Source organism: uncultured Pontibacter sp. (genome assembly GCF_947495565.1).
Taxonomy (GTDB): domain Bacteria; phylum Bacteroidota; class Bacteroidia; order Cytophagales; family Hymenobacteraceae; genus Pontibacter.
The window spans coordinates 230,685-288,355 of record NZ_CANLZM010000003.1 but is presented as its reverse complement, the minus strand read 5'-3'; the positions used below and the strand labels follow the sequence as shown (position 1 = coordinate 288,355).

Here is a 57,671-nt window from a genome sequence, read left to right as displayed (position 1 = left end):
ATGCTGTCGCCAAGGCTGGGGGTAAACTGGGATGTGTTTGATGATGGCAATACGCAGGTGCGAGGTGGTGCCGGCATATTTACAGGCCGTGTGCCATTCGTATGGATTGCGAACCAATACACCAATACCGGTCAACTGCTTGGCAGCCTTTCGCTCACTACCGGTAACCCTACCTTGGAGCAGGTGAGGTTTAACCCAGACCCCGCCGACCAGCCAACAGCCTCAACTTTTGGTTTGTCAGACAGAACGGCCGAGATAAACATAACAGACCCAGACTTTAAATTCCCGCAGCTTTTCCGGGTGAACGCTGCCGTAGACCAAAGGTTGCCCGGTGACTATATTGCCACCCTGGAAGGTTTATACTCCAAAAACCTTAACAACATCTACTACCAAAACCTGAACCTGGAGCAAACGGGCACGCTGAACGGAGCTGATGATCGTCCGGTTTTCGGGAGAATACCAGGTAACAGCTTTCAGGATATCATTTACTTAACCAACACCGACGATGGCTACGCCTACAGTGTTACCGGTCAGGTACAGAAGACCTACGAGATCGGGCTGTCTGGTTCGGTTGCTTATACTTACTCCCGGGCCAAAGATGTAAACCCGGGCAACTCCAGCCAGGCCCGCTCTAACTGGATAAACGTGAACCAGGTAAACGGCCTTAACAATACTGATGTAGCCTTTGCCGATAACGACATCAGATCCAGAGTAGTGGCCGGACTTACTTACCAGGTCAATTACTTCGATTTTGCCTCAACTACTTTAGCTTTATTTTACAACGGGCAGTCCGGTTTGCCGCTTTCCTACATTTATAACGGTGACGTGAACAATGATGCCGGCCGAACCAACGACCTGATCTATGTGCCACGTGATGCTTCGGAAATCAATCTTGTACCGATAACCGATCGCTCCGGAGCAGTAGTACCTGGTTCTCTGACGCCGCAGGAGCAGTGGGAGGCGCTTGATGCATTCATATCCGGCAACGATTACCTAAGCGACAGAAGAGGCCAGTATGCAGAACGCAACGCTGACCGCCTGCCCTGGACAAACCAGGTAGACATCAGGCTTACGCAGGAGTTTAAGCTAAATCAGGCAGACAATGCGCACAGGCTCCAGATTACTTTTGATGTGTTCAACTTCACTAATCTGCTAAATAAGGACTGGGGCAGACAGTATACAGCCAACTTCAATGCTTTTCAGTTAATAGATTTTATAGGTTATGAATCCGGCACTACTACCCCACAGTTCAACTATACCGGCCGAGGCCTTACAGACGGCGACCCATACTTTGTAAATGACTTTGCATCCAGGTGGAGAGGCCAGTTAGGGATAAGGTATATTTTTAACTAAACTTATACTTCAAAATAGGTTTAAAAGCAAAACGCCTCCCGGTTTGTACCGGGAGGCGTTTTATAAGTATGATTAATTGTACTAGTCAGCCAGTTCGTACTTGCCAGCTGAGTTCAACTTAATCTTGATGCTTGTAGAGCTAGTTCCACCTGCGTAGATTACATAAGTGATGCTGAACTTCTGGTCTACTTTAGCGTTAGGGTAGTACTTCTTCATTAAAGCACCCATCGCTTTCACAATATTCTCAGTGCTCCAAAGAGCAACATCAAAGTTGCGGTATCTGGCTAAGCTCGCAGTTGCTGCTGCATCGGCAACACCTTCCTGCTGAGCGATCCAATTATAGTCATCAGTTACTAAAGTATATCTGATAGACAGATCTGGCACCCAAATACCTTTTTGCTTCGAGAAATTCAAGGTAGCTTCTTCAGTAACACTGTCCTTAAGAGCTGTCCAGCTTGTACCGTCAAAAGCCATAGCTGTAACACGCTGAGTAGTAGTTCTGCTAGTGCTGCTGTAATAGGCATAGCTCACATACTGCACATCTCCAGGCTTAGCACCAAGCACACTCTCTCTCAGAAACTTATCCAGGTAAAGATCAAGGTTGGCTCCGTCAGATGAAGAGAAAGAGTATTTAGTGTGGTCTACAGCTTCGTAGTTGGCATTTGTCACTACATATGTATCAACCCACTCTCCATTTACAAAGAAGAAATGGTCAGTTACTTCCTGTGTAGACGGGCTTGCTGATCCGCTATACCAGTTAAAAGTAAGCTTAACCAGTTGCTTATCTGCTGCATTTGGATACTTGTAGTTAAGGAGTGCAACAATGTCGTCCGGGCTATCGAAGTTTTTGTATTTGATAGCTCCCTGAGCGATTAATGCATTGTAATCCTCTTCCGTTACTGTATACGTTACTTCATTAGAAACAAACGTGTTAGAGAAAGGTGTAGTAACAGAGTTATACGTAATAGTAGCTAAGGTACCATTATCCAGGTGTGGGAACTTGTTATCCAGGATTGCTGGAATTTTAGCAGCCGCATCCTCCTCAGACAAGAAGTAAGATTTATTAGTTACTACTTTATACTGATCCGCATTCAGTGTAAGGGTCATTTTAAGGTCAGACCCTGTATTTACTGCATCCAGCTCATCGTAAACATCGTCCATTGGATCACAGGCAGTAGCCGTTAGAGCCAATGAGCAGATTAGATATAAAAACTTTTTCATCTATCTTGATAAGTTAATTCTTAGAAGTTAATTTTTAAACCTGTTGTCCAAGTTCTGCCAACACCATAGAACACGTAAGAGTTAGCGGCAGTGCTTAGGCCAGACTCACGGTCAAATGTAGCTGAGGCATCAGATACATACTCAGTGTCGAATACGTTGTTTACATTGGCAAACAGTGACGTGTTGATGCCTGCGATCTTGAACTTAAACGATGCGTTGAGGTCAAGCAGTGAGTAGCTAGGTACTTCCCATACTTCTCTGTCTGGTGCAGTCAGTGTAGTTGGGTCGAAGTAAGCGTACAGGTCAGTGTAGTAGTTGTAATCAGCTCCGATCTTCAGCTCTTCTGTCAGGTTGTAGCTAAGGCCAAAAGCAGCCGTAGTCTGGGCAGCGTCACCAACTTTCACATCTTTCATGTAGATTGGTCCGATAGTACGAGAAGCAGTACGGTCTTCGCTGAATACTGTGATAGCATCCAGGTTGCTCTGCCACGTCCAGTCGCCAACAGATAGCATACCAGTCAGGTTCAGCTTGTTAGTTGGGCGGTAAGTAAAATCAAATTCTACACCTTGGTGCAGGGCGTCTACACCGAGCAGGTTAGCAAAGTATACTTCGCCGGTTGCTGGTACGCTGTAACCTCTTGTAAAAGATCTGTCGTTCCAAGATGTTCTGTACAGGTTAACGTTTGCAGAGAACATAGAGCTTCTGTAACCGTAGCCTAACTCGTAGCTCAGGATTTTCTCGTTCTCAGCGTCATCGTTTACAATGTTCTGGTTGTTCAGGAACACAGCGTTGAAGAAAGGTGCTTTCTCAAAGTAACCGATGTTAGCGAACACGTTGTGGTTCTCGTTCAGGTTATAGTTGGCACCGCCTTTAGCCTGGTAACCGAAGAAGTTCTGGAAATCAGTTTCCTGGTTTCCTTCCTCATACTGGAAGTAATCAATACGCTTGTAAGAAGTGTTAGAAGCCGCCAGGGAAATAAACGCAGACAGTGGGCCATCTGAGTACTCACCCTGAAGGAAACCACCTTCCCAAAGTACAATGCCATCGTTGTTGTAGCTGATCTTGTCCCCTACCTGAGCTTTGTTATTCGGGTTATTCACGTCTGTATTGTCCAGCACATACTGAGCGCCAAGCAGGTCAGTTACTTCTGTAAAGTGTCTGCCTTCGTAGTGACGCAGGTCAATACCACCTAACAGGTTAATTTTATCGTTCAGGCTCTTCTGGTAAGTAGATAGCATACCTACCCAAGTATGGTCGTTTCTTGAAGCTCTCAGGAAAGACAGCGCACGGCCATCAGTAGAGTTTACGTTAGCGTCAACGGCTGCATCAAGGTCGTAAGGAGAGTATTTGTCGCCGGTTCTTGTGAATGTGCCTGTGTAAGCACCACCGCCACCTGTACCGATAGAAGCGTAAACTGCAGTTGACAGGAATGAAGTCTCATCAATTGTCCAGTAGTGGTTCAGGGAGAACTGTGGTTTGTGGTAGAAGTTATCTTCTACGTTAACTACTTCACCGTCTTTCACACCCCAGTCAGAGTTCCATCTTCTGCCTTGCGGAGCATTTCTGAAATCCTCGATAGAAGCGCGGTTCTGACGCTGGCCGTGCCACTGTGGAGCACCAAAACCAGTTAAAGAGATTGTGTGTTTATCGTTGATCAGCTTAGAAGCATTGAAGAAGTAGTTGTAAGCTTCAAACTCAAGACCTTCAGCCCAGCCATTACCTTCTGTTTTAGAGGCAGCTACCGAGAAAGCCCAGCCATTCTCATCAAGGCCAGTAGAGTAAGAGATACCAGTCTTCAGATAACCGTTGTTACCAAAGCCCTGGAAAATGCTTCCGCCTTTAGTAGCGTCTGTTGTTTTTGTGATGATGTTGATTGTACCACCAATAGAAGGTACGGCAACTTTAGAAGCGCCAAGGCCTCTTTGTACCTGCATAGACTTGGTAACATCTGTTAAACCAGCCCAGTTAGACCAGTACACGTTACCATTTTCCATGTCGTTTACCGGCACACCGTTAATCATTACGGCAACGTTTACAGAGCTAAATCCACGAAGGTTAATTCTGGAGTCACCGAAACCACCACCCTGCTTTGTAGCATATACACCTGGCGTAGATTTCAGCAGTTCCGGAAATTCCTGGTTAGAAGCCTTCTCTGTGATAATTTCGCTTGTGATAGTAGACATCGCAACTGGAGTCTCTCTGTCGATAGCGTAGCTGTTAGCAGTAATTAAAACCTCATTGATAGAAGTTACGTTAGACTCCATTAGGATAGCGCCCAAGTTTTTAGAGCCATTCAGTCCGGCAATAGATACTTCTTTCTGCAGGTAACCTACGTAGTTTACCAGTAAAGCAGTAGCATTAGGGTCAGTTACCTGTATAGAGAAAGAACCGTCCAAAGAGGTTGGTGCTGCTTTCTCCGTACCTTTAACAATGACTGTTGCTCCTGGCAAAGGCTCTTTAGTTGTGGCATCCACAACCTTACCTGTAACGGTACCTTGAGCAAACAAGTCTGTAGACGTTAAACCGGTTAGTAAAACCAGTAAAACAAGACTTAGTAAATTGTACTTCATCTTTTAGTTGTTATAAAATTGGTTGGTTGATTAATTCGGGTGCGAAATTACAACCGTAATCCGGTAATTTTCAACTAAAAAGATTAAAAAAATGTAAAAGGTAAGTTATTAAATTTACATAAGCATAACATTGAAATATCAGAACAACTTTGCATTTAGCAGATTTCTGATTATTTACAAATTCTGTTTCTCATCCCTCCTATTTTATCCCATTCCAACGTTTTTTTTAAAGGTTCAGTCTGCCGTAAGTGCCTATCATTTTCTACTGAGGCAGTATGGAGCCTTCTGTCATTGATAATAAGTTACAAGAGCTATTATTTCTTATATTTTTATACTTGATATTTTGCATCTAAAAAATTTCTGCTATTTTTGCATCCACAATTCGGGGGATTAGCTCAGCTGGCTAGAGCGCTTGCATGGCATGCAAGAGGTCATCGGTTCGACTCCGATATTCTCCACACTGATAATCAAGCCCTTACGCTATAAACGTAAGGGCTTTTTTATTAGGGGGTCACACAAAAGTACACACAACTACCCCTATTCTTTTGAAATTCTATTAGAAAAACTAAATAGTATAAGTTCTATTATAGACTCATTTGATATTTGCTTTTCATAATTCTAGTTCTATTATGACCCTTATTTAAGGATGGTTAAATTTTAATGGGTAAAATTAGATAACTGAAATACCCAGGCACTAGGATACACTCTAATATGAAGAAAAGGCATAACAAAATTATGCATTGTAATGGCATTAAAAGGCATGCTTTACATCTAAAGAGAAAACATAGAACTTATAACTATGACAAAATATCTCAGGAGTCTGAACAAGCAAATAAGGAGAGAACGAAGTTATGCAGGGCTATCAGCAAAGGAACAAGGGATACATATCTTTATGATTTTGGCTTCTACGATGAACTGCTGATTGAGCCGGAAATAATAATTCCTGAAGACTTTAGATTCATTGAGAACTATAGCATTGTAAATAAATTCCTTAAAATAATTTATTCTTCATTAAGATCTGATTTGAATGAGATAATAATTTCATTCAAATATTGTGATAACATTTCCTTACCATCAGTACTGATTCTTAAGTCATTAATTGAAGGATTCAGAACCGAGTTTAGGAGGTTGTACAGTGGCAAATATGGCGGGTTAATTGTGCAACCTACTATTAAATTTGAACCATCTAAAAGCCGTTATGTCAATCAACTGTTAAATGCTGCTGATTTTCATAAGATGGGGATAAGTGAGACTGACCCATTAATGAAGCCTAAGTTGCGTTTCCCTTTTCGCCATGGAGCGGCTAACCGTATATCGTATACTGAAAACACTAAAAGCAAGATCAGTGATGAAATGTTAAGGTTTTTAGCAGAGTCGTTGGGGAGAAAGGGTGTCGGACTTACTTATACCAGTTCGAATAAGCTCAGTAGAATGATAGGTGAAATATTGACTAATGCTGAGGATCATAGTATAGGAAAGGACTGGTATGTGATGGGTACTCTTCATGAAGATGGGCATGGAGGAACAGATGATATAGGTGTATTTGATTTTGCTATTCTTAATTATGGTGATTCAATTTCTAAAGGCATAGAAAAAACTAGTGATTCTAACTCAGCACAAGTCGCACAATTAGAATCACTTTACTCTACCATATTAAAAATCAACCCCAAGGAGAAAAGAGAAAGATTCAATAAATCGAATTTATTTACTTTATTTGCGCTTCAAGAAGGAGTTAGCAGGCTAAAGTATTTAAGTGAGAGCAGAGGTACTGGTACTGTGAACTTTATAAATGCGTTTATGTATCTTGGGAGCTATGTAGACGTTAAGAATAATCATGATCCAAGTTTAATCATTGTATCTGGAGATACAATGATTAAATGTGATAACGAGTTTAAACCATTTGAGCGTGAAGGTGCTACTGTACTTACTCTAAACAAAGAACAAGATTTAAGAGTATTACCATCAGATAGGCATTTAAAAAAGCTACGAACCTCTTTCCCAGGTACATTGTTATCAGTAAGAATATACTTAAGCTCAAAGCATTTTGAGCAAATTTTAAAAGAAAATGAAAGCCGTGGAAATTAACCTAGTAAATTATAGAGGCCATGACAGCTACAGCTTTACTGGTCGCTCTGAAGGGGAACATACGCGAAAAAAGATAGGATTAGATAAATTAGACATCAATCCTAATCATGTTATTGTTAGAATTCCTGGTGACACTACTTCTATTAACCCTTCATTCTTTTTAGGGCTATTCTATGAAAGCATTAAAAAATTAGAGTTAGATAGATTTAAAAAGAAGTATGAATTCTCAGTTGATACTGATGATAAAGAAATGAAAACGATCTTGATGGGGAATATTGCTGAAGCTATACAATACGCTAGCAATTTTGCTAACAAAAAGTCAGGAATTAGTTCATTCATCTAACGGAACTTGAAAGATACTTTATTACTAAAAGAATTTCTTAAAGACAGCCTTTATGAAAGAGAGGCTGTCTTTTTTATTCATAAAGAAGCCCCTAAGGAATTATCAAAAGTTGAAAAAGGCTTTTTTGACATAGTACCTTTAGCCTCCTTTCTAGTTATAATTATCTTCTTTTTTGACAGAACAATTGCCTATTTTGTTGGTAAACATGCTGGGAGGAGAACTTGGTACATGGATGTTATTATCAAGCCGAACATATCTAAAATAGATACTCTTTTCAATTCAATTATTGAAAAGGTGATCAATACCAAAAATGAATTAGATAAGTTAAATGAGAATCAACGAACTGAAGCAATCAAAGTAGTTCAAATAGCTAGCAAAGAAATAAGAGAGCTATTCTCAAAATTCAGGCATGATTTCATTTATTTAATCAGGGCACAAGATCCTGAACTTGAGAACGAATTGTTGAGGAAATTAGAAGAGACCGATGACATTGCCAGTCAAGGGCTAAGCAAGCAAAATATTAATGAGATTAATATTGAAGCCATAACAAGTGATATTTTGGAATCAAAAATTCAATTTTATGTAGCTCTGTACGCAAAAATTAGATTCAAAAGTATATTTAGTTCTTTCTATGATTCGTTTAGAAGAAATGCAAAAAAAATAAACATATTTGTTACGAAACCTGGAAATGATATTTATTTATGAATAGACTTAGCTAATTTAAAAAAGTTGACTAGTACCAGCTGTTAAACTCTCACCAAAAGAATATTATCAAGATAGTAACCAAATTCATTTTCATAAGCCTTACAAGCTGACTCTAAGGAATCCATAGCTTCCAATCCATTACGGCTTTCTGGGTCAAGATAATTCGTATAACCGAAACCAACGTAGCTGCCTACGGTAGGGGCTGCACTAACCCAAAGTTTAGCCTGGTAGGGTTTAACTCTTCTTGTTGGGCCTTCATACACAAACTCAATAGGCTTGCCCTGCATTACCTGCCTTATAATCTTCTTCTTTGGGTATAAATCATCTGATGCAATACCTCCAATCATAAATAGTCTGGAGGTATTGCTTTGCAGGTATTCCCTTAGTTTTAACTTATCCATTCAACCAATTTAATTGATTAAAACTTTAACCTATACGTAATATAACCTTATTGAAGGGAACAAAAAAAGCCGCCCCGTATGGAGTGGCTTTTTTTATGTGTTACTGTCTTTCAACCTATCACACGCGCGCGTATGATGTCCGCAAACTCAGTATCAGGTAAGTTTATGTGCCGCTTGTGGTAAAGCAGTTTTAAGTATCTCCTCTAAATCATTTAGCTGTTCAGGGCTAAGTTGCTGCAATGCCTCCTGACTTAATACAGTACCGTTAATTTGTATGTAGTTGTTTTGGGTCTGTATTAGCGTGTTGCCGTTCTGTTTTGGTGTTGCAGGTGTCATCATAGTCAGGAAAAGCTTAGCCGCTGAAACATCTCCATTAACAGCATACTTAAAAACTCTTGCGAGTACCTTATCAGTCATAAACCTAAATTGCTCTAACTGTTCCAAATAGATTGGATGGGTGGCGTATTCCTTTAGGTGCTTGTGTACCGTTTGGCGGCTTAACCCTGTTTTCGTTGCTATTTCTGTTTTTGATGGCATACGCCCGTAATCCTGCATTAGTGTAGATATGGCGTATGTTATCTGATTATGATTACTCTCCCAATTATGGCTTTTAGAGTCCTTAGACATAATAGGCTCAATCTTCTTAAAGAACTTATCACGGTTTCTATCTGTCAGGCTGTTAAATTCTTCAGTAACCCGTTCCTCAAATGCGCTTCGCTCATCTTTTGTAAGAATCTCCAAATCATCGTAAGTGATGGAATCTAAAGCCAATAACTTATCTATTTTGGCTTGTGTATCTGTAAACTTCTGTAAACTATTCTTAGTCGATTTCATACCGTTTAAACTTAGTTGTTGGACTCTGTAAGTAATTCCTTATAGTTAATACCATGTGCAGCACAACGGCTTAAAAAAGTAGCTATTGAAGCCATACCGTTACATCTTTGCAAGCATCTATCATATTGCCTGTCGGTTTCGCTGTGGCTGTACTTTGGGTGGTACTGGCTTACCTGATGGAAATAACCCCGCCCGCTTTCGCCAAACGTACTGGCAAAGTTGCTGCCTATGGGTAACCAGTCCTGATGGTAAGATGTGGTAAGATCTATAGCCTGCCTTATGATCTCACTAATGCAGGCTTCAACCTTCGCCTGGTCATCTGTCGGGTTGGCTGTTGCTGTGGCCTTGTACTCCTGTTTGGGAGCTTTATACCTGCCTCGTAATGGCTTAGCCCAATGGTTAAAGTATGGGTTAGGGTCGTGACTGTAAAACCGTGCGCTGGCTATGTTACGGGGGGCTGTGTCAAGCTTCAAACCCATTGCGGCAACTTCTCTATTTAGGTACTCAAAATGCTCGCTGTGATGAGTTGATTCATAAATACTTACTAAACCCCATAAACCCCGCCCGCTAACGCTAAGCCCGCAATACGCCACGTATGGCAGCATTGATAACATTTCCTTTGCTGCGTCAAGATCTGTTAGGTGTGGGTTATCATTTTCATCAATATCAAACTGTATTAATCCGCTGTGGCTTTTATAACTCGCTTCATTGCGGTAAGGAAATATACCTGATGGGGTAATTACCGGCAATAACCGCTTTTTTAAGATGCTGCGCTCCATAGCACACTCTTCAGCTCTGATGGCCTGCACTTCTTTGGCGTACTTATCAGATGTTAGCCACGTTAGCAAATTTACTGTTACCATACCGCTTGGTGTGAAACATCTTTTAAAACAAGATACCTGTACATTTAAAACACTTTCCATAATACTTATCAGTCGATTTTTTACAGATTTTGCAGGTATGATACTATTGATATAATTGATATTATCATGTGCTGAAAGTGTCAGAAGTATCGATAATATCATACCCTGCACTTTTAGAATTTCTTTGAGTATTGCCCGTGCTTCTCTTTAGTGAATAAGTCAGACCGTTGCAGGAATCGCTTAAAAGTAACTTCTGGCATGCCCTTACTAAAAGCAATGGTTACCCCCTCTTTCGTGTGGAAAGTGTCTGGCAATAGGTCGTATATTCTACTCTGTTTAGCAGTTAGCCTATCATAAGGAGTACTGGTTAGTATGCCATGTACATTTAGACCTGTTTGCCTGAAGTACTCCATAAGAAGTATAGCACGTTCTACTGTTTCGGCCTCTATGTGTTCCCTTGCGCTGTCGCCTGTGGTATAACTCAACATCTGGAGTATTAGCGATAAACGTATCAGGTATACTTCTAACTTGGTATAAAACCCTGCAATACTTTCCGCTTCAGCCTCGTTTATCAAATCTGTATTAACCCTCATCCACTTATTTAAGACTGCTTTAGCCTGCTTTGTGAACTTCAATACATGAGGCTGGGGCTTGCCTTCATCATCTGTCATCAATGGCAGATCAAGCAAATTAGATAAGTAAGTATACCAACGCTGTGTAACCTCCTGCGGTAACTCCAAATCGTTTGGATAGGGCTTTTTCAGGTCTTGCGGCATTGCGAAAAGTATTCTGTCTATAAAACCGTTCTGGCTGCGGCTGTCTTTGGCTAAATCGCTTAGTATGCCGTTTTGTATCGTGCCGCAAACTGAAACATAAGGCGTATCAATTCTAATCGGATTATCTCCTTTCCTATCAATGATGATAGTTTTACCGCTCCAGTTACTAAGCCAGAATTGTTCCTCGCTGCCTTTGTTGTACCTGTCGAAATTCTTAAACCAACTGGCTAATTCATCTGCAAATACACCTAAGCCACGCAAGTTCTGAGAATGTACTTTTATTAGTGCCTCTGGGGTAAAGTCCTGTACAATGTGTTTAAACAGAGCAGGTTTGGCGGGTTCTTCAAATATGCCCTGCTCTTTGCGCTGCTTACTAGATAAACTAGCTGCCTGCCTGAACTTCTCATACTCCTGTTGGTACTGTTGGTACGCTTTGCTATCACGTTCAAATACAGGTGTAAGTGCCCAGCTTAACGGGTGGCTTTTATTCGTACCTGGCCTACCTACAAGCGTAATGTAAATTGCTGCGCTTTCCTGCCAATCTGTTTTCACCTGTACTTTGTGCGTATTGCCTATAGCTACTGATGCTGCGTATAACATACCCGCTCCTATAAAGTCAATAGGGAATTGTAATCGCTCGTTAAGCAAATAGATGATGTCTTGTATATCCTGCGGAAAAGCATGCACCGGAAAACTATTTCCGGTGCTGCATGTAAGATCATTTCTATCCATCGCTAAAACAGGCTAAGTTGAGAAGACGATTTAGGTGCTTTGGCCGGATCTGTGGTAAGATAATATGCTTTAAATCCGGTATACTTGCAGGTAGAACGCACTACCTCCCAAAGGCGGCCTGCCCTTTCCAGATCACGTTTATACCGTGTTATGCATTTCTGTGGAATGCCTGTTTCAGCCGAAACCATTGAAGCCGTAGCTACGTGCTTCTGTAAATATCTAAATATGGTTTGCAGCTGGGTTCGGTGGGTATTACCTTTGGCTTGTCGATTACAAAGGGGGTTGCTGAGCTTATGCACGGTTACCCCCTTTCATTTTACGTCTTGCTGAAGCGGCTAATAAAGCCGTAGCATCATCGCTGCTCTTCTCTACTGTCTGTTCTTCTACCCAAGAATTGAGTTCTTTACGGCTGAAGATAAGCTTACCAGCATACCTTTTACAAGGGATGGCATGTTGGGCTGAAAGCTTATAGAGTTTAGATTTACTAAGCCCTGTGATTTCCAACGCTTCTGCGAATGTGCAGCGGTCAGGCTTGGTGGGCGGGGTTGTTTGTGGGGATAATGCTTTATTTACTGCACTTTGAATAAGAGTGCTTAGCTGCTCCCCTGTTAATTGAACAATTATCATTACAGTATCATTTAGTGAAACAATACCGCAATAGTATAGGTGGTTTTAGTGCAGCTTCAATGCGCTAAATTGCTACTACACTAAAACTACAGTAGATTTTTTTTAATTACAGATAGAATCTAATATTGGTAAAGGATATTTAGGTGAGTGCATATTAAAACCATTCTTCTTATTTTTTACCATTACCTTATCTAGGTAAGGAACTGTAAAATGCTTTACATCTTTTCCATCTGCTTGATATTCGAAATTTTGAATGATCCACTCTTTTAACTGTTTCTTTATACATTTAGTAATAAAGCTATTTTCAAAAAGAACATTGAATGCATCTGCAAGTAGATTCCCATTATTAATAAATAACAGCGGTTTGTTATTGGCTGTTTTTCCAGTTTTTAATAGAGTTTTCAGATCCTCATGATGTTCTACTTTAAAATGAGGTTTTAAAGCTTCACAAATAGCATTAGCTACACTTGGAGTAAAATAAGGTATTCCTTCTACTGGTTCATTTTCTGTTTTACTAGTAGTACTTGTTTTATAGTGATGTTGCTGAACTTGCTCAAGATTGATTTGTTTTCGCTTAGCCTCTAATCTTGCTTTAGTAATCTTCTTTAGTGATTCTAAACCCGCAATGCTTTCCGCTAATAACCGCTTATGTTTCTCGTTTAGGCTCGGAACATGCTTAAATACCATTCCTTGATATGGATAAGCCTCAATAACTTGTGAGGTATAGCTATTTATTGCTGCTTCTTCATATTCGAGTTCTTGCAGGGTTAAATCTCTTTCTGTAACTCTTGCCTTCTTATTAGTAGTGTAATCTTTTATTTTCGCTATCTCGCTTTCTTGTTCTTCGAACGTCCTCCAGTCCTGATATTCTAAATCTGCAAACAGTTTAACTGCATGTACTTCTTCCGACTTATCCATTTTCTCTGACTGGGTATTGGGCTGTTTAAAGCTCTGAAGCTGTGCAGTGTGGAACAACTCCCAAAAAGAATAGATATAATAATCTAAAGCCATACGGGGTGGCTTACAATTTGAAACTACATTACCCTCATTAATAATAATCTTGCCTTTCTCTCTTTGGCATGTTTCTAAATATTCATGAATTTGTTTTTCACGCTCCTTTGCACGACCTGTTTTGATGTAGCTTACATTTAGGTCTATTTCATGCTTCATTCCGTAATCATCATAATTACTATTAAGCTCACTAAGTAATGTTTGATAGTCAGGCTCATATTGATACTTATCTTTAAACAATTCTATTGTTTCAGCTATAGCAGCTTCTTTAATTTCAAGTACTTCCGCCATTGTTGTTGATTGAGTTTTAATATTCTCTTTAGTTTTTGGCGGTTCTGGCTTATCATTCACAGATTTATAGATACTATCCAAAGCTAAACGCTTCTTTTCAATTCCTTTGATATCTAGAAAATTGGGTTTTGATAACTGTTTAACTCTATCAAGTGTTTCAGTATTGAGTAAACCACTTTTATAAAGTAGCTCTTCATATTCTTCAACTTTTACCCATGCTTGCAATACAAGATTTAATGTTCCTAATAAAGCTATTTGTTGAGAAAAGAACCATACTCCTATGTGGGTATAATATGACCTACCACTAAAACCTGATAGCCTTACATAGTTTAAAGTAGGGTACTGAGTATCTAAATGATTATGATATGATTTATTGCCTTGTTCGTCTTCATCCCAACTGACATGGCCTGCCCTATTTAGTTCTGATATAAGTATACCTTTACCCCAATTTACGGCATTTACAAGCCCCTCAATAATCAGAGGGTTGTTTGTGTAATTATCTTGTATGAAATTATGATAGTGATTCTCCCAATCGCTTTCAGGCATACCTATAGTATCTAGAAAGCAGTTGTTGTAGTCTTTAGTAAGTAGTTTCTTCATAGATATTTATTTCAAACACTAAAAGTTAGTGAGCAATGCAGCGTTTTTAACCCGCTCTTCCTGCTCAAATGAAGCTAAATAGGATTCAGTTACCTTAATATCTTGGTGGCCTAAGCTCTCTGAAATAAAAGCTATGTTAGCTCCAGACCGTTTTAATACTGTGGCGTAGCTATGGCGGGCGGTGTAGGTGCTAATGTTAGGTATACCCAACTTCTTACCAATGGCTTTAAGCTTGGTATTCATCAACTTTGTGATGTTCTTAATCTTGGTGCGCTCTTCTTCGGGGCTTTCCTCACCTTGCAGGATAGGGAATACAAACGTATCAAGATCTACCTCTTCGTTACCCCAGCGGCTTATAATGGCCTGCATTTCGGGTAATAAGGTGGCATGTATCAATTTCTTTTTCTTAGCCTTAGCTAAGGTCTTTTGACGGTAAAAACAAACCTCGCCATTACGAATATTAGCATATTTTAATTTACAGATGTCGGTAATGTTTGCCCCGTTACATAAGTAAGAGAAAAACCAAAGATCACGGCATTTCTCTATTGTATCGGTTTCACATTCATACTGTACTATTTTCTTTATGTCGCTTAGGGCTAAAGCAATGTTTCTGCCTGCATGCTGTGGTATTTCATAGCGGCCTTTTCCGAATGGATGTTGAGCGGGTTTGATGATACCTGCGGCCTTTGCCTCATTAATAACAACCTGCAACGCCCGCATGTACATGGATATAGTAGTATAGCTTTTACCTTCACCTAAAAGGTACTGCTCATATTGCCTTAACCAATCTACTGTAACATGTTTAAACTCTATCTTCTTACCTTTTTTAAATAGCCCTATGCTTCTAAGCGTGTACTTATACCAATCTGAAGTACTTACTTTACCCCGTGCTTTTAACTCTTCTAGCTTAGCTGTGAATGCAGCGTTCAAAGTACTGCTTTGGCCTTTGCTTAATTGAGCTTGCAGGACTTCAATAGAGAAATCATCATTTTTGATTAGCAGCTCAACTGTGGCCTGCAATTCTTTAGCAAACTTCTGAATTGACTCCCTTATTGCTTTTAGCTCTCTGGCTTTAGTAGTTGGCAGCTTATCCCAATCTTCAGATGTTAAGCGCTTGCCTGTGGAATAATAAGCCCGCTGGCGTAGGTGTGTTACTCTTACTTTAACAGGACACAAGCCATCTGTATTGGCTTTGCGGGTTTCAAGTATGGTAGATAGCGTAACGCCACTTTCAGAAAAGTCAAACATACTATTTGCGGTTAGCTGTGTTACCCTTTAAGGGGGTCACACAAAGGTACACACAAAGATAGCGAATGAATGAAAATATAAGAAATGATATACAAACTAAAAATATGCGTTAGTTGCTAAATAGCAACAACTTACAAAACACATACTAAAAGATGAATACAGGAGAAATACTATCAGTTTTGCATGGCATGCAAGAGGTCATCGGTTCGACTCCGATATTCTCCACGAAAGGCAACCTACACGGGTTGCCTTTTTTGTTTTAAGCCGATGCCCCGTGGCAATGTGTATTTTCTGAAATTCACTCTGCAAGAGCTGAGGCTGCAAACTCACGGTATATAGATTAATATGCCCCCTCCTGCTACCTGACACTTTAAAGTATAGGACACCCTCTTTTATAGTATCATCATCTGCCTGAAGCCCTTCCTAAATATCCGTGCCGCTTCACGGCCTTATACTTTGGTTTGCAGAACCGCCCTTTGCCTGCGCCGTAATTCTTAGAACTTGTTTCATTAAAAAAAGGAGGTAGCTATGGCATTTAATTTCGAGGATAAGCAGAAGGATGCGATTAACCTGCTAAAAAAGGTGGCAGAGGAGATGGGCACAGAAGACCTGAACCAGGCAGGCCGGGTTTTCCGGGCGGTGCTGCAGGCCATCCGCGACAGGTTACCAGTAAACGATGCCATACATTTTGCCGCCCAACTGCCTATTATCTGGAAAGGTATTTACTACGACCAGTATGACCCGGCCAAGGTGCCCGTTAAAATCCGTGACCGCCAGGAATGGATAAACTTTATCCGGAGCAAGAACGCATTTGCTGCTAATAATGACTTCCTGCAGGATAGCGCTATCATAGAGTCTTTTCAGGCAGTATACAAAGCGCTGCACCACTGCGTATCAGCCGGCGAACTGCAAAAAGTAAAGGAGGCCATGCACCAGGATATACAGGAGCTTCTGGAAGTATAATTCGATTAGATAAAGTATAAAAGGCGCGGTTACCGTATATTGTATCCGCGCCTTTATATTTTAATAACTATATGAAGAAATTATACATCGCCCTTTTAATCATTTTTAGCCTCAACGCCTGCAAACAGCAGGAATCTGAACTGACATCGGCCAACACAGCCACACAGGAAACCACAGCTTCCACAGACAGTGCGCAGGACACTACAGCAGCGCCAGTCGTTGCTTTACCCAGCTGCCAGACCGATGCGCTACACCTGCTGCCAACCGATACACCCACCACAGATGCCAGCCTGATAAAATACATGCAACAGCTGCAGCAGACCGTACAAACACAGAATGTGCAACAGCTGCGTGAGCTAATCTCGCCTGAGATACGGGCCGGGTTTGATGGCAGCGGCGGCTGGAGCAGCTTTGCGGGGCAGTGGCAACCGGAAAACAACCGATCTGAGCTTTGGCTGCTGCTAGACCATTTGCTGCGCCTTGGCGGCGGCTACCCTGTCGAAAACAACCAAAATCTTTATGCGCTTCCGTACATCTACAGCAACTGGCCTGATTCTGTGGATGCTTTTATGCATGTAGCCGTGGTAAAGAAAGGCGCTATACTTCGAGAGGAGCCCATTGCCAACGCCGCTGCTGTCTGCGCTTTGGAGCAGGTTATACTTAAAGTAGATTATGGCAAATCTTACCCCGAAGATGCACCACAGAAAGAATGGTGGCATGTGCAAGCACCGGATGCTGAATTGCAGGGTTACATACACCACTCAGACGTGCACAGCCCAGTCGGTTACCGCGCCATCTTTAACAAGAACAAACAGGGCAAATGGCAGATGTCCGCGCTTGTTACCGGAGATTAAACAGAAAAGTCCTGCCGCCAAGTTGGCAGCAGGACTTTTATACTTGTTCCTGATTTATACTTATACAAAAAGCCCTTCTACAGACAGGTATCGCTCTCCGGTATCGTAGCAGAAAGTAAGTACCTTGGCCCCTTCCGGAATCTCCTCCTCTATCTTTTTGCTGACAGCGGCTAACGATGCCCCCGACGAAACTCCAATAAACAAGCCCTCCTCGCGTGCGGCACGGCGAGCGAAATCAAATGCCTCATCTTGCTGCACCTGCACCACGCCATCCAGCAGGGTCGTATCCAGAATTTTAGGGATGAAACCGGCGCCAATGCCCTGCAGCGGGTGCGGCCCAGGCTCGCCGCCACTTAGTACTGGCGAGGCAGAGGGCTCCACCGCATATACTTTCAAGTTCGGGAATTTACCTTTCAGCACTTTGGCCACACCAGTTATATGCCCTCCGGTGCCTACGCCTGTAATCAGGTAATCCAAGCCATCAGGAAAATCCTCCAGTATCTCCTGTGCGGTGGTATCTATGTGGATCTGGGTGTTGGCCTCATTATCAAACTGCATGGGCATCCAGGCTTTGCTGTTTTCCTCCACTATTTCTTTTGCCCGCTCAATGGCGCCTTTCATACCTTTCTCACGTGGCGTCAGCTCCAAGTGTGCGCCATAGGCTGCCATCAAGCGCCGGCGCTCCACCGACATAGACTCAGGCATAACCAATATTAACTGATAGCCCTTCACGGCAGCTACCATGGCCAGTCCCACGCCCGTGTTACCGGAAGTCGGCTCCACAATTACGCTGTCTTTGGTAAGCGTTCCTTTACGTTCCGCATCCTCTATCATGGCCATGGCGATGCGGTCTTTTATACTTCCGCCGGGGTTGCTGCGCTCCAGCTTCATCCATACCTCTACCTTTTTTTTGTAGAGGTTGTTGATACGTACATGCGGCGTATTGCCTATAGATTCAAGTATGGTGTTTACTTTCATAACTTATCTTTGTCTTTATACTTTTCAGATGGAAAAATTGATTGCATTGGCAGGGTCTGCAGACCGGCGAACATCTATCTGAGGCCGATGATACACACGCGAGTAAGGCGGCACGCTTTCTGTTAGCCATACATTGCCGCCCACTATGCTATGGGCACCCACCACTGTGTTGCCGCCAAGTATGGTTGCGCCCGCGTAAATAACCACATGGTGCTCTATGGTTGGGTGGCGCTTTATGTTAGCCATAGCTTTGTCTACGCTGAGGGCACCAAGCGTTACGCCTTGGTATACTTTCACGTAATTGCCTATTACACAGGTCTCCCCTATCACTAAACCGGTGCCATGGTCTATGCAGAAGTGAGTTCCGATTTGTGCGCCAGGGTGTATATCGATGCCGGTGCGGGCATGGGCATACTCCGTTAGCACGCGGGGCAGCAGCGGCACCTGCAGTTCGTACAGGGCGTGCGCCATGCGGTACATGGCAACTGCTTTAAAGCCTGGGTAGGTTCTTACCACCTCTCCTATACTTTGGGCAGCAGGGTCACCGGCGGCAATGGCCTCGGCATCCATCAACAGCAGCTCATAAATCTGCGGAAGCTTCTGCATCATCTGCTCGGCCACTTCTTCGGCAGGCAGGGGTAGGTCCTGCTCCATACTCGTGAGGATGCGCATCATGTTCACTTTAAGCCCCTGGCTAAACTCCTCCAGCTCTTGCACCGTCTCAAAACGCACATCAGATAAGGGCGGAAAAAGCAATTGCAGCACCCCTTCCACTAGCTTGCACATGGCTGAAGCCGGCACCTGGTGTTTTGCTTTGTGGTGACTTTCAAATAAAGTATGTAAAAATTGGCTGTTCATGTTGTTCCTAAAAACGTATGCGGCAATTTGGTGTTTAAGCCTCAACAAAAAAAGATGGTATTTGTTAAAAAGCTGCACCCGCCTTACCTACCAGCACAACAGAAAAAGGGAGCCCCTGCAGGGGCTCCCTTTTTCTGTTGTGCTGCAGCATAAATTATTCGCGGCAGAACTCAATCACGTCGATGGCGCCGCCGCCGCTACGGCTGCTCTCGCTGCCAAACACCACGCGCAGTTTTACTACGCCCGGCGTATCCACACGCAGACGGGTTGCTCCGTAAGCGCCTGTAACCGGCAGGCTCATCGTTTTAATAATATTACCTTCTGCATCAAACAGCTCCAGTTTAGAGTCAGCTTCTTCTTCTGTTATATCCAATACATGCAGGCCTTTCAGGTTTATACTTCCCATAGCCGAAAAATCCATCTCGATGCGGCAGCCTTTGTTGTACAAGAAAGTCATATTGCTGTTGCCGCGCCCTACTGTTAGCACCTGGCCCATGGGGCGTATGGCGGCCGGGCTTGGCGTCCTGAATTCCTGGTTTCTGCTGTCTGGGGCACCGGTGTTAAAGAGCAGTGCAGTATTTCTGTTAAAATAGCGGCCATCTTTAATACGGTATTGTGCCAAAACACGCACAGGTGTGTTTTGGCTGTACACGGTGCTTACAGCTCCTTTGCTGGTTTCAGCTGGCGTATAGTCGTCAAATTCAATTATCTCACAGCTTGTAGGGTCGGTGCCAAAGTTTTTACCCTGTGAGGCAGATAATGCGTTCACTTCTACCTTTTCGGTTTTATCACAACTCATCAGCGCAACACCAAAAAAACAACAAAACAAAGCATTAAAAGTAAACTTTTTCATACTACACAATTTAATTTTTCTAACAATATATAAACACACAAATCACCCCGGGGCTACCCAATTTTGAGAAGCAGAGGAACCACATTAGTATTTAAATTTGATTGATTAGGGATGTAAGAGAACGGAGATGTGGTGTTATGTACGGAGCTTCGTTAGAAAAGGCTTAAATAAAATGCAGATTTTTATGCCAATCAACCATACAACTAATTGCATTTATACTATATAGGCTAACAAAATTTATTGCACCTTTTGCTACTTGTTTTCTATTTACCCTCAAATTCTGAATACATACAGATGGAATGCTGAGAGAGCTACATTTCTAGCGCAGCTCATTATGTTTGGCTTATGTTGCCGAAGCAGTTTGCTTACCAGGCACTACCAGCATCAGATACAGAAAAGCGACCAGAGAAAAAGCGCCTGCCACCCAAAACGCCAGCGGGAAGTTAGCACTTTGGTTGCCATACAGCCAGCCAGAAGCCAGCGCTCCCAAGCCAATCCCTACTTCCAGCGCAATGTACATGGTAGCCATGGCGCGGCCCCGGTGCTCCAGGTGGCTCAAATCAATCGTCCAGGAATAGATAGTGGGCGAGTTCATGCCGGTGGCCACGCCGAAAAGCACACCCGACAGCAGCAAGCCCGTATCTGTAGACACTAAACCGATAACCAGCATCGCCAAGGCCAGAAGCCCGGAGCTTACACGCAATACTGCCACGCGGCCATACTTATCGGAGGCGCGGCCGGCCAGAAACCGGATAGCCAGCGACGAAAGCGTGAAGGAGGTGAAAAACAGTCCTTTGTTCTCGATGCCCAGGTGGGCGCTAAAGTCAGGGATAACGGTGAGGATGGTGCCAAAGCTGAAGGAGGTAAACAGCATGACCAGCGAAGGGGCCAGCACCCGCGGCTCCAGTATTTCCTGGCGTGATATTCGGAAAAGGCTCCAGCTGAATTTTGCCGGGTTCTGCACCGTTTCCTGCATGTGCCAAATAACAGCCACCGACAGAAAAGCCGCCGCCGACGAAGTATAAAACATCATGCTAGCAGTGTACTCAGCAGCGATGAGACCACCCAAAGCTGGCCCAGCCGCCATGCCCAGGCTCCCGGATAAGCCAAGCAGCCCCATTGCTTCGCCGCGCCGCTCAACGGGCACCACATCAGCCACGTAAGCCGACTTGCCTGTTGGCGTAAAGCCAGTGGAAAAACCATGCACAAAACGCAGCAGCAGAAAAGCAGCCACTGTGCCCACCAGCGGGTACAGAAACCCGGCCAGCACGCATACGGCACTACCTACTACCATTACCGGCACACGCCCCACTTTATCAGCCAGCTTTCCGCTAAAAGGTCTTGAAAGGCCTGCCGTAAGCGCAAACAGCGAGATAATCAAGCCTTTATATTCTTCGCCGCCCAGGCTAGCCAGATAGTCGGGCAGCTCCGGAATAATCATATTAAAGCTAGAAAAGAAGAGGAAGGAACTCAGGCATAGCAACCCAAACTGTAACCCATACACCTGCTTTGTCTGTTCAGCCATAGTTTATACTTCAGGCCGCAATTTGGCAAAGGTTTGGGTTTTGTGCTAATCAGGTGCCAGGAATCACCTATAGATAAAGAAGTCTGGAAATGCTTTGAGAAGGGAAACAGCACAGGCTTTACTGTAGATAAGCAACTAATTAACAGCACCCTAGCCTATTTGAGTTTATACTTGCAGTGCCGGCTCGCTTGGAGATGGCTTTACACCGTTTATCATGATCCCTTTTTCCAGAGCTGCCAAGTGGATGCTCCGCGACACGTGCCGGGCTATTTCTGGTTTTTGAATAATGTTGAGGCGCATTTTAAGTACACTCCCTCCTTTTAGGATAAAGTTAACAACGTACTCTGTAATATGCAGTTCCTGGATCTGCTGCCACTCTACTATAGTTTCTGTGCCGAAAAGAGTCAGCCTGTAGATAATGCGCTCCGGAGTCATGGAGAAGTAGGCGTCTTTAAAGCGCAGGATTTCTGTGCCGTAGGCAATCGGGAGCAGGCCCAGCAACACCATAACTCCGCTGGCCAACGCCCAGCCTTCACGGAAAGATGCTATCCAGAAAAACTCTCGCAGCAACGCGTATCCTCCTCCAAAGAACAAAAAAAGACCGATAAGAAGCAAAGACCTTTTAGTGGACCGCAGCTGCTTGCTCGGATACAGATTTACATACATATAACTTGCCTTCAGATGTTAATTGAGATCAATGCTTTTAAGCCGTACGTACTGCAAAATCTGCTCTTTCACCTCATGCAGCACACGATTGTTTTGGATGCCATGCAAATTTACCTCATGCACCTCCTCATTTTTTAATACAAAAATTACTTTAAAAAGTTCGATTTTTACCAAATCAACCTCCTCCCAGTCAAATTCATGCTCTGCCTGCGAAAAACGCGTGCGGTAGCGTACTCCGGCAGCGCTGAGGGTGAGGTGCCGGCGGTACTGCGGCCGTTTATCCAGCCAGACACTCGAGATAAAGTAGGCGGGCACCAGCAGACTCAGCAGCAGAATAACCACCAGTCCGGTTGCAAAAGTTTTGAAGATGATAAGGTATAGCAGCAAGCTCATCTGCAGCACCATAGCGGCAAGCGCAAGCAGCATCATCCGCTGTTCGGCACGAGGCTTAAAAGTATAAGCTCCTTCAAAAAGTCTGATGCTGATGTCCTGCATGAGGGCCCAAGTCAATTTTCAGTCTAAAAATATAAAATTCACCTTATATTTCAAAACACCTGCACCTGCTGCATGTCGGCACATTTTAGTAACTTGAAGCCCGCATAAGAACTGACACATGAAATTACACCATACCTGGCTGCTGGCTTTGGGCACCCTGGCGTCTTGCCAGTACCTGCCCATGCAACGCAGCAACGATACCACAGAGCCTGCCAACAACAAGTTTGGAGATGTAACACTGCAGCAGATTTATACTTTGCAGGATGAGCGCAACACTACAGCGCTGTTACCTTACCTGGCCAACCCAAACACATCTTACCGCCGCCACGCAGCCTTGGCCTTTGCCTCCGTGCAGGATACCGCCGCGCTGCCTGCGCTGCACACGCTTCTGTCTGATTCGGTAGCGGCTGTACGCCAAGCCAGCGCCTTTGCACTGGGCCAGATCGGGCACAAACGAACTGAAGCAGAAATAATGGAGACCTTAGGCAAGGAGCAGGACCCGGAAGCGCAGGCGCTGTTGCTGGAAGCCCTCGGAAAAGTCGGTACCGCTAAAGCAGCTGATTTTCTGGCAGCCTACAAAGCCGCTAACCCAGAGACGCTTGCCGGGCAGGCCTGGGGAATTTACCGCTTAGGCTTGCGGCAACAGCAGAACCAGCAGGTGGTACAAAAGGCTGTTGAGCTTTTATCGGCCAGCACTATTTACGAGGCACGTTTGGCCGCTGCCCACTTTCTGGCCCGCACGCCAAAGCTAGACCTGACGCAATACCGCCAGCAACTGCTAAACTCCGCCACCTCTGATAAAGCACCAGAGGTCCGGATGGCTCTGGCGCAGGCGCTGGGCAAAGTAAGGGCGGTGGATAAGGCGGGTTTTCTGTCTGCTATCGCGCAAAGCGACCCTGACTACCGTGTGCGCCTTAGTGCGGTGCGGTCTATGAGCGGCCTGGAATTCTCTGCCATCAGCACAGCCATACTTGCCGCCCTGCAGGACCAGAACATTAACACAGCCGTGGCCACCTCAGAGTTTCTGTTGAGCAACCATGCAGGCGTGCCCGCTCAAACGCTTTTAGGCGTATTGCCCAACCTGCTCGATGCCCGCGTGCGCAGCAACGTCATCTGGGTAATCCTGAAAAACAGCCAGGTGCAGAACCGCCTGTACCTGAACCCACGTTACAAGCAGCAGTTCCATAATGCACGCACGGCTTATGATAAAGCGCACCTGCTAAAAGCCCTCTCCGGCGACTTTAACAACTATGAGTTTATAGCTGAACAAATATTTTTGGCAGAAGCGCCTGTTATTGGCACCACCGGCATGGAGGCCCTGATCCTGATGCGCCAGCAAACCGACTTTCCGAAGCGTTTGGAGACTGCTTTTTCCGAGATATTTAAACATGCTGTAGCCTCCGGCGATGTAGCCTTGGTGGGCATGGCCGCCGCCGCCATCCGCGACCCGAAGCTGAACCTGCGCAGCCAGTACAGCAACTACGCATTTCTGAGCCAGGCACAGCAGAAACTGCAGCTCCCCCGCGACATGGAGACAAACATCGAGCTACAAAAAACCGTTGACTACCTGAGCGGAAAGCAGGAGAGCGAGACACCTCAGAACCCGTTTACCCACCCGATAGACTGGGAGCTGGTAAAAACCATACATACAAACCAGCAAGTGCTGTTGCGCACCGAAAAGGGAAGTATAACGCTTCAGCTTTTTGTGGAAGACACTCCGGGCTCGGTGGCTAACTTTGTGGAACTGGCGCAGCAGGATTTCTTTAACAACTTATACTTCCATAGGGTAGTGCCGAACTTTGTGGCGCAGGGCGGCGATAAGCGCGGCGATGGCTGGGGCAGCTCAGATTATTCCATCCGTTCCGAATTCACCCCGATGCATTACTACGAAGGCTATGTAGGCATGGCTTCTGCCGGAAAAGACACCGAGAGCAACCAGTGGTTTATAACCCATTCCCCTACGCCGCACCTGGATGGCCGCTACACTATTTTCGCGAAAGTGATAGACGGTATGGACGTGGTGCACCGCCTGGAGGTAGGAGACAAAATAGTAGATGTGGAGGTGCTGGGGCTGCAGCCTGTAGCAGCAAGTAACCCGAATAAATAACCGATATTTTATACTTTAAACTGATGCAGGAAGTATAACCTCAGGAGCTGCCGGTGCTTCACATACCGGATCGGCAAAGTATAAACCAAGTAGTGCAGCGGCTGGAGCAAAATGGGTTACCCAGAGGCGCAACCGGAAAACCCATACTGGAAGAAAAAAGAGCCATTACAATAGAAGACCCCAAGGGGTGGCACCTCGTGCTGATGCCCACCCAAGGTATAGGACAAAAAAGAAAGGCTGCTCTGTTAGGAGCAGCCTTTTATACTTACTGGCAAATTATGTTTTATGAGCAGCGGGCCACGTTCATATCGGCAGGCGCTGTAAGCTTAGACCAATCCCGGATCAGCTGCTTGAACTCCTGCTGCAGTGTACGGCTCTTATCTTTGGCGTACCAGCCATGCAGCACTTCGGCAAACTCGCTGTAAGAGGCATTTTGGGCCTTCATATCTAAAAATAGCTGCTGCGCTGGCTCAGGGCGCGGCCCCCAGGTACCAAGCACTTCCATAGTACCAGTGTTCAGGGCAATCAGTTTCGGGATGGAGCGTCCGCCGTTTGTCAGGTAAGCGTCCATTACGTCCAGGTTTTCGTCGCGGAGCAACAGCTTTATGTCGATAAGCGGGGATGCATCGGCTATTTTCACGATGGCCGGCAAGCACTGGGCAGCATCGCCGCACCATGCCTCTGTCAGCACTACCCACGTCATCTTGGTCTGCACGCTTAGTATTACCTGTACCAGTTCATCTTCCAGCACGGTTCTCTCCACGCGGCGCATACGGTGCATGTTCATGCGGGTATACTCTACCATGGCATCAGAATGATTGTTGCCGGTAGTTTTGCCCTCAGCCAGCAGTTTGTCGATCATATCGCGGTACTGCGTGTAAGTGATAGCTTTTGAAAGATGCTCGGGAGTGATTACTGATGATGTTGCCATTGTCGTATCTACCATAATATTTTTGTGTGGTTCTGAAATATCGTCTTAGTTATATATTTACAAATCTACGCTTTAAATAGTTCCGCCTGCCGCTGCTGCTTGCCTCTGTCTCAGAAAAGCTGTTTGCGTAAATGGTCAAGTCGTTCGCGGCATCTGTCAAGTATAAAAGCTATGAGGCACTCTACCTTTGCAGTGTAAACTTTAACATCACAGCGCCATGGCTATCAACACCTTCAGATTTTTAGTACTCGGCGGAACAGGCAGCATTGGGTTTGCCTTTACACAGGAGCTTTTGCGGCACCAGGAGCAGGTAGCGCTGCTGGTACGAAACAAACAGAAGGCGCTAAAGTTATTTGGTCCACAGCCGACCTTACAGCTGATAGAAGGAGATGCGCAGGACGGTGAACTGCTAAAAAAGCTGGGAGCAGAAGCGACGCACATCTTCCATGGGGTAAACTATCCTTACGGGAAGTGGCAAGGCAACATGGAGCGAGTAACGCAACACGTTATTGAGGCCGCAGCCATAAACAAAGCTACGATTTTTTTCCCAGGAAACATATATAATTTTGGACTAATTAAGGTCATTGCCGAAGAAACGTCTCCAAACCCCACCACTAAAAAGGGAGCCATACGGGTAAAACTGGAGCAGCTGCTGCGGCAGGCGGCGGAGCAGAACCAGTGCCGCGTTATTACCCTTCGCCTGCCTGATTTTTGGGGCCCAAACGTTATGAATGAGGGCATTGCGCCTGTTTTCAGAGGTGCGTTAGCAGGCAAGCCAATGCCCTGGCTCTACCGCAACGACATTCCGCACCAGCTGGTGTACACGCCAGATGCCGCCCACGCCTTTTACGAACTGGCAAAACTGCCTCAGCAGGCCGCATACACTGAATATAACTATGCCGGGGAGGTGGTGCCAAGCACTAAACAGTGGCAGGCGCAGATAGCCGAGATAGCGGGCACTCAAGCTAAGTATAAAGTATACCCAGGCTGGCTTTTTAAGTGGATGGGCTTGTTCTCCCCAAACATGCGCGAGATCAGCGAAATGGGTTATCTCTGGCAAAATACTATCCTTCTAAATGACGAGAAACTGCGCCATACCTTACCGAATTTGAAACGCACACCCATGCAGCAGGCGATAGCCGAGACATTGGCGTGGCACAGAAGGGAGTTAGTGAGTTAGAAGATTAAAAAGTTTGGGGTTAGAGATACTCCTGGCGCAAGCGTCCGCTTGTGTTCTCAAAAGCAGGAAAAAAATACAGGCAGTAACTTGCGCCAGAGACAGTATGTGCGGATCAGGATTTACAGAATGCTCGGGTCGGCAGTGAATAACTGCTGTAGTTTATACTTACTGCGTAGCAAAGCCTATGTGCGGTCAGGTGTAAACCCAATACCATCAACTCAAGCGTTTAAATTTGCCGTTGTTGCGTGTTCTCACCAACAACTTGCTGGTCAGAAGACACAGCAAAGGCGACTGCTTTACTGGAGGCAACCCGAGATATACCTTAAGTTGATGGCATTGAGTCACGACCTGTCCCTACAAGCAAACACCTGCACTTGCTAACTTTCTGACTGTTAAAACTTTTACCATTTGCTCTTCTCGCCGGCAGTTATACTTATGGACAGAAAATTTTGCTTTGGCGGCAATGGGCAAGTAGCAAAACCGGTGAAGGCGCAGGGCGGCGTGTAAGCTTTATTGAAGTCGATGAAAGTTTTGCCGCTGGTGTCTGGCTTTGGCATGTACAGGTAACGGCCAGAGCCGTAGGTGTCGGTGCCGTTGGTTTTGTCAGCGAAGATGATAAACAGCTCCTCGCCCTCCTCCAGCGCATCGAGGCGATAATCTTTGCCCTCTACGGTAAACACTACCGCTCCCGGCGATGGCTCCTGTGAGGTTTGCCCCAGCACGTTAGTAATTAGGATTTGCTTCGGCAGTGGGTTCTGCTCCAGCCTTGCCTCCAGCTTCCAGATTGGCAGTACTGGGTAGCGCTCTATACCGTCAAATGCCTCACGTGCCTCGCTCTCGGCATCCCATAGCCGAACGCCATACTTGTCGCCGCGCTTAATTACGACCCATTTAAGGGAGCCATGACGCATTTCTAGTGCATGCTCCGTTCCAGAAGTATATACCACTGCCTGCTGCTGCACCGGTTCGCCATTTAACGTTACGTCAGCGGCTTTGCTTACCTGCAGCTTCACCATATCGCCATCAAGTACAAAACTGCCGGCCTGCGCAGCAACCTTACCCTCCGGAAAAACAATCTTGTTGCCCTTGCCGCTGCCGAAAGTGTTCTCGCCCGGTTCCAGCCAGTAAAGTCCTGCCAGTGCCAGCCATCCGTCTTCTTTCTGCAGATTCTCCAAACGCGTCGCATGCCATTGGTTTATACTTGCCACATAGCTAGAATCAGTATCAGCAACTTTGGCTATACTTTGCATGTTGGTTTCCTGGGTTTGGGAGCAGGAAGAAAGTATAATACTGGCCAGTGTAGCAGTAAAAAATAACTTTTTCATGGTGCTGGTGATGTTGGATGCAGGAACAAAGGTAAAAACTTATGCCGGTAACAGGTAAGCAAGTTTGCGCCAGGAGCTGCTGCTTTACAAACGGAAACTATCCTACTTTCGGGAGGAGCTAGGTATGTAACAAAAATCTACGCAGCAGCCATACTTTGGCGGTAAGCAGCCGGGGCCATACCAGTCCATTTCTTAAAAGAGCGGGAGAATACGCTTGGCTCGGAGTACCCTAACAAGTAGGCAATGTCGGTGATGGTGTTCTGGTTGTCCTGCAGGTGCTTTACGGCAATTTGCTTGCGCACCTCGTCCAGCAGCGCCTGATAGGTGGTGCCTTCTTCCTTCAATTTCCCCTGCAGGCTGCGCACGCTCATGGCCAGGCTTCGGGCTACGGTGCTTATACCTGGTTCCTCCCCTTTCAGCAGCTGTGCTATCTGGCGCTGCACCCGCTTCCGTACCGTTTTCGGTTGGTGCATTTTCTGCAGGTACTCCTCGGCATACTGCTCGAAGAACTGGTTCAGCTCCGGGTTAGCCGTTACCACTGGCAGCTTCAGGTAGGCCGCATCAAAAACAAGCCCGCCATACGTTGCGCCGAACTCCAACTCCGCTCCGGCAAAAATGCGCGTGTGCTCTTTTATACTTTGTGGCTCAGGGTAAGCCAGCAGCACCTGTTTATACTTTAGCTCCTGCCCCACCAGCGCCGAGAAGGCATTTTTGTAGATCACCAACTCTGAATCGAGGGCGTTGCGCGGGTTTTGCAGGGCCGGACTTACTATCTGCAGCTTTACCAGCGCCTGCTGCCCCTGCACCTCCAGGCTTGTGCGGATGGCGCCACAAATTATGTCCTGGTACTTGCACAGCTTCAGCAGCGACTCGTGCAGCGTAGGGGCGTTCATCATTACGTAGGCAATCGTGCCCATGGAGGTCGGGTTTATACTTTCAGCCACGTGCAGCGCCAGGTCCGGGTCCTGAGTGGCGGCGATGGCAGTGTTCCACAGGTCCTGCACCGTCTCTACCGTAATGCGTGCGTTCACGTCCTGCACCAGTTGCTGGTCCAGCCCTATTTGCCGGCAAATGGTTTCCACATCCTGCCCCTGCTGGCGCAGCACATGCAAGAGCAGCCCCACCGACGGCGCACTAAGTGTATGGGCTTCAGGTGTCATCAATCTAAAGTATGATTCTCTGTAAAAATAATAAAGTACTTGCTTAGATGCAGCTATAGTTTGGCAAAGTATAATCTTCTATCTTAGAAAGGAAATGGATAACGCACTCGACCTTGATACCCTTACCGGCAAAACAGTAACCCAAGCTTTTGCCCTGCACGACCTGGAATTTGGCTGGCTGCTACAGGTGCTCTTTCAGGTAGAGCAAGTATGGCTGCAAATAGCAGTGAACGAGGACACAGATGAAATCATACTTTCCGTAGTTCCAGAGCTGGATTTTGGGGCGCTGGAGCAGCAGTATAGCCTTACCCAAATCTCGAACCAGCGCAAAGAAATCAGTCAGCTTTGGCGCATGACCAACCAGCAAGGCTATGAGGATGGCTTTCAAGTGGAATTTGATGATATGGATGGAACCTGTGTGCAACTGCTGGCCGAGGCATCGCAGTTAAGGCTTGCCATTTTTCAGCGATACCGGTAGTAAGTTTAGTCTGCCTGCTTTGGTTTACCGCTGCCTTGGTTGTTTAGTATCCGCTAGTGCGAGCCTGTAGCTCGTACTCCAACATAACTGCAAAAAGATACGAGCTACAAGCTCGCACCAGCATAAGAGCATAAACCTCATTCCTTTTATACCTACCACCGGGAAAACATCTTTAGAAAAACTAACGAATCCATCTGCTCGGTAAATGAAGATTTTAACCTGGAACTGTAATGGCGCTTTTAGAAAGAAGTTTGAGAACCTGCTGGACTTTCGTGCTGACATTTACATTATCCAGGAATGCGAAGACCCTGAACAAACGCAGCACAAAGCATACAGAAAGTGGGCTCAGAATTACCTTTGGGTTGGAAGCAGCAAAAACAGGGGTTTGGGCATTTTTGCGGGCGAACATATAAAATTACAGCCCTTAGACTGGAGCAATACATTTATCGATCATACAGTCCGGCACTTCCTGCCCTGTTTGGTGAACGATGATTTTCAGTTAATAGGCGTATGGGCGCACCAGAACGACTCTCCGACTTTTGGTTACATCGGCCAAGTATGGAAGTACCTGCAGGTAAACAAACCGCGCCTGCAAAAGGCTTTATTGGCAGGCGACTTCAACAGCAACAAAATCTGGGACCAGTGGGACAGGTGGTGGAATCATTCGGACGTGGTAAAAGAGCTAAGTGAGCTGGGGATTGAAAGCTTATACCACAAGCACCACCAGGAGGAACAGGGGCAAGAATCCATTCCAACTTTCTACTTTAACAGAAAGCATGACAGGCCTTACCATATCGACTATATGTTTGGCAGCAGCGAGTTTTTAAGCACCTTGGTAAAACTGGAAATAAGCAAGAAAGAGGAATGGCTGCAGGTAAGCGACCACCTTCCAATCTTCGGTGAGTTTGCGTAGGTATACTTTGGCTGCAGCCGCCTTTTTACTGCAACTATAAGCTGGTTCTTAGCAAGGATGTTTGGATTAGGCGACAAGGCAGTAACCTGCCCCGGCGCACGTACAAGCAGCCGTTTTAGGTAGTAGAGAGCGAGTAGAAGTATAAATATTCCGCCTCGCTCCCTAACTAAGTATAAATTTGCTGCTACACTGTAAAGTATGTTTCCAGCTCGCGCAGTGTGTTTTCGTTTGTTTGCATGTCCTGCACCAGTTGGCCTTTCTCCAGAATCATGATGCGCTCGCATACTTCAATAACATGGCTCAGGTCGTGGCTGGAGATGAGCATAGTCATGCGTTTATGTTCGCGCAGGTTGCGCAACAGGTTCTTCAACCGGATCTGTGAACTCGGGTCAAGGTTGGCGAAGGGCTCATCCAAAATCAGCAATTCCGGGTTAGAGAGCACGGCAGCGGCAATCCCGATTTTCTTCTGGTTGCCTTTCGAGAAGTCGCGGATGTACTTGCGCTGGTTCAGGATCTCATCGTTAAACAAATCCATAAAAGGCAGCAGGCGCTCGGTAATGTCCCCGTCTGTGAGGCCGTGCAGATCGCCGATAAACTTAAAGTATTCCTCCGTGGTCAGGTAATCAATCAGAAAGCCTTCGTCCAGGTGCGAGCCCGTGTATTCTTTCCAGTCCTCGCTTTGCGCCACGTTCAGGCCCTTGGAGTATACCTTGCCTTTGCTGGGCCTGATCAGGTCCAGGATCATGCGGAAAAGCGTGGTTTTGCCTGCGCCGTTGTTGCCCACCAAACCCACAGCCTCCCCGGCTGTAACCGTCAGCTCCGGAATATTTACGACTACCTTTCCGCTGTAGCTCTTCTCAATATTTTTTACCTCTATCATGGCAGTTTGTTTTATCAGTGATGGATGTTTTGAAATTATACTTTGCTTACTCCTGGCGGAAGCCGGTGGCTAATTTATACTTGTGCTTCAGAAACCAGTTGGCCGACCATTGCAGCAGCTGCTTCTGAAAGACAAAGCCTATTAAGCCAACCAAGCCGATGGCCGCAATACCCATGTAAGGCACGCCAAAAAACTTAAACGGCAGGTAAATCAGCACCGGCAGCAGCATCATCGGCAGCATCATTACAAACCGCGACGCCCCCACGCCCTGCCAGTTAAAAGCAGAACCTTTGCTTAAGTCGAGGCGGCTGGTGTTGTACACCGAAAAGAAGAAAATGACAAACACATTTACACCTATATTGAACAGCAAGGTGGCCGTGTTGACAAGTATGATTTTATACCCGAAGAACCCATAAGGAAGTGTAACCAGGTATGCCAGCAAGGCAACCGGCACAAAAATCCAGAATTTGGCTGCGTAAAACTGGTAAGGAGAAATGCGGCGCGTAAGTAGGGCGTCGAAGTGGCCGCTCTGCCAGCTCGGCACAAACTGGCCGTAGTTAAACATGGGCATGCCTGTTAGCATAATTCCCACAAAAATCAGCCAGGCAAAGCCGTCCAGGTATGTATCGTTGGGGTAGAAAAGCAGGCCATAGAAAATAAAGAAGACAGACATCATCAGCATTGACTTCGGGCGTTTGTGCCGCCACATAAGCTTCAGCTCCAGTTCTATCAATTTGCCTAGTTCACCAAACCTGCTCAAAAACGCTATTCCTTTGCCTTCTACATTCGTTTTTTCGCGCACCGCCAGCTCTTCCGGGTATGTGTGGGCTATCAGATACTGGTAGTTGAGCAGGTAAGCGCCTAGCAGCAGCAACACCGGTACCGCCGCCAACCAAGACATCTCCATCATCGCCCCAAAAACCACTTGAGAGACGGCGAATAAGGAAAACACCTCCAGGTAATTCAGCAGCAATAGCCCCGCCACCGCCAAACCGAACAGCAGCGTAAGTATAGGTTTGATGCTAAGCAGACGTTTAAAATAGATGAGCAGAAAGTTATTTAACAGGGTGAGAGCCAGAATAGCAAAAAGCCAGGCAAGCGCAGCTCCTGTGCCATAAGCCGGTATAACTTCCCTAAACATAAAAGGAATGAAAATGAGCAGAAATACCAGGTTAAACATACTTGGCACCGACTTTAGCAGCACAAAATGCACCATGCGGCTTTTCCTGATTGGCAAGTGCAGGTATGGCTGCACAGCCAGCACAGGCAGCTCCTGCATCAGAAACCGGAAAAACAGATCGATGAGGAAGTAAAACAGCAGCGCACCATTAAACAGCGCTACCGCCGACTGCCCTGGCGCCACCTTCCCTAAAATATTACCAAGTGTGAAGCCAAGCACTAAAAATATCGTTCCGAAGTAAAGAATGAGCAGGCCCATGATAATATTGAGCGCCACACTTTTTTGAAAAACGGAAGAGCGGTAGTTTGCTTTCCATTGGTGTGAGAGTAAGGTTAGCAGCATAGAGAAGCATTAATATATTGTTTTCTAAATATGCTTAAAAAAACGCTGCAATTCAACTTGCTCCTCCATAATTTAGACTAACAAAACGAGAGTTTATACTTAACCCACAGAATACCCGATGAAATATGATTGAACGCTGGGATTGCAGTTCTGCTTGGACGCACCTCTAACACTTCCAAGGCAAGAAATTGCTTGAGAACGATTTCATCCCACTGCTTCTTTCGAAGAGGGGCTTTGGCAAAGTTCCATCAGTTGTATCATCCAACCACCCCTAACCCCTTTTCTAAGGCGGGGAATTCGGTTTAAGCTCTGTCAGCAGCAGCTATTGGAAACTGATCCCAGCCTTTGGGTTGAGCGCCTTGTAGATTTCTGGTTTCGCTTCAGCGAAATTGCGACGAAGGAGCAAAGGAAATGTACACAGCGCGATGCCCTAATCGAGGGCCCCTACCCCCGCCTGGAGGGAGCCAAAGCCAGAGGTGAAACGAGCAGGTTTTAAAGCCAAGGATAAGCTGCAGCTAGAAAAGTATAGCTTGTCTCAAGTCGTCAGAAGCAGCGGCTAAAGTACAAACCTAGTAATCAAAGTATAGCTAGTATCAAACTATAAGTGACAGAACACAAGCAGCCACATCTAGCAAATACCTTACTTCACCGGATCATACCCACTCCCGCCCCACGGGTGGCAACGGCCAATGCGCTTTAGCGCCATCCAGCCACCTTTAAAAGGGCCATACTTGTTTACGGCGTCTACGGCGTATTGGGAGCAGGTGGGCGTGTAGCGGCAGGCGGCAGGGGTCAGCGGCGAAATCATGTGCTGATACACCCACACCAGCCCCAGCACAAACTTCTTTAGTATCCAGGTCATGGTTTGGTTTTTGTAACAAATGAGCAAAAGGCGGCAGTTTTTGCTAAATTTGCCATAGTTTAACTAATCTAAACAAATTTCCATGCTAAAAAGAATCCTTTCACTTTTACTTTTAGTCATGCTGAGCATGCCGTTCGCGGCCAGGGCAGACGAAGGTATGTGGCTTCCGATGCTCATAAAGCGTCTGAACCATACAGACATGCAGAACAAGGGCCTACAGCTTACAGCTGAGGAAATCTACTCTGTAAACAACTCTAGCTTAAAAGATGCCATTGTGCAGTTCGGCGGCTTCTGTACCGGCGAGTTTATTTCTCCGGAAGGCCTCCTTCTAACCAACCACCACTGTGGCTACGGCCAGATCCAATCGCACTCTACTACCGAGAACGATTACCTGACCGAGGGTTTCTGGGCTACTTCTAAAGACCAGGAACTTCCAAACGAAGGCCTTTTCGTGGACATCCTGCACTACATGGATGACGTGACCGGCAAAGTGCTGGAAGGCATTGATAAAAACACACCGGAAGAGCAGCGTGCCCAGCTGGTTGCGCAGCGTATGCAAGCGCTGGCTAAAGAAGCCTCTGAAAACGGCAAGTATGTAACTTACGTGCGCGATTTCTTCAATGGCAATGAGTTTTACCTGTTCGTGTATAACCGTTATTCTGATGTGCGTCTGGTAGGTGCGCCACCGTCATCTATCGGTAAGTACGGCGGCGACACCGACAACTGGATGTGGCCGCGCCACACCGGCGACTTCTCTATGTTCCGCGTGTACATGGCTCCGGATGGATCTCCTGCTGCTTACAGCAAAGACAACGTACCTTACAAGCCAGCGCATCACCTGCCAATCAACATCGGCAACAAAGAGCCGGGAGATTTCTCGATGGTATTCGGTTTCCCGGGCCGCACGAAGCGTTTCATGACGTCGCATGGCCTGAAACTGGAGGTAAACCAGCTGAACAAGTCGCGCATTAAGCTGCGTGAGAAGAAGCTTGGCCTTTGGAAAGAAGACATGGACAAAGACCCGGCTACCCGCATCAAGTATGCTTCTAAGTATGCTTCTACTTCAAACTACTACAAGTACTCTATCGGTCAAAACGAAGGCATCAAGCGCATGCGCACGGTAGAGGGTAAGATTGTGGATGAGGATAAGTTCCGCACATGGGCCAGCGCCGATGCAGAGCGTAAAGCTACCTATGGCAATGTACTGAACGAGATAGAAGAGGCTTACAGCAACATCGAGAAGTATAACCTGGGTTCTGTGTACCTGAACGAGGCTGTACTCGGAACAGAAGCCCTGCTGATGGCTTACCGCCTGACGCCGGTACACAACGCCCTGAAATCAGGAAACGTTGCCGCTGCCAAGAAAGCCGCTGAAGATGTGCAGCCGCGCGTAGATGCTTTCTTTAAAGACTACTACATGCCAGCCGACAAAAAAGTGTTTGCTGCCATGATGAAGTACTACTACGAAGACATCGCCAAGGAGCAGCAGCCAGAGGCATTTAAAGCCATGGTGAAGAAGTATAACGGCAATTTCGAGAAGCTGGCCGACCACGTGTACAGCAACTCGATGGTGGTGAACCAGCAGAAGCTGAACAGCTGGCTGAAGAACCCGACGCAGAAGGCGCTGGACAACGACCCGGCTTTCCAGATCGTGGATGCCATCATCAGCAACTACAGAAACAATATTGCCCCGAAACTTGCCGAGAGCGAGGCGAAACTGGCCAAGGCTAACCGCCTGTACGTAGCTGGCCTGCGCCTGCAGAACCCGGACAAAGTATACTACCCGGACGCTAACTCAACCATCCGCCTGAGCTACGGTGCCGTTAAAGACTACAGCCCACAGGACGGTGTGTTGTATAACTACTACACCACCATGGAAGGCTTGATGTCTAAAGAGGACCCGAGCAACGAGGAGTTTGTGGTGCCTGCCAAGCTGAAGCAGCTGTATGAGGCCAGGGACTACGGTCGCTATGCCAACGAGCAAGGTGAGCTGGTGGTAAACTTCATCACCGACAACGACATTACAGGCGGTAACTCCGGTTCTCCGGTAATCAACGGGAAAGGTGAGCTGATCGGCCTGGCTTTCGACGGCAACTGGGAAGCCATGACCGGCGACCTGGTGTATGATGCGGATTACAAGCGCTGCATCAACATGGATTCGCGCTACCTGCTTTTCCTGATCGACAAGTATGCCGGTGCCACTAACCTGATCAACGAGATGACACTTGTTGAATCTGACAGCCCGGGTGCAGGCGATGCAGCCAAAGCCGAAGCCCAAACACCTCAGGCCGAACTTCTGAACGCTGCCGTAGAAGAAGCAAAGCAAAACCTGGAGCAAGGCAAAACTGAGTTTAAGGTTGATAAGAAAAAAGGTAAAGCCAGAGTAAAACTGCAGGTAAAGGACTAAGCAACTCTCTTACTTAAAGTATAAAAACCGGCGCTGGGGCATCCTCAGCGTCGGTTTTGTTTTTATAGGGTTAAGCGCTCTGATCTTTCAAGCATGTGAATTTTGCAACGCCGGGCTCAACCACTCCTGCTCCCTCCTTGCCCAAGGCGGGGAATTTAGCTGAAGCTCCGTCAGCCTTAGCTATCGAAATAATTCCCAGTCCTTGGGTTGAGCGCCTTGTGAGATCCGGTGCCCGCCAAGGGCAGCCGCAGCGCAGCGGAGGCAGGAGGGAATACAGCGCGATGCTCGAGGACGAACCCTCGCGGGCTGGAGCGAGCCAAGCTGGAGGTGAAACGAGCTGCTTGTATGGCCGTGGATGAACGGCAGCTAGAAAGTGTAACCTGCCTCTAGTTGCATACTTCAGCAGCTAGCAAGTATATCTTATATCAAACTGCATAAAACACCAGCAGCTATAGAAGCACATCAACTTTTAACTTCTGGCATTTCTATCAAATAATGCTTATTCTTGATGTCTAAACACCACTACCACGTTTCATGAACTTCAGAAGAACCTTACCCCTGCTGCTTTGCCTGGTGTTGCTCCTTAGCGCCAGCTGCACGTTTGCCCAACAAGCCAACAACACCTCCATTATACCGAAGCCACAGCACCTGACACTCCAAAAAGGTGAATTTATACTTACCGCTGACACCCGCATTTATGTGCCGGCAAAAAACGAGGAGCTGCAAAGTATAGCTGATAAGCTGGTGCAAAGTATAAAAACAGCGACAGGCATACAGCCACAGGTGGTACAGAAAAATCCCTCCAAAAGAGCGAAGAACATCATCCACCTCAGCCTCTCCTCTACCCCCGACACGTTGGGCAACGAAGGCTATACATTGGAGGTAACACCAGACAAAATCATACTTGCCGCTAACCAACTAAACGGCCTTTACTGGGGCAGCCAAACTATAAGACAGCTATTGCCTGCGCAGCCAACCAAAGCGCCTGTTGCCATAGCCGCTGTAAGTATAGCTGACAAACCTCGCTACCAATGGCGCGGCATGCACTTAGATGTTGTGCGTCATTTTCAGCCGGTGGAGTTTGTGAAGCAGTACATCGACTACCTGGCCATGCATAAGATGAACACCTTGCACTGGCACCTGACAGACGACCAGGGATGGCGCATCGAGATTAAAAAATACCCAAAACTTACCCAAACCAGCGCCTGGCGCGACAGTACGCTTGAGGGCCACTACTGGGATCTGCCACAGACCTACAAGAAAGAACGACACGGCGGTTTTTACACCCAGGAGGAGATAAAGGAGGTGGTGAAGTATGCACAGGAGCGGTATATAACCGTAGTACCCGAGATTGAAATGCCCGGCCATGCCGTAGCTGCGCTGGCTTCTTACCCGGAGCTTTCCTGCACTGGCGGGCCGTTTCATGTGGAAACTAAATGGGGCATTTTTAAAGATGTGTTCTGCGCCGGAAACGAGCAAACATTTACTTTTCTGGAGGATGTGCTGACGGAGGTGATGGACCTTTTTCCGAGCAAGTATATCCACATAGGCGGCGATGAGAGCCCCAAAGACCGCTGGAAAGTATGCGATAAATGCCAACAGCGAATTGCAGATGAAAAACTGAAAGATGAGCACGAACTGCAGAGCTACTTTGTGCAGCGCATGGAGAAATTCGTAAACGCCAAAGGCCGCCAGATAATAGGCTGGGATGAAATTCTGGAAGGAGGCCTGGCTCCAAACGCAGCCGTTATGAGCTGGCGAGGCACCAAAGGCGGCATTGCGGCGGCCAAAGAAAAGCATTATGTGGTGATGACGCCGGGCACGCATGTATATTTCGACCATTACCAAGGCGACCGCACACTAGAACCAACTGCCATACACGGCTACAGCCCACTCTCCAAAGTATATGATTTTGAGCCAACACCCGCTGAACTCACGCCAGATGAGCAAAAGTATATACTGGGTGCCCAAGCCAATGTCTGGACAGAGTATATCCCGACACAAAGCCATGTGGAGTACATGATTTTTCCGCGCATTGCCGCGCTCTCAGAAGTACTCTGGACACCAGCCAAGCTAAAGAACTGGGATAACTTTAAGCAACGCATGCAGCAGCAGTACCAGCGCTACGAAGCCATGGGCGTAAACTACTCCAAAAGTGCCTACCAGGTGCGCCAGAAAATAGAACTGAACCCGAAACACAAATCTGCTACTGTAACGTTCGCTACAGACGCTGCCGGGGCAGACATTTACTATACCCTGGACGGATCAGAGCCAACCGCACAATCTCAGAAGTATAGCAAATCTTTTAAACTAGATAAAGCAGCACTGATAAAAGCAGGCTCGTTTGTAGATGGGCAGTTAGTCGGGCAGGTTACAACCAGTACATTTGATGCTAACAAGGCGCTCAACCAGAATGTAACACTGGCCGCAGCACCGCATAAAAGCTTCTCGCCGGGCACAGGTATACTTGTAAATGGCTTGCACGGCACCACCGACCACTACGATGGCCAATGGCTCGGCTATTTAGGCAACGATATGGAAGCCGTTATAGACCTGAAACAGGTGCAGCCTATCAGCAAGATCAGCAGCTCCTACTTTCAGCACATCGGCTACCGTGTCTTTCTGCCGGCGCAGGTAGCGTATGCCGTGTCTGAGGATGGCAAGAACTATAAAACCATAAAAGTGATTAACAGCACAGAAGTTGGAAACGAAGAAGGCATTTTGCGCAAAGCCGTTACCGCCGAAATTCCGGCTACTAAAGCCCGTTATGTAAAAATTACTGCCCGCAATGTAGGCATCAGCCCAGAGCAGTATCCATCGGCAGGACAAAAAACCTGGCTGCTGGTAGATGAGCTGAGTGTGCAGTAAAATTTAAGTATAAAAGAAGGCTGCTAAATTTAGTTTCAGCAGCCTTCTTTTCTTAAACCTATAAGTTAATCTTCGGTACCGTCATCCCACCATACACCGTCTGTCAGCTGCACATTTGGCACATTGCCCGCATTAGCATCAATTTCGCTCTGCGGATATGGGAATCTAAGCGGAGCGCGGCTGATTGGGTGCGGTAGCTCTGGCAAATCAGTTCGTCTATAGTCAGCAAACGCTTCAATTGGCTGATAAAGGAAGAAGGAAATCCACTTCTGCTGAATAATATCCTGCAGACTCAGGCCATCCGCTACAATCTGAGCAACATACGCTTCCGCTGCTGTACCAGACAGGCTAGCCTGACGTTGCATAGCTGCCAACACAGCCTCTCTGAAAGCTGCAACAGCCTCTACCTGTTGGCCTAACCGAAGATGCGCCTCGGCTTCTATAAACTTAAGCTCATCATAAGTCATCAATGGTACAGGAGCAGTGGCATTCAGAACAAAATCCGTCGGGTCAGAGAACAGCACACTTGCCTGGTCATTATCCTGCGTGCCGTTAGGCGCTCCTGTAATCTCGCCAGTGCTAGGCGCCGGAGCAACCAACACGTCTAACCTGGGGTCACTTAGGCCTTGCAGCGTTTGTACAAAACGCTGACTTACCGCCAGGTGCTGCCGGTCTGCAGCCTCCTGAAACCAAGGATTCTGGCCAGTGGCATCAGATGTAAAGACAGCAAAATTCATATTTTGGGCCGAACTGCTAAAACCGTTTTCTGCAGCAGCCAGCGCCTGCTGGGCAGACTCAGTTGGGTTAATGTTGCTTAGCCGGTTATAGTATCTTGCCTTTAACGACCAGGCTGCCCTTGTCCAGCTATCTACAATACTTTGTGCCGGTACAGTAGCACCGCCGTAAATCAAATCTCTGGCACCCGGGTTTGGACCGCCAGCGGCAAGGTCTGCTATTGCTTCATCCAGCAGCATTTGTATATTGTTGTAAATTTGCTGTTGCTCATCAAAAACAGGTTGCCTTTGCTCTGCGCCCTGTCCTATCTCAGAATATGGTACCCGCCCCCAGGTATCAGTTGCAATAGCTATGGTAAACGCCTTCAATATTTTGGCAATGCCCACGTGTATCAAGAACCCTTCCTGATCCCCACCTGCAGAGCCTTTCTCTATAATCAGGTTGAGATCTGGCAGCGTTCCGGCATAAATAGTTGTCCAGGTATTGTTTACCAGCGTCGCATCATTTAAGCTGGCGCGCCTGTCTGCCTGCTGTAACTGGGCATGTACACCGGCAGTATGCTGCACAAATACGGAAGAATACCAGGCTACATCTGTATTAGCCACCGCAAAGGCCACGTCTGTCTCTGCCTGAGGCAGTAACAGGTTTAAGGGCACATCTGTGGGGCTATTGGGGTTGGTGTCAATCTCATCTAGTGTGTCTTCGTCGCAGGAGCTAACAGTAAGCAGGAGCCCAAGCGCGAGTATATAGGATAGAAACTTATACGTTTTCATATTTCTCGTGTCTTACGGTTAAAAAGTTACTTTAATGCCAGCTCCGAAGCTCCTTGTCTGAGGCAGCGAAACATATTCCAGCCCCTGGAAGTTACCAGAGCCGCCTACGCTTGTCTCAGGGTCAAAATTAGGATAATCGGTAATCAGGAATAGGTTACGGCCTGTAAAGAACACACTGGCAGCACTGAAAGGAGTACGCTCCACTAAAGATGCCGGGATAGTATAACCTAAGGTTACCTCTCTAAGCCGCACAAAAGTTGTGGAATATACATTCGATTCATCTATGGCATCCATTGCATCACTCCAGAAGGTCTGGCTCTGTAAAATCGGGATGTCATTTGTGCCCTCTACCACCAGGTTTCCGTTCTCATCAACAAAGCCTTTAGACCCTGGGTAAACAGTCTCCGTAGTGCGGTCTTCTGTAACCTCGGCCATACCGTATAGCTTCAGCAGACGGGTGTTACCGGCGTAGGCGTTACCTCCCTTCCGCCAGTCTAACTGGGCCGATAGGTTTAATCCTTTATAGGTAAAGTTGTTGGTAAAGGTCATCTCAAAGTCAGGCTGCACATTACCAATAGGAGCAGCAGGGCCCTGAAGCGGCATACCGTAGTATGGGTTGGCCTCACCCTCTATTGTCTCGCGGCTATCTACCACCACGTTACCATTATCATCGCGCACAAACGATGTTCCGAATATGATAGGATAAGCAGCTCCAGCCTGTGCGCGGATATTTGGAGTCACGAAGCCACCCAGGAAAATGTTCTCTACTCCCTCTGCCAGCTCTTTTACCTCGTTCTCGTAAGAAGAGAAGTTTGTGATAATCTCCCACTGAAAATCTGTGCTTCTGAGCGGCACCAGCGTTACCACCAGTTCATGGCCTTTTGTTTCCAGCTCTCCTGCGTTTCTGATCTCACTTGTAAAACCTGCAGATGGCGCTAAAGGAACCTGAAATATCTGGTCTTCAGTAGTTTGAACATAGTAAGTATAATCTATATTAATGCGATTCTCCAGAAAGCGGAAGTCACCGCCAACCTCGAATGTTTTGGTATTCTGCGGCCTCAGCTGGTCAGTTCTAATGATATCGCTCAAAGAGTAAGCGTTAAGCCCGTTGAACGGAAACACTATACCATCAGACAGAAAACCTGAACCGGACCCGCCGCCTACGAATATGTTCCGGGTCTGGTACGGATCATCTGGGGCGGCACCAACCTCTGCATAAGATGCTCTTACTTTACCAAAGCTCAACCAGTTCATGCCTAAGTCAAAAGCATCCGTAAACGCAAAGCCTACACCCACAGATGGATAGAAGAAACTACGGTTGTCACGAGGCAGGTTAGAAACATAATCTTGTCTGGCTGTTGCATTCAGGAACAGGTAATCTCGGAAACCTGCTTCCAGACTAGCGTAAAAGCCGGCAACCCTTCTTCTGCTGATTACTTCGTTGGTGAGCTGAGATGTTGTACTGGCAATGTTTCTAAAACCACCTATTGGAATACCGTTACCAATATTAAAAATTCGTCGGCTCCTGATATCATACACCTCATTGCCCAGCAGCAGGTTCAAGTTAAGATCTTCAGTTACATCTCGGTTAAAGTTTACAGATATGTTAGAGTTAATCTGATTCTGATCTATTGCATAGTCTGTTATCTGGCCACCAGACGGCGGGTTTGTTCTACCGCCTGTAGCGCCTGAACCCAGTTCGTACACTTCTTTACCGTTGGTAATAAAATGATCTATGCCTAGCCTGTAGTTAACACTCATCCAGTCGAGTGGCCGGTAGGTAACGTTGCTACTACCGATAAAGCGGCGAGTCTGCTCGGTAAACTCATTGTTTGCCAAAGACCATCTGGGGTTGTCGATAGCGCTGCGATAGTTTAGCTGCCTGTACGGATCATCTGGAAAGGCGAAAGGAAGACCCCAGAGATCGAAGGTTCTGGGGGCGGCGTATAGCGTGAACAACGGGTTAGACAAGTTACTACCACCCGGAATTTTATCAATATCAATATCAGAGTAGTTGGCAGATAGGCCTAATGTTACCTTCTCATGCACGTTGAAGTCGCCGGCTACTTTACCTGTATAGCGTTGCATGCCTGTTGTAGGCACTATCCCTTCCTGGTCTGTATAGCTAAAGCCTATGGCATAGTTTCCGAGTTCACCGCTGTTGGCTACGTTCAGAGCTGTATTCCAGGTATGGCCTGTTTCAAAGAACGGGTCAACGTTATCAAACACTATATTGCCTGGGCGTTCATTGCCCAACTGGTCTGTTATGGTTCCTAACTCGCTTATAGGTACTCCCCAGGAGAGAGAGGTATTAGGGTTGTACTGCCCGCCGCTGCCTTGGGAGTAAGTGCTTTGCAAATCTGGCAAGCGAGATACCCTATCAAAAGTATAGTCTGTGTTAAAAGTTACCGTTGCTCCTTTTTTATCGGCTAAACCTTTACCTTTCTTTGTTGTAATGATAACCACTCCGTTGGATGCGCGCAGGCCGTACAGGGCAGCTGCCGCACCACCTTTCAGCACCGATATCGACTCTATATCGTTTGGGTTGATATCCAGGGCACGGGCTGATGCATCCGCACCACTTACACCACCAGTACCTGGCCCTGAGCCGCCTAACTGAGCAGGCGCGTTACTTTCGATTGGCATACCATCCACTACATACAGTGGCTGGTTATTTCCAGAGAAAGATCTGTTGCCACGCACAGTGATAGTTGAAGACGCACCAGGCAAGCCACTGGATTGCCGTACAATTACACCGGCTACTTTACCCTGAATGGCATTCGTTACATTTGGCTGACCGGCTTTTGAGACGGTTTCCCCCTCCAACTGCTGTACAGAATAGCTGAGGGCTTTTTCTTCCCGCTCTATACCAAAAGCCGTTACCACAACCTCGCCTAGCTGCTTGGTGTCTAAGCCAAGGCTTACATCAATTGTACTGGCATTGCCAATTTTTCGCTCCACCTCGGTATATCCAATGTATCTGAACACCAGCACTTCGCCGGTAGCGGGCACACTTACGGAATATTCACCATTTGCTCCGGTTGTGGCACCAACAGTTGTTCCTTTCACAATCACTGCCACTCCGGGCAATGCCTGACCTGTTTCCTGATCAGTTACTCTTCCCGTTATAGTTCTGGCCTGTTGTGAATAGCCTAAAAGTGGCAATAGCAAAGCCAGCATTAGACTAAGTAGTAGAACCTTTTTCATAAGCACGTTTTTAGCTGTTAAACATAGTATTACTGCTTATTTACGTGCATCCCCCTCTTCTACTCCATTTAAATAATACAATTTTTAAATAAATACATACTAACTGTCTTAAAAATAGTGTTAACATACCAAAATCTTTAGCCGGTGTTATGGTCAAAATAATACATATATTTCTATACAAATCACATCATTTGCCATATACTTCCGTAAAGAGAAAAACCACTTTTAAAGCACTATAATCAAATATTTTAATCTATGATAAAGTATTTATTGTGCTATTACAGAGTAGTTATCTTTCAAAACTTGTTACATGAAACACAGTTTTATACTTGTACTTTTCTTACTAATGCTTCTATGGCAGCAAGAGACTAAGGCGCAGCAGCTGTGCAATTTTGGGGCTCGCGCGGCAGGCATGGGCAACGCTTCGGTCACCACCTCGGATGTATGGGCGATGAGCAACAACACTGCCGGGATAGCTGGTTTAAAAGCTCCGGCAGTTGGTGTTTATGCAGAGAACAGGTTTGGGGAGAGTGGCTTTACAACGGTTGCACTGCAGGCTGTTTACCCTACGCAGCAGTACGGCACTTATGGCTTTAGCGTGAGCCGGTTTGGGGATGCGCTTTTCAGCCAGCAGCACGTAGGCATTGGAGTAGCGCATAAACTAGGGCAGTTTAGCTTGGGAGCCAAGGCGGATGTGTGGCAAATGAGGGTGCAGGAGTATGGCAGCCAGAAAGTAGTGGCACTTTCAGGGGGAGTGCAGGGCGAAGTGGTGCCAGATTTATACTTTGGAGCTTTTGCCTATAACGTTAACCAAGCCCGGTTAGCTTCTTTTGAAGACGAACGCCTGCCCACTACCATGAAAGCAGGGCTCTCCTATCGCCCAACCTCCCGGCTACTGCTTGCCGCCGAAACAGAAAAGAACCTGGACCATAACGCAGATTTTAAGGCAGTCGCTGCCTATGCGCTGCTACAGGAGAAACTTATACTTCGCAGCGGCTTCAGCACCCTTGCCAACAGCCTTAGCTTTGGTGCCGGCTTTAAGGCAAGGCAGCTGCAGGTAGATTATGCCTTCGGCTCCTACTCAGCCATTGGCAACAGCCACCACCTTTCTGTAGCTTATACTTTAAACGCCGATGAATAGCAGTTCTTCCCGCTATACCTGTATCCTGTGCGAAACCCGCTTAATGAAAGGTTCTATGGTAAGGCCCTGCACTACCAGCGATAATAAAACCACGGTGTAGGTGATAGCCACAATTTCGTCCCGAAACATATCTGGTGTTAGCGAGAGCGCCAGCGCAATAGAAATACCGCCGCGAAGACCTCCCCAGGTCATAATGGACAGAGCACCAGGGGCAAATGTACGATGCAGGCCCAGCGTATAACTCGGCACAGCCAGCGCCATATAGCGCACCGCCAGTACAAGTCCGGTGGTTACGACACCAATCACCGCGTACTCCCACCTAAACTCCACCACCATCAGTTCCAACCCAATAAGCACGAAGAGAACCGCATTCATCACCTCATCCACCATCTCCCAAAACTTTGTCAGGTAATCGGCTGTCTGCTCGCTCATAGCCAGCTTGGTGCCTTGGTTGCCGATAAGCAGGCCTGCAGCTACCATGGCCAATGGCCCTGAAAAGTGAAAGATCTGCGCGATACTGTAACCACCCATCACCACGGCCAGCGAAATAATTACCTCGGTTTGGTAATGGTCTATGCGGCGCATGAAGTGAAAGGCAATGTAGCCGATCAGCAGGCCAAGCCCGATGCCGCCACCTACTTCCATGATAAACAACTCCGCTATAAACGAGCCTTCTATATTTCCGATGCCCATTTGCGCAATCTGAAAAAGAGAGATAAACACCACTACGCCTACCCCATCGTTAAAAAGCGACTCGCCGGTTATACTTACCTCCAACGATTTCGGGATTTCGGCTTTTTTCAGGATACCTAGCACGGCAATTGGGTCGGTGGGCGAGATGAGCGCCCCGAACAGCAGACAATATATGTAATCTATCGGCTGCCCCAGCAACATCATCAGGTAGTAAAACAAGGTGCCTGTTACGGCAGTGGAGATGGACACACCCACAGTGGCAAATACCAGAATGGGCCATTTGCTTTCGCGCAGCTTCTCCAGGTCAGTGTGCAGGGCACCGGCAAACAACAGGAAGCTCAGCATAAACTCCAGCAGGATTTCCGAAAAGTTAAGGGCAATGAGCTGCTCTTCCACCAGTGTCTCAAACTGAGGCGATAACGCCCCCACCGCCTGCACCGCCAGCGACAGCAGCAGCCCCGCCAGCAGTAGCGCGATGGCTCCGGGCAGTTTTATGTATTGCTGGTTGATGTAGGCGAAGATGGCAGAGATAACAAGTATGACTGAAAAAATATGAAAGATTTCCATAGGGCAAGTGCGGGTTCAACTTTATAGGACAGAATAAGTATGAGAATATTCTGATACTATTATTTATACTTTTAGTTGTCTATGAAAAGGAGCTTGCTCTTGTGCTGCTTGGTTTTGCTGTGGCTGTTGCCGCTACAGGCACAGGACTATCCGCGCCAGAACATAGACCTCGACCTGCTGGTGCAGGAGCTGTTTTCGGAGCAGGATGACGAGAGCATCAGCTACGAAGACTTTTACGAAACCCTGTTTCAGTACTACCAACGCCCCATAGACCTCAACCGCACCACACCTGAAGAACTTGCCTCGCTTTACCTGCTTTCGCGCCTGCAGATCACCTCTTTTTTTAATTATCTACAGGAAAACGGGGAGCTGCTGAGCATATATGAACTACAGGCTGTGCCGGAGCTAGACCAGGCAACTATTTACCGGCTGCTGCCTTTTGTGCGCGTGCAGGATGCAGGACTGCAGTCAGACGCTCGGCCGCTTTGGCAACGTATGATCGGGGAAGACAACAACGCACTTATACTTCGGTATGAGCGCACGCTACAGGAGCGCCAGGGTTATACTTCTGTGGATACCAGCAGCCGCTCCACCACCCGCTACCTTGGCTCTCCGAATAAACTCTTCCTCCGCTACCGCATCAGCCACGCCAGAGATTATAGCTTCGGGGTTACTGCCGAGAAAGATGCCGGTGAGCAGCTTGCCTGGAGCCCCAGCACCCGCCGCTACGGCTTCGACTATTATACCGCTCACCTGCAGCTCTACAACAAAGGCCGGTTCAAAACGATTGCTCTCGGCGATTACCAATTACAATTTGGGCAGGGGCTGCTGTTGTCTTCGGGCTACAGCGTGGGCAAGGGCAGCGAAACCATTACCACTGTAAGCAGGCCAAACTTAGGCATAAGGCCTTACAGTTCTGTGCTGGAGTATGCTTTCATGAGAGGCGGCGCGGTTACCTATGATTTGGGCAAAGTGGATGTGACCGCTTTTTACTCTAACAAACTGGTAGACGCCAACCTGCAAGCGCAACTCGACACCTTGCTGACAGAGCAGCAGTTTTTCTCCGGCATACAAACCACCGGCTTCCATCGCACGCCCACCGAACTTGCCAACAAAGATGCCGTGCGGGAGCAGGTTTACGGCAGCAGCGCGCAATACCAATCTTCAGATAAAACTTTTTCTGCCGGTATTACCGCACTAGGCACGCATTACAGCTCATCCATCCAAAAAGCCGGGGCACCTTACCAACGCTTTGAGTTTAGCGGCACGCACAATTATAATGTAGGGGCAAACTATAGTTATACTTGGCAGAATGTTTACTTCTTCGGCGAAACGGCTATGAGCAAAAGTGGCGGCATCGGCAGCATCAATGGCTTTATCACCAATCTGTCTAACAAAGTGGAGCTTTCGATGCTTTACCGCTACTACGCCCGCAATTTCCATACTTTTTACGGCAGCGCTTTCGGGGAAGGCACCCGCACTATAAACGAGCAGGGGTTTTATACAGGCATCAAAATAAGGCCACTGCCTAAATGGGAAATAACCGCTTACTACGACAGGTTCAGGTTTCCGTGGCTGCGCTATTTGGTTGATGCTCCCTCGCGGGGCGATGAATACCTGCTGCGGTTATACTACAGGCCCAACCGCCAGAGCAGCCTCTATGCCCAAATGCGTTACGAGAGTAAAGGCAGAAACAGGAGCGGCAACACATCCGCCATAGATTATGTGGCACAGGCAGAGCGCCGGAACTATCTTTTATACTTTGAGACATCCCCATCCAAAACCATCAATCTAAAGTCGCGGGTGCAGTTTAGTAGCTATGAGCAGGAGTCGCCGCAGCAGACGGGGTATTTTATCTCGCAGGATGTTAACTTTACATTTGATAAGATCCGGCTGAGCACCCGCTACGCCCTCTTCGACACCGACAGTTACGACACCCGCCAGTATGCCTATGAGCGCGATGTACTGTATGCTTTCTCTATACCTGCCTTCAGCGGGAAAGGCACCCGGTTTTATACGTTGCTGCAACTGCGCCCCTTCCGCGATTTGGATGTTTGGGTAAAATACGGCCTCACCCATTACCGCAACCAAGATGCTATTGGCAGTGGATTGGAGTTGATTGAAGGGCCAAGAAGATCAGATGTGAAGGTGCAGGTAAGGTATAAATTCTGATTTTACAGCTTCTGGATTGTTTAAAAAGCCATAAAGAGGCGCTTGCTGCCTGGTCAGGTTCAGGAATTTATACTTTGCAATTACTTATACTTTGCACTTTCTATTTCTCACAGCAGCTTTGGGGTTCGTGCAGTGCTGCGCAGTTTGCTTTCACCTCCGCGCCCAGCACTTGGCCATCGCGGCTAAGCTCCAGGTGGCAGCATTCCTGAAAAAGTTGCTTCAGCTTTTCGCGCCCCCGCTGCACCCTGGATTTAGCTCCGGAGTGAGATATGCCCAGCCGTTCCGCAATTTCCTTTTGGCTTACGCCTTCCAGTTCGCTTAGGCGCAGCGCCTCGGCATATTCGATGGGCAGCAGATTTATGAGCGGCTCCACCAGCGCCTCCACTGCCTGCCGGTTTTGTTCAGCCATTTCTTCGGGGTCCGGCAGTTCCTCTTCAAACCTCAGCGGCTCCCGGGTTTTATTCTCCCTGAAAAAATCATGCACCGTGTTGCGTGTAATCTGGTACAGCCAGGCTTTAAGGTTATGCACCCCCTGTAGCTGCTCACAGTTTTTATGCAGCTTCAGGTAAAGCTGCTGCAGTATGTCGTCAGCCGCTTCCTTATCCTGCACACGCTTCCGTACAAAACCTCTTAGCTGGGCCTCGTACGCCATAAAAACAGGTGCTACGGCAGCGCAGCTGTCTTTCGGCAGGTTGGAAGCAGGGTTGATGCAGCAGTTATCCATACTTTAAATGCCTACTATTTTACTTCGTCTTTCCATAAGGCAGATGTCGCGCCACTGGCCCTGCAATTGCCCCAGCCGCTCCCGCAGGCCTATCATCCTAAAACCGCATTGTTCGTGCAGCTTTATACTTGCTACGTTTTCTTTTAGGATGCCTGCCTGCAAAGTCCAGATGCCCGCTCTCTCCGACGCTTTTATCAGCACTTGCAGCAACAGCCTGCCAATGCCTTGCCCTTTGTAGCCAGGATGAATGTAAACACTGTCTTCGGCCACGCCGCTGTACACGCACCTACCCGACACAGCAGTAAGTGCTGCCCAGCCGGCCACTTGCCCGTTATTTGCCAGCGCCACCAACCTGCAGCATTTCATGTATTTGCTGTCCCACTCCTGCCACTCAGGAGCTTTGGTTTCCAGGGTGGCGTTGTTGGTGGCTATGCCCAGCTCGTAAATTTCCTTTACCTGCGGATATTGCTCCGGCAGCATTTCGGTAAGCTGCACAAGGTTTCGTGTTGCAGTCTCCATTTTTTGGGGAGTAAATGTAAATCAGTAGCAAGTATGAAAGTATGCCTGCTACTGATTTTTCCTTTGTTCTATTCTGTACTAAATGGCATCGGCGGCTTCGGGGCAGCATTTGGTGGCTGGCTCACCATACACAGTAGACTCCCCAAAAGTATAAAAGGCTTCCCAATCCACGCCCTGCGGGTCTGTAATCCACGACTTCTCAGACTTAGCGTAGCAGCAGGTGCATTTTCCCTCTTCCCGGATGGCACCTTTTGCCTCTTTAAGTCGTCCGTATACCTGCCCCAGCTCCTCTTCGCTCTCAGCCTGTATGCCTAAATGCTCAATGCCTGCGTTTTCCGGATGAAACGAGATTGCGAAGTTAACACGCGGGTCCTCCAACATCCACTTGGCATAATCCGGCTTCAGTACGGTTGGCTCAGAGCCAAACAAGGCAGTGTAGAAAGCGGTAGACTCCTGCAGGTTTTTAACTCTTACGTTTACGTGAAATCTTTTCATGGCTCTATCTTTTTAGGTGTTTTATACTTGTTACACCCTGATGACGGAGCGACTCCTGAAAAGACGCAGCTTTTAGTAAAGTATTTTTCCTATAGTTTAAATAATTCCGCTAGCTCAGGATTATACTAAGCTGGCGGAGTTAAATTTATTCTTTGCTGTTTAGCTCATCGGCTGGTCTGGCACAAAACTGTACTGCCAGCAGCTCCGGCTCTATTGGATGTTCTTCACGAATACTACCTGCTCGGCATCTGCTTTGATAACATTGTTGTAGAACTCTACCAGTTGCGCATATGTCTCCGGTGCAAAACGGCCTTTGTTCATTTGCATGCGGCGCATATAGGTTACGCGCTGCCCATCAACTTTTACTGACGCTGTATACTCCCCGAAAACCGATTTGTGCTGCACCTGGCGTGGCAGATACTCAACAGAATAGCCCACTGGCATCTCAATCTCAACCGTATCTACATCAACATAGGCCATTACGCGCACCACGTCTGTCAATCGTTTCTCTTTCTGGTTAGGTACGTGTGTCCATTTACTCATTAGGTTTGGGTTAACGAACATACGCTTGCCGCTGAGCGTGGCACACTGGCGCAGGCTCAGCTCCAGGTTTTCATGTATACTTGGCACGCGATCCTTTTTCTGCGCAAAGCTGAACTTGCTGATCTCGAAGGGAGGAGCTGTGGTGTTTTCGTAAAGCCACTTGCGCTGATCCTCTGGTTTTCTATTAGCTATCAACTGGTCACGGGTTTCCTGCTGAATTCCGGTATAGCGGGTATTTACGCTCGCGGTGCCGCTGCCTTTTTCGTCAAGCTGTACTTTTATACTTCTGATCTGCTGGTTATCCGTTGCGTTGTAGGCTGTGGTTTTTACTAATTTGCCACCATCCGGCGTGATAAGCAGCGCGTGGCGGTCGCCGGTAAAACTGCCGTTATAACCGGCTGCCTCCGTCTGGCTTGTACACTCCAGCCACATCGTATCCTGTGGCATCGGCACGCAAAGTATAACGTGGTTAAACTGGCTGCTCGGAAATTCAGTTCTGATATCGGCTTTGCCTTCCCCCGCATTAATCAAAGCGTAATAAGAATCCACGCCCACTGCCTGCAGCATGGCTTGCGTATAGTTGGAGAGCGCTTTGCAATCGCCATAGCCTTTGCTGTCTACAAAGTTTGCCTCAAAAGGCTGCCAACCACCAATACCCAACTGTATGGACACATAACGGGTTTTGCCCTGCATGTAGTCATAAACCAGGCGCACTTTCTCTTCCGTAGAATTAGCGTTGGCCGTTAAGGTTGTCAGCTTGGCTACAGTTTCAGCAGGCAATGCGCCGCGCCCCTGGTTCAGCTTATGCTGCCAAAGCCCGAAGTCTTTCCAGGTTTCCATACTTCCTTTGTAGCCATCTACTTCAAACTCACTGGGAGCCGTCAGCACCATAGGCACTAATTCGCTGAAGCCGGGGCCGTAGGGCTCATACTCAACAGGTTTCAGGTTGCTTACCTCCCAGTTGTAAATCTGGTGTGTGCCGCTGTTTATCACCTCCACCTTTTGGGGCAGGTTGCTTTCCAGGTAGCGCAGCTTTGCGTTTAAAGGCACCTGCACCTGCAGGCTGGCTTTTTCCACAGAAAGGTTTTCTTCGTCCTGCGGCATCCAGCGCGGGTAAAACATCATGTTAGACTGCGATACCTCATACTCAAACTCAACTGTATAAGGGTACACGCTATACTCCAGGTTGGCAATTTTTACGCGGCTATCCTCGTATACTGATATGCTACTGATGGCGCTCACGTCTTTAATATCGCTGTTCTTAAGCTTTTTCAGGCGTTTCCCAAAACGGTCGTAAGAGGTGCCGCTGATGTGGCTTACCTTACTGAGTTTGCTGTAAGGCACATAAAGGGTTGCGCGGTGGTCGCCGTTCTCGTTCAGGATGGTGATGGTGGTTTTGAAACGAAGTGTGCCGCTGTTGATGGAGTTAACGGTAAATACTGTTTCTTCGGATCGTATAATTGCATTGGCCTCTTTGCTTAATTCTGAAAGAGAAGTGCTGTCCGAAGCAAATGCCTGCGGTGCCAGCAAAATGCAGCAGATTAAAACGCAGAGCCAATTAAGTTTCTTATTTATTTGTAACATAGCTGATTACCTCAATACTATAAAGTAGCAGGCGTTAGAGCAGGCCTGCTATAGCTTGTAGCCACAGCAAGTCTGCTCCAATGCCATCCTATAAATTAATTAGCTGCTATTTTTTTCAGTACTATTTGCTCCGCGTGCTTCGCGATAATCTGGTTGTAGAACTCCTTCAGATAGGCATACTCCGGAGCGTAAAACACGGGCTTGTTAATGCTCACCTTGCTCATAACCTGTACAGAATTCCCCTGCTGCTGCACCATGTACATAAACCGGCCACCGTTTTCCGGCAGGTTTACAGCAATACTTTTAGGTGCTTCCTCTATTGCGTAGCCTTCTGGTATTGTCAGGTTGCAAATGTACGTCTCGTCTACCGGTGTGCCGAAATCCACCGGGTAAAGGCGCTCCGTCAGTTTGAACGGATTCTCTTTCTCGCCACGGCCCAGCATGGGGTTCAGGTAGATAATATCGTTTGAGCGGCCGCTGCCGTTTACGCTAATGTTGTAAGAAATATCCAGCGGATTACTTAGCTCGTTCAGGTTGATGATCTCGGGCTTTGTCAGTTTAAAATCACCCACTTCTTTAGCCAGGCGCTCTGTATACTTGCTTTCGCCTTCATCCAGAATAGTTCTGCGCAGGCTTATAGCACCATACCCACCCAATGATTCGCGACCAGTCCCTACCACTTCACCTTGCTCGTTCATGGTCAGGTTAGCACTGAACAGCTTCGTATAGTTCGTAGCTGGCGTTAAACTCACCCAGCGGTCTGCCCCTTTCTTTATCAGGCGGCCCTGGCCATTCAGGCAGCGGCCCGGAAGCACCCCTACCGTTACCAGAGGGTCAGTGGCATCAAGAAGGTATTCCTTGTCGCCTACCTTTACTTGGGCTATCACATAATTAAACTTAGAAATCATAGGCGACATAGCCGTATTAATGCGACCATTCTCACGGGTGCTCACAATTACTGGTGAGGCGTCAAAACCAGCTTCCTGTAGCATAGATGTTAGCAGCAGGTTAAGATCTGCTGCGTTTCCGGTACGCTCATCCCAAGCCTTCCGAATAGTGGTATTGGCATATAAGCTATTTCTGCCGTTCCACTTCATGCGGTTTTTTACCAGGCTAAAAATAGCCGCTAACTGCTCCTCCTGCCCTTTATACTTGCTCTGGATAGCGGCAAGTTCATCCTTAAAAAAGCCGCTACGGTTCAGCTGCACGCCAAATTTATCTTCTGACATCAGGTCTGTTGTAACTTTAGCCCAATCGCCGGTCATGGTGCGGGATGCCTGCCCCGGAATATGCACCCGCTGCAGCTCAAACTCAATTTTCGACTGATAATCGCGCAGCGTGGTAATGTACTTTTCCTCCTTTAGGGCCGGCACATCCTTCATTATCCAAACATAGGCGTTGTTATAGGTATCAGGCGTAACTTTTGCGCCGCCAGTGGCTACCTCTTTTTCATTTTCGCTTTTATAGAGCCCGTTGTAGCCCTGCATCTGAAATTTATAATCAAAATACTCCGGTATGCGTGCGCGGTACTCACTCCAAAGCACCGGAATGCTCTGCTGGAACTCCCAATCCCGTAGCGTATATACAAAATCTGAAGTTATGGTATAGGTTACATCAATCACTGAACCCTCCTTCACGTTAGGCATGGTAAACTTTTTAGCATACCAAAACTCAGAGGTCTTCTCATCGAAAACGCTTTGCCCCTCTAATTTGTCTTTTTTAACTTCTCCGTCCTCCAGGTTATAAGTAAACCCTCTGATGGAACTTACTTTCTCCTTGCCCGATCCTTTTTGGTAGTATGGCACTACCACATCGGCCCAGTCATAAGCTGATTTTTTGAATATCTTGATCCGGATTTGGCGCTCAAATACCACCTTTAAGTCGCCTATGTAATCAAAGCGGGTAAAGCCGTAGTCAGAAAGTATAACAGCGGCGGCAGAGGTGTCTTTGTCGTACGAGCTCATTTTAAGCTCCTCTTCGGATACCTTGCCGAATTTTACAACCTGCGCGGCTGTATGATGGGAAAAACCGGCCAAAATGAGGGCCAGTACAAATAGTTTTGTAAAATTTGCTTTCATAGGCAATGTTAAAATAATTGATAACTGTTTCGTGCGTGCAATTTCAAGTACTTGTAAAAATCAAAGGGATGGCAGCTTAATGCTTAGCAAATCAGCAGGATATAAAACCAAGCTCCTTTTAATTTTCTATAAAGAAAGCTATATTTTACTATATAGTCAAAATGAACTAGAGATTTTTTATCAGGTATTTTAGATAAATCATACAAGTTGCGTTCAAGGCTAATTTATACTTCTCCTGACGTTAATTTAGTCAGCAAACAGTGCTTTAATGCTTTAATCTAACTTTTTAAAATATGTATCCGTTTGCTGTGCCTCCTCTGTTATACTTAGAGCCTGTTTAGAGTTTATTAATACTACACTGCCTGCCCTTATTGCGTGTTTTCACCAGCAAGATTAACAGCATCTGCATTTTGATTGTTGGTGAAAAACACCAACAATGGCGGGTGTAGGCCCTATAACCAAAAACTCTAAACAGCTTCTTTTTCTGCTGAGGCTCTAACAAAAGCTAAAGCAGCTTAAACCGTGCACAAAAGTTTTTCGCTTCGGAAAGGCTTTTATGATTGATAAATCTAGAGATTTATAATTGGACAGAGTACATTCTACAGCGGCATCACTAGTAAAAGTTATACTTTAAAACTTTATATAAATGTTAACTTCTATCGAGAGGCATCAGCATTTAATTGTATAGGTATAGACGTTTCAGAAGTCTTGGTAAGTATAAATCTAGAACTGGCAATTACTTTTTGAGGAGGAGGAGGCGCTGCTGCATGTACATATTTTCGATTTCACACCTATTCTATTATGTGACCAGCTAAAGCAACTGGTATACACGCTACTTCAAGTATAAATCCGCTGTATTAGTATTGTGCAAGTTTACAAGTCGCACATTACTTATACTTTATTAGATTTGATTATTGATTTAAGCAAAATATGCTTGAGTCTGCAGTTATTGTACTTGATTGGAGAATTGAAGCTTGTACTGATAAATGGAGGAGTGATATTTAGATTAAGCTGAATGCCAAAAATGCTTTTACAGGAAGGCCAGGAGCTTCGAGCTTCCGGGTGATGGAAATAAAAAATACAGCGTGGCAACCAAGGGTGAATTTGGTGTTACCACGCTGCATTTAAACATATTATTACTGTTTATAGGTGATCTGTAAAATTACTCTTGTCTGACCAAAACTCCCGGCAGGCTTCGCGCTGATCTTCTATAAACTTAGAGTTCTTTTTAAGGTCTTTCCAGTTACCGTAACCAAGGCGCTCGCACATTCTGAAAAAGCTGTCTCCCTGGTTTTTTTGTCCTTTTACCCTAACAAGTGAGCTAAGCAACGGGCGACCGGCTTTATACTCTCTCTCGGAAATTTCGTCGATTACTTCAGCAAGCATCGACTTCTCGTGCGGGTTTTCCAGGTTAAGGCCAAGCTCAGCTTCGTAGATTAGGTTCTGAAAAGACATCAGATGTGCTCTACCGCGAGCTACTTGAATGAGTTTCTTTCGTACGCGTGAATTCATGGTGTGCAATTATGAGGTTAAGCAGGTAAACTTATAAAGCGGCAAATTCTTTTTGCCGTTTTCCTGCAATTGTAAAACGATATATATACTTATAAACGTATAAAATCGAAAAAAGGTTGCACAACGTGTACAATTATCTTCTAGTTTTAATGCAATAGATTATAGGTTGTTGTAAATGTTATAAAGCTCTATCGTAGCTGCCGGGGCTGCTTTTCAGACAAGTACTTCCAGTAGCGCTTTGGGACATGCCGCAGGTGCAGTTTTGGGTTTTTACGCTCTGGTATATTTACGTTATCGAAGTATACTTGCCAAAGCTGCTGGTAAATATCCTCCTCCTGATCTTTGGCATCTGCAGTTAACGTGGCATGTTTTTGGTTTGGCGGCAGCTCCAGATTTATTAATGACACCTGGTTGAGATCATAATAAGCGCCATACCGGCGGTTTGTATCGTAAATCGCCCAAGGCTGGTCAGCGTACCGCTTCTCAAAGTGCTTTACAATCAGCGGCAGCACATTAAAGTCCGGGGAGATTGTAGCGAAGTATAAACCGTCGGTGGTTTTCTGAAAACGCACAAATGCTTCCATCCTGTGCTTTTCGCGGTGCACCTGCTTGGCGGCCTGCTGCACCTGCAGCACACAGGGCGCGGCGTAGTTGCCTTCAATGTTTTCCTTAGAGCTGAAAACCAGCTTTGTGTAATCAAAAATAATTAGCTCAAACTGCGGCTGCCCCCATAGGTATGTATGGTAAAGTGCCTGCTGCGCCCCGACGCTAAGCTTTTTCTGGAGCCCCTGCCACACCCGGTTGGCTTTCTCCTCATCGGCAACTACAGCAACCGTCTGCCCGAACATACTTGGCTGCGCCACGTGCTCCTGCTCAATAGCCGTTGGCCATGCTTTACGTTCAAAGGCTTCAAATACTACTGTTAGCAGCCCTTCAAAAGTACCGTCGTAAGTATAAAGATGCATCTGAAAATATAAACCGGTTATTACAGGCTGTGTTATTTACTCGCGTTGCGGCCTTTCTCAGCGGTTTCAGCCTGCGCACGAGATGAAAGACTTTGCAGTTGTGGCACCAGCATGTTCAGTTTACAGTACAAAGATACTCGAGCTACTTTTTGATTCTTTCTCATAACTAACACCTTCTTAGGTTGGATTGATTTGGAAGTATAACTTGGTATTAATGATTTCCTTTTCCTTTCTCTCATGCCTCTTCCCCTTCTCCTTTGTTGCTACCCTACCTGCCGAAACAGGTCCAACTGCTGCTTCAGTAAAGCACTCCGCACAGAGCCCTCTCCAAACAGAATTTTTCTCCGGATAAGCTCCGATTCAAAATCCTGGCGCTGCAGACTTTTGGTTTGGCAGGTGATAAAGTACTTTGCCCGCTTCAGCACGACGCCCATCTGCCGCAGGTGCTCAAAATTCAGCGGTGTAAATCTTCTGGCCG

47 protein-coding genes and 1 tRNA gene (2 of these 48 cut by a window edge) are annotated in these 57,671 nt (G+C 46.7%); 15 read left to right on the top strand and 33 right to left on the bottom strand.

What is annotated here, in order from left to right:
- Positions 1-1,353, top strand: partial view of a TonB-dependent receptor gene (locus Q1B04_RS05905; RefSeq protein WP_299756754.1) — the 3' portion only. 1,836 nt of this gene lie to the left of the window's left edge; only the last 1,353 of its 3,189 coding nucleotides appear in the window; its start codon lies beyond the left edge, outside the window; it ends in the stop codon at positions 1,351-1,353.
- Between the two features lie 81 nt (positions 1,354-1,434).
- Here Q1B04_RS05905 and Q1B04_RS05900 read toward each other — a convergent pair whose 3' ends face one another.
- A complete protein-coding gene (locus Q1B04_RS05900; RefSeq protein ID WP_299756751.1) occupies positions 1,435-2,574 on the bottom strand; it encodes a hypothetical protein in 1,140 nt (379 codons plus the stop codon).
- 20 nt (positions 2,575-2,594) lie between these two features.
- Complete coding sequence (locus Q1B04_RS05895) at positions 2,595-5,144, bottom strand: carboxypeptidase-like regulatory domain-containing protein (RefSeq protein WP_299756749.1); 2,550 nt, start codon at positions 5,142-5,144, stop codon at positions 2,595-2,597.
- 384 nt (positions 5,145-5,528) lie between these two features.
- On the opposite strand from Q1B04_RS05895, the gene Q1B04_RS05890 reads away from it, so the two are divergent.
- The 4 genes from Q1B04_RS05890 (at position 5,529) to Q1B04_RS05875 (ending at position 8,277) form a co-directional block, all read left to right on the top strand.
- Positions 5,529-5,602, top strand: a tRNA-Ala gene (locus Q1B04_RS05890).
- A gap of 253 nt (positions 5,603-5,855) precedes the next feature.
- Positions 5,856-7,229, top strand: coding sequence for a hypothetical protein (locus Q1B04_RS05885; RefSeq protein ID WP_299756747.1), 1,374 nt, complete (start codon positions 5,856-5,858; stop codon positions 7,227-7,229).
- Positions 7,219-7,572 carry a hypothetical protein gene (locus Q1B04_RS05880; protein ID WP_299756744.1) on the top strand — a complete coding sequence of 118 codons (354 nt, stop codon included), beginning with the start codon at positions 7,219-7,221 and terminating at the stop codon, positions 7,570-7,572. The genes Q1B04_RS05885 and Q1B04_RS05880 overlap by 11 nt, the downstream gene beginning before the upstream one ends.
- A gap of 6 nt (positions 7,573-7,578) precedes the next feature.
- Positions 7,579-8,277 (top strand): hypothetical protein, encoded by a 699-nt coding sequence (locus tag Q1B04_RS05875; RefSeq protein WP_299756741.1) that lies wholly within the window; start codon positions 7,579-7,581, stop codon positions 8,275-8,277.
- Positions 8,278-8,318: 41 nt separating this feature from the next.
- Here the strand turns inward: Q1B04_RS05875 and Q1B04_RS05870 are convergent, their stop codons facing one another.
- The 7 genes from Q1B04_RS05870 to Q1B04_RS05840 form a co-directional block, all read right to left on the bottom strand.
- Complete coding sequence (locus tag Q1B04_RS05870; RefSeq protein WP_299756738.1) at positions 8,319-8,678, bottom strand: hypothetical protein; 360 nt, start codon at positions 8,676-8,678, stop codon at positions 8,319-8,321.
- 153 nt (positions 8,679-8,831) lie between these two features.
- Complete coding sequence (locus Q1B04_RS05865; protein ID WP_299756736.1) at positions 8,832-9,512, bottom strand: winged helix-turn-helix domain-containing protein; 681 nt, start codon at positions 9,510-9,512, stop codon at positions 8,832-8,834.
- Positions 9,513-9,523: 11 nt separating this feature from the next.
- Positions 9,524-10,537: a BT4734/BF3469 family protein gene (locus Q1B04_RS05860; RefSeq protein ID WP_299756734.1), complete on the bottom strand. Its 1,014-nt coding sequence runs from the start codon at positions 10,535-10,537 to the stop codon at positions 9,524-9,526.
- 11 nt (positions 10,538-10,548) lie between these two features.
- Positions 10,549-11,883 carry a YfjI family protein gene (locus Q1B04_RS05855; protein WP_299756732.1) on the bottom strand — a complete coding sequence of 445 codons (1,335 nt, stop codon included), beginning with the start codon at positions 11,881-11,883 and terminating at the stop codon, positions 10,549-10,551.
- Positions 11,884-12,174: 291 nt separating this feature from the next.
- The gene (locus Q1B04_RS05850; RefSeq protein WP_299756729.1) at positions 12,175-12,510 is read right to left on the bottom strand and encodes a helix-turn-helix domain-containing protein; all 336 of its coding nucleotides are present in this window, start codon (positions 12,508-12,510) and stop codon (positions 12,175-12,177) included.
- Between the two features lie 102 nt (positions 12,511-12,612).
- Complete coding sequence (locus Q1B04_RS05845) at positions 12,613-14,412, bottom strand: hypothetical protein (RefSeq protein WP_299756727.1); 1,800 nt, start codon at positions 14,410-14,412, stop codon at positions 12,613-12,615.
- An 18-nt stretch (positions 14,413-14,430) separates the two neighbouring features.
- Positions 14,431-15,660 (bottom strand): site-specific integrase, encoded by a 1,230-nt coding sequence (locus Q1B04_RS05840; RefSeq protein ID WP_299756724.1) that lies wholly within the window; start codon positions 15,658-15,660, stop codon positions 14,431-14,433.
- Positions 15,661-16,188: 528 nt separating this feature from the next.
- Between Q1B04_RS05840 and Q1B04_RS05835 the strand changes: the two genes are divergently transcribed.
- Positions 16,189-16,623 carry a DUF2267 domain-containing protein gene (locus Q1B04_RS05835; protein ID WP_299756721.1) on the top strand — a complete coding sequence of 145 codons (435 nt, stop codon included), beginning with the start codon at positions 16,189-16,191 and terminating at the stop codon, positions 16,621-16,623.
- 71 nt (positions 16,624-16,694) lie between these two features.
- Positions 16,695-17,477, top strand: a complete 783-nt coding sequence (locus Q1B04_RS05830; protein WP_299756718.1) for a hypothetical protein — start codon at positions 16,695-16,697, stop codon at positions 17,475-17,477.
- A 60-nt stretch (positions 17,478-17,537) separates the two neighbouring features.
- On the opposite strand, the gene cysK is transcribed toward Q1B04_RS05830, so the two are convergent.
- From cysK to Q1B04_RS05800, 6 genes are all read right to left on the bottom strand, one after another.
- Positions 17,538-18,455, bottom strand: a complete 918-nt coding sequence (gene cysK / locus Q1B04_RS05825) for a cysteine synthase A (RefSeq protein ID WP_299756715.1) — start codon at positions 18,453-18,455, stop codon at positions 17,538-17,540.
- 24 nt (positions 18,456-18,479) lie between these two features.
- The gene (locus Q1B04_RS05820) at positions 18,480-19,241 is read right to left on the bottom strand and encodes a serine O-acetyltransferase (RefSeq protein WP_299756712.1); all 762 of its coding nucleotides are present in this window, start codon (positions 19,239-19,241) and stop codon (positions 18,480-18,482) included.
- 226 nt (positions 19,242-19,467) lie between these two features.
- Complete coding sequence (locus tag Q1B04_RS05815) at positions 19,468-20,166, bottom strand: hypothetical protein (RefSeq protein ID WP_299756709.1); 699 nt, start codon at positions 20,164-20,166, stop codon at positions 19,468-19,470.
- Between the two features lie 343 nt (positions 20,167-20,509).
- Positions 20,510-21,691 carry an MFS transporter gene (locus Q1B04_RS05810; protein WP_299756707.1) on the bottom strand — a complete coding sequence of 394 codons (1,182 nt, stop codon included), beginning with the start codon at positions 21,689-21,691 and terminating at the stop codon, positions 20,510-20,512.
- 165 nt (positions 21,692-21,856) lie between these two features.
- Positions 21,857-22,357 carry a hypothetical protein gene (locus Q1B04_RS05805; RefSeq protein ID WP_299756705.1) on the bottom strand — a complete coding sequence of 167 codons (501 nt, stop codon included), beginning with the start codon at positions 22,355-22,357 and terminating at the stop codon, positions 21,857-21,859.
- Between the two features lie 18 nt (positions 22,358-22,375).
- On the bottom strand, positions 22,376-22,852 hold the full coding sequence (locus Q1B04_RS05800) for a hypothetical protein (protein WP_299756702.1): 477 nt from the start codon (positions 22,850-22,852) through the stop codon (positions 22,376-22,378).
- Between the two features lie 118 nt (positions 22,853-22,970).
- Here Q1B04_RS05800 and Q1B04_RS05795 point away from each other — a divergent pair, with 118 nt between their 5' ends.
- Positions 22,971-24,959 carry a peptidylprolyl isomerase gene (locus Q1B04_RS05795; protein WP_299756699.1) on the top strand — a complete coding sequence of 663 codons (1,989 nt, stop codon included), beginning with the start codon at positions 22,971-22,973 and terminating at the stop codon, positions 24,957-24,959.
- A 283-nt stretch (positions 24,960-25,242) separates the two neighbouring features.
- Here Q1B04_RS05795 and Q1B04_RS05790 read toward each other — a convergent pair whose 3' ends face one another.
- Positions 25,243-25,905: a thioredoxin family protein gene (locus Q1B04_RS05790; RefSeq protein ID WP_299756697.1), complete on the bottom strand. Its 663-nt coding sequence runs from the start codon at positions 25,903-25,905 to the stop codon at positions 25,243-25,245.
- Positions 25,906-26,107: 202 nt separating this feature from the next.
- On the opposite strand from Q1B04_RS05790, the gene Q1B04_RS05785 reads away from it, so the two are divergent.
- Positions 26,108-27,070, top strand: a complete 963-nt coding sequence (locus Q1B04_RS05785) for an NAD-dependent epimerase/dehydratase family protein (RefSeq protein ID WP_299756695.1) — start codon at positions 26,108-26,110, stop codon at positions 27,068-27,070.
- Between the two features lie 401 nt (positions 27,071-27,471).
- Here the strand turns inward: Q1B04_RS05785 and Q1B04_RS05780 are convergent, their stop codons facing one another.
- Complete coding sequence (locus Q1B04_RS05780) at positions 27,472-28,395, bottom strand: DUF1684 domain-containing protein (RefSeq protein ID WP_299756693.1); 924 nt, start codon at positions 28,393-28,395, stop codon at positions 27,472-27,474.
- Positions 28,396-28,532: 137 nt separating this feature from the next.
- Positions 28,533-29,555: an AraC family transcriptional regulator gene (locus Q1B04_RS05775; RefSeq protein ID WP_299756691.1), complete on the bottom strand. Its 1,023-nt coding sequence runs from the start codon at positions 29,553-29,555 to the stop codon at positions 28,533-28,535.
- A gap of 94 nt (positions 29,556-29,649) precedes the next feature.
- Here Q1B04_RS05775 and Q1B04_RS05770 point away from each other — a divergent pair, with 94 nt between their 5' ends.
- Both Q1B04_RS05770 and Q1B04_RS05765 read left to right on the top strand, forming a co-directional pair.
- Positions 29,650-30,033, top strand: coding sequence for a DUF6334 family protein (locus Q1B04_RS05770; protein ID WP_299756689.1), 384 nt, complete (start codon positions 29,650-29,652; stop codon positions 30,031-30,033).
- A 205-nt stretch (positions 30,034-30,238) separates the two neighbouring features.
- Positions 30,239-30,946: an endonuclease/exonuclease/phosphatase family protein gene (locus Q1B04_RS05765; protein WP_299756687.1), complete on the top strand. Its 708-nt coding sequence runs from the start codon at positions 30,239-30,241 to the stop codon at positions 30,944-30,946.
- A 184-nt stretch (positions 30,947-31,130) separates the two neighbouring features.
- Here Q1B04_RS05765 and Q1B04_RS05760 read toward each other — a convergent pair whose 3' ends face one another.
- The 3 genes from Q1B04_RS05760 to yidD form a co-directional block, all read right to left on the bottom strand.
- Positions 31,131-31,826, bottom strand: coding sequence for an ABC transporter ATP-binding protein (locus Q1B04_RS05760; protein ID WP_299756684.1), 696 nt, complete (start codon positions 31,824-31,826; stop codon positions 31,131-31,133).
- Between the two features lie 46 nt (positions 31,827-31,872).
- Positions 31,873-33,348 (bottom strand): DUF5687 family protein, encoded by a 1,476-nt coding sequence (locus Q1B04_RS05755; RefSeq protein ID WP_299756681.1) that lies wholly within the window; start codon positions 33,346-33,348, stop codon positions 31,873-31,875.
- A gap of 640 nt (positions 33,349-33,988) precedes the next feature.
- Complete coding sequence (yidD, locus tag Q1B04_RS05750; protein ID WP_299756679.1) at positions 33,989-34,210, bottom strand: membrane protein insertion efficiency factor YidD; 222 nt, start codon at positions 34,208-34,210, stop codon at positions 33,989-33,991.
- Positions 34,211-34,292: 82 nt separating this feature from the next.
- Here yidD and Q1B04_RS05745 point away from each other — a divergent pair, with 82 nt between their 5' ends.
- Both Q1B04_RS05745 and Q1B04_RS05740 read left to right on the top strand, forming a co-directional pair.
- A complete protein-coding gene (locus tag Q1B04_RS05745; RefSeq protein ID WP_299756677.1) occupies positions 34,293-36,617 on the top strand; it encodes a S46 family peptidase in 2,325 nt (774 codons plus the stop codon).
- A 534-nt stretch (positions 36,618-37,151) separates the two neighbouring features.
- Positions 37,152-39,485, top strand: a complete 2,334-nt coding sequence (locus Q1B04_RS05740) for a family 20 glycosylhydrolase (RefSeq protein ID WP_299756675.1) — start codon at positions 37,152-37,154, stop codon at positions 39,483-39,485.
- Positions 39,486-39,550: 65 nt separating this feature from the next.
- On the opposite strand, the gene Q1B04_RS05735 is transcribed toward Q1B04_RS05740, so the two are convergent.
- A complete protein-coding gene (locus tag Q1B04_RS05735; RefSeq protein ID WP_299756672.1) occupies positions 39,551-40,993 on the bottom strand; it encodes a SusD/RagB family nutrient-binding outer membrane lipoprotein in 1,443 nt (480 codons plus the stop codon).
- Between the two features lie 18 nt (positions 40,994-41,011).
- Positions 41,012-44,200, bottom strand: a complete 3,189-nt coding sequence (locus Q1B04_RS05730) for a SusC/RagA family TonB-linked outer membrane protein (RefSeq protein ID WP_299756670.1) — start codon at positions 44,198-44,200, stop codon at positions 41,012-41,014.
- Positions 44,201-44,510: 310 nt separating this feature from the next.
- Between Q1B04_RS05730 and Q1B04_RS05725 the strand changes: the two genes are divergently transcribed.
- On the top strand, positions 44,511-45,341 hold the full coding sequence (locus tag Q1B04_RS05725) for a hypothetical protein (RefSeq protein ID WP_299756668.1): 831 nt from the start codon (positions 44,511-44,513) through the stop codon (positions 45,339-45,341).
- Positions 45,342-45,353: 12 nt separating this feature from the next.
- Here Q1B04_RS05725 and Q1B04_RS05720 read toward each other — a convergent pair whose 3' ends face one another.
- Positions 45,354-46,601, bottom strand: coding sequence for a sodium:proton antiporter (locus tag Q1B04_RS05720; protein WP_299756665.1), 1,248 nt, complete (start codon positions 46,599-46,601; stop codon positions 45,354-45,356).
- An 81-nt stretch (positions 46,602-46,682) separates the two neighbouring features.
- Here Q1B04_RS05720 and Q1B04_RS05715 point away from each other — a divergent pair, with 81 nt between their 5' ends.
- A complete protein-coding gene (locus Q1B04_RS05715; protein ID WP_299756662.1) occupies positions 46,683-48,773 on the top strand; it encodes a helix-hairpin-helix domain-containing protein in 2,091 nt (696 codons plus the stop codon).
- A 100-nt stretch (positions 48,774-48,873) separates the two neighbouring features.
- On the opposite strand, the gene sigZ is transcribed toward Q1B04_RS05715, so the two are convergent.
- The 9 genes from sigZ to Q1B04_RS05670 form a co-directional block, all read right to left on the bottom strand.
- Positions 48,874-49,497, bottom strand: a complete 624-nt coding sequence (sigZ, locus tag Q1B04_RS05710) for an RNA polymerase sigma factor SigZ (protein ID WP_299756660.1) — start codon at positions 49,495-49,497, stop codon at positions 48,874-48,876.
- A gap of 3 nt (positions 49,498-49,500) precedes the next feature.
- The gene (locus Q1B04_RS05705) at positions 49,501-50,016 is read right to left on the bottom strand and encodes a GNAT family N-acetyltransferase (protein ID WP_299756658.1); all 516 of its coding nucleotides are present in this window, start codon (positions 50,014-50,016) and stop codon (positions 49,501-49,503) included.
- A 78-nt stretch (positions 50,017-50,094) separates the two neighbouring features.
- Positions 50,095-50,511, bottom strand: coding sequence for an ArsI/CadI family heavy metal resistance metalloenzyme (locus Q1B04_RS05700; protein ID WP_299756656.1), 417 nt, complete (start codon positions 50,509-50,511; stop codon positions 50,095-50,097).
- A gap of 210 nt (positions 50,512-50,721) precedes the next feature.
- Positions 50,722-52,638, bottom strand: a complete 1,917-nt coding sequence (locus Q1B04_RS05695; protein ID WP_299756654.1) for a DUF3857 domain-containing protein — start codon at positions 52,636-52,638, stop codon at positions 50,722-50,724.
- A gap of 95 nt (positions 52,639-52,733) precedes the next feature.
- The gene (locus Q1B04_RS05690) at positions 52,734-54,716 is read right to left on the bottom strand and encodes a DUF3857 domain-containing protein (RefSeq protein ID WP_299756652.1); all 1,983 of its coding nucleotides are present in this window, start codon (positions 54,714-54,716) and stop codon (positions 52,734-52,736) included.
- A gap of 1,143 nt (positions 54,717-55,859) precedes the next feature.
- Positions 55,860-56,228: a hypothetical protein gene (locus Q1B04_RS05685; protein ID WP_299756650.1), complete on the bottom strand. Its 369-nt coding sequence runs from the start codon at positions 56,226-56,228 to the stop codon at positions 55,860-55,862.
- Positions 56,229-56,416: 188 nt separating this feature from the next.
- On the bottom strand, positions 56,417-57,193 hold the full coding sequence (locus Q1B04_RS05680) for a TIGR03915 family putative DNA repair protein (protein WP_299756648.1): 777 nt from the start codon (positions 57,191-57,193) through the stop codon (positions 56,417-56,419).
- Positions 57,194-57,225: 32 nt separating this feature from the next.
- Positions 57,226-57,357 carry a hypothetical protein gene (locus tag Q1B04_RS05675; protein WP_299756646.1) on the bottom strand — a complete coding sequence of 44 codons (132 nt, stop codon included), beginning with the start codon at positions 57,355-57,357 and terminating at the stop codon, positions 57,226-57,228.
- Between the two features lie 99 nt (positions 57,358-57,456).
- Positions 57,457-57,671, bottom strand: partial view of a putative DNA modification/repair radical SAM protein gene (locus Q1B04_RS05670; protein ID WP_299756643.1) — the end only. 1,051 nt of this gene lie beyond the right edge of the window; 215 of the gene's 1,266 nt are visible here — the last part of the coding sequence; the start codon falls outside the window, past its right edge; its stop codon occupies positions 57,457-57,459.

Coding starts and splice junctions, on each gene's coding strand:
- cysK (WP_299756715.1), bottom strand. CDS start 18,455: ATGAAAGTAAACACCATACTTGAATCTATAGGCAATACGCCGCATGTA.
- Q1B04_RS05820 (WP_299756712.1), bottom strand. CDS start 19,241: ATGTGCAAGCTAGTGGAAGGGGTGCTGCAATTGCTTTTTCCGCCCTTA.
- Q1B04_RS05775 (WP_299756691.1), bottom strand. CDS start 29,555: ATGACACCTGAAGCCCATACACTTAGTGCGCCGTCGGTGGGGCTGCTC.
- sigZ (WP_299756660.1), bottom strand. CDS start 49,497: ATGGATAACTGCTGCATCAACCCTGCTTCCAACCTGCCGAAAGACAGC.
- Q1B04_RS05685 (WP_299756650.1), bottom strand. CDS start 56,228: ATGAATTCACGCGTACGAAAGAAACTCATTCAAGTAGCTCGCGGTAGA.
- Q1B04_RS05755 (WP_299756681.1), bottom strand. CDS start 33,348: ATGCTGCTAACCTTACTCTCACACCAATGGAAAGCAAACTACCGCTCT.
- Q1B04_RS05760 (WP_299756684.1), bottom strand. CDS start 31,826: ATGATAGAGGTAAAAAATATTGAGAAGAGCTACAGCGGAAAGGTAGTC.
- Q1B04_RS05870 (WP_299756738.1), bottom strand. CDS start 8,678: ATGGATAAGTTAAAACTAAGGGAATACCTGCAAAGCAATACCTCCAGA.
- Q1B04_RS05740 (WP_299756675.1), top strand. CDS start 37,152: ATGAACTTCAGAAGAACCTTACCCCTGCTGCTTTGCCTGGTGTTGCTC.
- Q1B04_RS05815 (WP_299756709.1), bottom strand. CDS start 20,166: ATGAAAAAGTTTACTTTTAATGCTTTGTTTTGTTGTTTTTTTGGTGTT.
- yidD (WP_299756679.1), bottom strand. CDS start 34,210: ATGACCTGGATACTAAAGAAGTTTGTGCTGGGGCTGGTGTGGGTGTAT.
- Q1B04_RS05800 (WP_299756702.1), bottom strand. CDS start 22,852: ATGCAGGACATCAGCATCAGACTTTTTGAAGGAGCTTATACTTTTAAG.
- Q1B04_RS05720 (WP_299756665.1), bottom strand. CDS start 46,601: ATGGAAATCTTTCATATTTTTTCAGTCATACTTGTTATCTCTGCCATC.
- Q1B04_RS05790 (WP_299756697.1), bottom strand. CDS start 25,905: ATGGTAGATACGACAATGGCAACATCATCAGTAATCACTCCCGAGCAT.
- Q1B04_RS05735 (WP_299756672.1), bottom strand. CDS start 40,993: ATGAAAACGTATAAGTTTCTATCCTATATACTCGCGCTTGGGCTCCTG.
- Q1B04_RS05745 (WP_299756677.1), top strand. CDS start 34,293: ATGCTAAAAAGAATCCTTTCACTTTTACTTTTAGTCATGCTGAGCATG.
- Q1B04_RS05860 (WP_299756734.1), bottom strand. CDS start 10,537: ATGATATTATCGATACTTCTGACACTTTCAGCACATGATAATATCAAT.
- Q1B04_RS05795 (WP_299756699.1), top strand. CDS start 22,971: ATGAAATTACACCATACCTGGCTGCTGGCTTTGGGCACCCTGGCGTCT.
- Q1B04_RS05855 (WP_299756732.1), bottom strand. CDS start 11,883: ATGGATAGAAATGATCTTACATGCAGCACCGGAAATAGTTTTCCGGTG.
- Q1B04_RS05725 (WP_299756668.1), top strand. CDS start 44,511: ATGAAACACAGTTTTATACTTGTACTTTTCTTACTAATGCTTCTATGG.
- Q1B04_RS05780 (WP_299756693.1), bottom strand. CDS start 28,395: ATGAAAAAGTTATTTTTTACTGCTACACTGGCCAGTATTATACTTTCT.
- Q1B04_RS05900 (WP_299756751.1), bottom strand. CDS start 2,574: ATGAAAAAGTTTTTATATCTAATCTGCTCATTGGCTCTAACGGCTACT.
- Q1B04_RS05690 (WP_299756652.1), bottom strand. CDS start 54,716: ATGAAAGCAAATTTTACAAAACTATTTGTACTGGCCCTCATTTTGGCC.
- Q1B04_RS05830 (WP_299756718.1), top strand. CDS start 16,695: ATGAAGAAATTATACATCGCCCTTTTAATCATTTTTAGCCTCAACGCC.
- Q1B04_RS05715 (WP_299756662.1), top strand. CDS start 46,683: ATGAAAAGGAGCTTGCTCTTGTGCTGCTTGGTTTTGCTGTGGCTGTTG.
- Q1B04_RS05895 (WP_299756749.1), bottom strand. CDS start 5,144: ATGAAGTACAATTTACTAAGTCTTGTTTTACTGGTTTTACTAACCGGT.
- Q1B04_RS05835 (WP_299756721.1), top strand. CDS start 16,189: ATGGCATTTAATTTCGAGGATAAGCAGAAGGATGCGATTAACCTGCTA.
- Q1B04_RS05850 (WP_299756729.1), bottom strand. CDS start 12,510: ATGATAATTGTTCAATTAACAGGGGAGCAGCTAAGCACTCTTATTCAA.
- Q1B04_RS05695 (WP_299756654.1), bottom strand. CDS start 52,638: ATGTTACAAATAAATAAGAAACTTAATTGGCTCTGCGTTTTAATCTGC.
- Q1B04_RS05680 (WP_299756648.1), bottom strand. CDS start 57,193: ATGCATCTTTATACTTACGACGGTACTTTTGAAGGGCTGCTAACAGTA.
- Q1B04_RS05770 (WP_299756689.1), top strand. CDS start 29,650: ATGGATAACGCACTCGACCTTGATACCCTTACCGGCAAAACAGTAACC.
- Q1B04_RS05840 (WP_299756724.1), bottom strand. CDS start 15,660: ATGTTTGACTTTTCTGAAAGTGGCGTTACGCTATCTACCATACTTGAA.
- Q1B04_RS05785 (WP_299756695.1), top strand. CDS start 26,108: ATGGCTATCAACACCTTCAGATTTTTAGTACTCGGCGGAACAGGCAGC.
- Q1B04_RS05865 (WP_299756736.1), bottom strand. CDS start 9,512: ATGAAATCGACTAAGAATAGTTTACAGAAGTTTACAGATACACAAGCC.
- Q1B04_RS05705 (WP_299756658.1), bottom strand. CDS start 50,016: ATGGAGACTGCAACACGAAACCTTGTGCAGCTTACCGAAATGCTGCCG.
- Q1B04_RS05700 (WP_299756656.1), bottom strand. CDS start 50,511: ATGAAAAGATTTCACGTAAACGTAAGAGTTAAAAACCTGCAGGAGTCT.
- Q1B04_RS05805 (WP_299756705.1), bottom strand. CDS start 22,357: ATGTATGTAAATCTGTATCCGAGCAAGCAGCTGCGGTCCACTAAAAGG.
- Q1B04_RS05765 (WP_299756687.1), top strand. CDS start 30,239: ATGAAGATTTTAACCTGGAACTGTAATGGCGCTTTTAGAAAGAAGTTT.
- Q1B04_RS05730 (WP_299756670.1), bottom strand. CDS start 44,200: ATGAAAAAGGTTCTACTACTTAGTCTAATGCTGGCTTTGCTATTGCCA.
- Q1B04_RS05675 (WP_299756646.1), bottom strand. CDS start 57,357: ATGAGAAAGAATCAAAAAGTAGCTCGAGTATCTTTGTACTGTAAACTG.
- Q1B04_RS05810 (WP_299756707.1), bottom strand. CDS start 21,691: ATGGCTGAACAGACAAAGCAGGTGTATGGGTTACAGTTTGGGTTGCTA.
- Q1B04_RS05845 (WP_299756727.1), bottom strand. CDS start 14,412: ATGAAGAAACTACTTACTAAAGACTACAACAACTGCTTTCTAGATACT.
- Q1B04_RS05885 (WP_299756747.1), top strand. CDS start 5,856: ATGAAGAAAAGGCATAACAAAATTATGCATTGTAATGGCATTAAAAGG.